Annotated in this window: 36 protein-coding genes (2 of these 36 cut by a window edge); 4 read left to right on the forward strand and 32 right to left on the reverse strand. The window is 72.7% G+C overall.

What is annotated here, in order from left to right:
* The 3 genes from AC07GB_RS06430 to AC07GB_RS06440 all read right to left on the reverse strand — a co-directional run.
* On the reverse strand, window positions 1-131 hold the 5' portion of the coding sequence (locus tag AC07GB_RS06430) for a phytanoyl-CoA dioxygenase family protein (RefSeq protein WP_478842171.1). The gene continues 670 nt to the left of window position 1, outside the view; the window shows 131 of its 801 coding nt (coding positions 1-131); its start codon is at window positions 129-131; its stop codon lies beyond the left edge, outside the window.
* Window positions 132-218: 87 nt separating this feature from the next.
* Entirely contained in the window at window positions 219-1,778 is a 1,560-nt protein-coding gene (locus AC07GB_RS06435; protein WP_478842173.1) for an MFS transporter, read from the reverse strand.
* A gap of 288 nt (window positions 1,779-2,066) precedes the next feature.
* Window positions 2,067-2,570, reverse strand: a complete 504-nt coding sequence (locus tag AC07GB_RS06440) for a MarR family winged helix-turn-helix transcriptional regulator (protein ID WP_478842175.1) — start codon at window positions 2,568-2,570, stop codon at window positions 2,067-2,069.
* A 136-nt stretch (window positions 2,571-2,706) separates the two neighbouring features.
* On the opposite strand from AC07GB_RS06440, the gene AC07GB_RS06445 reads away from it, so the two are divergent.
* Both AC07GB_RS06445 and AC07GB_RS06450 read left to right on the forward strand, forming a co-directional pair.
* Window positions 2,707-3,102 carry an ATP-binding protein gene (locus AC07GB_RS06445; protein WP_478842177.1) on the forward strand — a complete coding sequence of 132 codons (396 nt, stop codon included), beginning with the start codon at window positions 2,707-2,709 and terminating at the stop codon, window positions 3,100-3,102.
* Window positions 3,103-3,295: 193 nt separating this feature from the next.
* The gene (locus AC07GB_RS06450) at window positions 3,296-3,649 is read left to right on the forward strand and encodes an STAS domain-containing protein (protein ID WP_478842179.1); all 354 of its coding nucleotides are present in this window, start codon (window positions 3,296-3,298) and stop codon (window positions 3,647-3,649) included.
* Here AC07GB_RS06450 and AC07GB_RS06455 read toward each other — a convergent pair.
* The 10 genes from AC07GB_RS06455 to AC07GB_RS06500 form a co-directional block, all read right to left on the reverse strand.
* Window positions 3,632-4,960, reverse strand: a complete 1,329-nt coding sequence (locus tag AC07GB_RS06455; RefSeq protein WP_478842181.1) for a PP2C family protein-serine/threonine phosphatase — start codon at window positions 4,958-4,960, stop codon at window positions 3,632-3,634. The two genes, AC07GB_RS06450 and AC07GB_RS06455, sit on opposite strands and share 18 nt — an antisense overlap.
* A complete protein-coding gene (locus tag AC07GB_RS06460; protein WP_478842183.1) occupies window positions 4,957-6,003 on the reverse strand; it encodes a SpoIIE family protein phosphatase in 1,047 nt (348 codons plus the stop codon). The genes AC07GB_RS06455 and AC07GB_RS06460 overlap by 4 nt, the downstream gene beginning before the upstream one ends.
* Entirely contained in the window at window positions 6,000-6,476 is a 477-nt protein-coding gene (locus AC07GB_RS06465) for an anti-sigma regulatory factor (protein WP_478842185.1), read from the reverse strand. The genes AC07GB_RS06460 and AC07GB_RS06465 overlap by 4 nt, the downstream gene beginning before the upstream one ends.
* Window positions 6,473-6,871 (reverse strand): STAS domain-containing protein, encoded by a 399-nt coding sequence (locus AC07GB_RS06470; protein WP_478842187.1) that lies wholly within the window; start codon window positions 6,869-6,871, stop codon window positions 6,473-6,475. Before AC07GB_RS06470 ends, AC07GB_RS06465 begins: the two co-directional genes overlap by 4 nt.
* Window positions 6,868-7,740 carry an STAS domain-containing protein gene (locus AC07GB_RS06475; protein WP_478842189.1) on the reverse strand — a complete coding sequence of 291 codons (873 nt, stop codon included), beginning with the start codon at window positions 7,738-7,740 and terminating at the stop codon, window positions 6,868-6,870. The genes AC07GB_RS06470 and AC07GB_RS06475 overlap by 4 nt, the downstream gene beginning before the upstream one ends.
* A 480-nt stretch (window positions 7,741-8,220) precedes the next feature.
* On the reverse strand, window positions 8,221-9,099 hold the full coding sequence (locus tag AC07GB_RS06480; RefSeq protein ID WP_478842191.1) for an RNA polymerase sigma factor SigF: 879 nt from the start codon (window positions 9,097-9,099) through the stop codon (window positions 8,221-8,223).
* A 156-nt stretch (window positions 9,100-9,255) separates the two neighbouring features.
* Window positions 9,256-9,672 (reverse strand): VOC family protein, encoded by a 417-nt coding sequence (locus AC07GB_RS06485; RefSeq protein ID WP_478842193.1) that lies wholly within the window; start codon window positions 9,670-9,672, stop codon window positions 9,256-9,258.
* 30 nt (window positions 9,673-9,702) lie between these two features.
* The gene (locus tag AC07GB_RS06490; protein ID WP_478842195.1) at window positions 9,703-10,269 is read right to left on the reverse strand and encodes a hypothetical protein; all 567 of its coding nucleotides are present in this window, start codon (window positions 10,267-10,269) and stop codon (window positions 9,703-9,705) included.
* Between the two features lie 142 nt (window positions 10,270-10,411).
* Window positions 10,412-11,743, reverse strand: a complete 1,332-nt coding sequence (locus tag AC07GB_RS06495) for a cation:proton antiporter (protein ID WP_478842197.1) — start codon at window positions 11,741-11,743, stop codon at window positions 10,412-10,414.
* A gap of 33 nt (window positions 11,744-11,776) precedes the next feature.
* Window positions 11,777-13,375 carry a tryptophan halogenase family protein gene (locus tag AC07GB_RS06500; protein WP_478842199.1) on the reverse strand — a complete coding sequence of 533 codons (1,599 nt, stop codon included), beginning with the start codon at window positions 13,373-13,375 and terminating at the stop codon, window positions 11,777-11,779.
* A gap of 318 nt (window positions 13,376-13,693) precedes the next feature.
* On the opposite strand from AC07GB_RS06500, the gene AC07GB_RS06505 reads away from it, so the two are divergent.
* The gene (locus AC07GB_RS06505) at window positions 13,694-14,152 is read left to right on the forward strand and encodes a flavin reductase family protein (RefSeq protein ID WP_478842201.1); all 459 of its coding nucleotides are present in this window, start codon (window positions 13,694-13,696) and stop codon (window positions 14,150-14,152) included.
* 30 nt (window positions 14,153-14,182) lie between these two features.
* Here the strand turns inward: AC07GB_RS06505 and AC07GB_RS06510 are convergent, their stop codons facing one another.
* The 12 genes from AC07GB_RS06510 to AC07GB_RS06565 all read right to left on the reverse strand — a co-directional run bounded on the left by AC07GB_RS06510 (window position 14,183) and on the right by AC07GB_RS06565 (window position 27,605).
* The gene (locus tag AC07GB_RS06510; RefSeq protein WP_478842203.1) at window positions 14,183-15,235 is read right to left on the reverse strand and encodes a methyltransferase; all 1,053 of its coding nucleotides are present in this window, start codon (window positions 15,233-15,235) and stop codon (window positions 14,183-14,185) included.
* Between the two features lie 16 nt (window positions 15,236-15,251).
* Complete coding sequence (locus tag AC07GB_RS06515; protein WP_478842205.1) at window positions 15,252-16,442, reverse strand: cytochrome P450; 1,191 nt, start codon at window positions 16,440-16,442, stop codon at window positions 15,252-15,254.
* Window positions 16,443-16,468: 26 nt separating this feature from the next.
* Window positions 16,469-17,656, reverse strand: coding sequence for a cytochrome P450 (locus AC07GB_RS06520; RefSeq protein ID WP_478842207.1), 1,188 nt, complete (start codon window positions 17,654-17,656; stop codon window positions 16,469-16,471).
* Between the two features lie 86 nt (window positions 17,657-17,742).
* Window positions 17,743-20,670, reverse strand: coding sequence for an amino acid adenylation domain-containing protein (locus AC07GB_RS06525; protein WP_478842209.1), 2,928 nt, complete (start codon window positions 20,668-20,670; stop codon window positions 17,743-17,745).
* Between the two features lie 37 nt (window positions 20,671-20,707).
* Window positions 20,708-21,538 (reverse strand): SDR family oxidoreductase, encoded by an 831-nt coding sequence (locus AC07GB_RS06530; protein ID WP_478842211.1) that lies wholly within the window; start codon window positions 21,536-21,538, stop codon window positions 20,708-20,710.
* Window positions 21,539-21,551: 13 nt separating this feature from the next.
* The gene (locus AC07GB_RS06535) at window positions 21,552-22,247 is read right to left on the reverse strand and encodes a thioesterase II family protein (RefSeq protein ID WP_478842213.1); all 696 of its coding nucleotides are present in this window, start codon (window positions 22,245-22,247) and stop codon (window positions 21,552-21,554) included.
* 10 nt (window positions 22,248-22,257) lie between these two features.
* Window positions 22,258-22,965, reverse strand: a complete 708-nt coding sequence (locus AC07GB_RS06540) for an FMN-binding negative transcriptional regulator (protein WP_478842214.1) — start codon at window positions 22,963-22,965, stop codon at window positions 22,258-22,260.
* Window positions 22,966-23,236: 271 nt separating this feature from the next.
* Window positions 23,237-23,845: a response regulator transcription factor gene (locus tag AC07GB_RS06545; protein ID WP_478842216.1), complete on the reverse strand. Its 609-nt coding sequence runs from the start codon at window positions 23,843-23,845 to the stop codon at window positions 23,237-23,239.
* Window positions 23,846-24,760: 915 nt separating this feature from the next.
* A complete protein-coding gene (locus AC07GB_RS06550) occupies window positions 24,761-25,606 on the reverse strand; it encodes an ABC transporter permease (RefSeq protein WP_478842218.1) in 846 nt (281 codons plus the stop codon).
* Window positions 25,603-26,568 (reverse strand): ABC transporter ATP-binding protein, encoded by a 966-nt coding sequence (locus tag AC07GB_RS06555; protein WP_478842220.1) that lies wholly within the window; start codon window positions 26,566-26,568, stop codon window positions 25,603-25,605. Before AC07GB_RS06555 ends, AC07GB_RS06550 begins: the two co-directional genes overlap by 4 nt.
* A gap of 312 nt (window positions 26,569-26,880) precedes the next feature.
* Window positions 26,881-27,369 (reverse strand): Clp protease N-terminal domain-containing protein, encoded by a 489-nt coding sequence (locus AC07GB_RS06560; RefSeq protein ID WP_478842223.1) that lies wholly within the window; start codon window positions 27,367-27,369, stop codon window positions 26,881-26,883.
* On the reverse strand, window positions 27,366-27,605 hold the full coding sequence (locus tag AC07GB_RS06565; RefSeq protein WP_478842225.1) for a hypothetical protein: 240 nt from the start codon (window positions 27,603-27,605) through the stop codon (window positions 27,366-27,368). Before AC07GB_RS06565 ends, AC07GB_RS06560 begins: the two co-directional genes overlap by 4 nt.
* Before the next feature lie 520 nt (window positions 27,606-28,125).
* On the opposite strand from AC07GB_RS06565, the gene AC07GB_RS06570 reads away from it, so the two are divergent.
* A complete protein-coding gene (locus AC07GB_RS06570) occupies window positions 28,126-28,701 on the forward strand; it encodes an LmbU family transcriptional regulator (RefSeq protein ID WP_478842227.1) in 576 nt (191 codons plus the stop codon).
* Between the two features lie 110 nt (window positions 28,702-28,811).
* On the opposite strand, the gene AC07GB_RS06575 is transcribed toward AC07GB_RS06570, so the two are convergent.
* The 7 genes from AC07GB_RS06575 to AC07GB_RS06605 form a co-directional block, all read right to left on the reverse strand.
* On the reverse strand, window positions 28,812-30,014 hold the full coding sequence (locus AC07GB_RS06575) for a cytochrome P450 (protein ID WP_478842229.1): 1,203 nt from the start codon (window positions 30,012-30,014) through the stop codon (window positions 28,812-28,814).
* Window positions 30,011-30,256: an MbtH family protein gene (locus AC07GB_RS06580; RefSeq protein ID WP_478842231.1), complete on the reverse strand. Its 246-nt coding sequence runs from the start codon at window positions 30,254-30,256 to the stop codon at window positions 30,011-30,013. The genes AC07GB_RS06575 and AC07GB_RS06580 overlap by 4 nt, the downstream gene beginning before the upstream one ends.
* A complete protein-coding gene (locus tag AC07GB_RS06585) occupies window positions 30,253-31,566 on the reverse strand; it encodes a lysine N(6)-hydroxylase/L-ornithine N(5)-oxygenase family protein (RefSeq protein WP_478842233.1) in 1,314 nt (437 codons plus the stop codon). Before AC07GB_RS06585 ends, AC07GB_RS06580 begins: the two co-directional genes overlap by 4 nt.
* On the reverse strand, window positions 31,557-47,297 hold the full coding sequence (locus AC07GB_RS06590; RefSeq protein ID WP_478842235.1) for an amino acid adenylation domain-containing protein: 15,741 nt from the start codon (window positions 47,295-47,297) through the stop codon (window positions 31,557-31,559). The genes AC07GB_RS06585 and AC07GB_RS06590 overlap by 10 nt, the downstream gene beginning before the upstream one ends.
* 61 nt (window positions 47,298-47,358) lie before the next feature.
* A complete protein-coding gene (locus tag AC07GB_RS06595; RefSeq protein ID WP_478842237.1) occupies window positions 47,359-51,330 on the reverse strand; it encodes an SDR family NAD(P)-dependent oxidoreductase in 3,972 nt (1,323 codons plus the stop codon).
* Window positions 51,327-52,109, reverse strand: a complete 783-nt coding sequence (locus AC07GB_RS06600; protein ID WP_478842240.1) for a thioesterase II family protein — start codon at window positions 52,107-52,109, stop codon at window positions 51,327-51,329. The genes AC07GB_RS06595 and AC07GB_RS06600 overlap by 4 nt, the downstream gene beginning before the upstream one ends.
* 6 nt (window positions 52,110-52,115) lie before the next feature.
* Window positions 52,116-57,671: the 3' portion of an amino acid adenylation domain-containing protein gene (locus tag AC07GB_RS06605; RefSeq protein ID WP_478842241.1), read on the reverse strand. It continues 711 nt past the right edge of the window; only the last 5,556 of its 6,267 coding nucleotides appear in the window; the start codon falls outside the window, past its right edge; its stop codon occupies window positions 52,116-52,118.

The following is a 57,671-nucleotide window of genomic DNA, read 5'->3' on the forward strand; positions in this document are numbered from 1 at the left end:
CGGTCCACTTCCGGCACGAGCCGGTCCCGCAGCGACGCGGGCAGCAGGGCGGGCAGGACCAGATAGCCCGAGTCCGCGAAGTGCTCCCGCTGCGCCGAGACCGTCTCGCTGCCCTCGAAGGATAATGGCATCTACCCCACACCTTTCCGTAACCAGGAATGACGCAGTGAATTGTGGATGTTATCAGTGCGCCTGACTTCACATCGACCGAAGTCGGCTCAATTCCCGCCGGTTCGAGTCGGTTGTGACGCCGGAAATACCGGTGGCCCCGCCACTTCGACACCCGTCGAGCCCGATCTCCCCAGTGGCGAAAAACGGGTACCGAGCCAGACGAAGAACTGAATGACCGCGATGGCCGTGAACAACGCGGCGACCCCGAACTCGACCACCAGCCAGCTACCGAGCAGCGAGCTGACCGGAACCGCGGCGAACGGAATGGCACGTTGCAGGCCCACCACCCTGCCGAGGAATTCCAGGTCGACCGCGCCCTGCCGATAGGTCCGCCACGGCACGATGAACGTGGACGTCGTCGTGCCGACGATGAACCAGCACACGGTGAGCGCGCCGATGCCGGGCTTGAGCGCGGGCAGCGTCAGGGCGAGCACCTTCACCGCCATGGCCGCCCCCATGAGCGCGCCCGCGGAGAACCTCCGCAGCAGCACCGGGGCCGCGGCCGCGCCCAGTACGGCGCCAAGACCCTGCGCGGCGGCGACCACCGCGAGAGAGGCCGGCACGTCCCCGGCGGGCCCGGCCACGATGTAGACGAGGTTGGCCGCGGCGGCGGGGAAGGTGAAGTTGGCCAGGGTCAGCAGGATCGTGGCCCACAGCAGGGCGCGCTCCCGCACGACCATGCGCAGCGCGGCGACGGAGTCCGGCACGAGTGAGCGGCACGCCTCCCGGAACGACGTCCGCAGCCGCCGCCCCGCCGCGACGACGGCGGTGGCTCCGATCAGCAGGGCGGAGAGGGCGAACGACGCCGCGTTCACGAAGCTCGCCGCGGTCGGTCCGAGGAGCGTGACGACCGCGACGCCCGCCACCGGGCCGAGCATTCCGAGAGTGCCGTCCGCCCCTTGGACCCAGGCGTTCATCGAGGCCCGCCGGTGCTCGGCGACCCGCTCGGTGATGAACCCCTGGAACGCCGGGAACGAGAACGGCCGTACGCACCCCAGGAGAAAGGCCGCCGCCATCACCAGGACCGTCGGCGGATCGGTGAGGCAGAGCACGCCGATCCCGGCGACGATCGCCGCGGACACGACATCGCAGGCAATCATCAACTGCCGTCGGTCGCACCGGTCGGCGACGACTCCGCTGAAGAGTCCGATGACCACGAAGGGGACGAATTCGATCGCGTACGTCAGAGCCGTCGAGACGGCGGATCCGGTCAGCTGGAGCACGAGTACGGGTAACGCGAAGCGGAATACCCAGTCCCCGCTGCTGGAAATGATGAACGCCACCCGCAGCAGCCGCTCGTCCCGCCGCTGGGCGTCCCGCTGCGACGGAAGCCGTCCGCACCGCGTACAGGAGGCGCGCGGGGAGGCCGTGACATGCAGGCGCCGCCCATGCGTGTGCACAGCAATCACGAACCCTCCCCGCAAAGAAAAGGAAAAGAAAACGGAAGCGCGCACGGGGTGATCCGTACCGTGCCCTGCGGTCTCGCTCGGCTCGGGCTCAGAGAAGCACAGGAAGCTCGGGTTCCACCATCCTCGTCCTGCCATCTGAGACCATTTCAACATGTGCAACGCCGAGGATTTCACCATGTGCAACGGCAGGTAATTCAAGGCGGTGCTTGGCGGGGGAATCTACCCGCGCCCCGAATGGAAAGACAAGACGTTGACTGGCCGCCGCGCCAGGAGTATGGTCTACACCACTTCTCTGCGAATGCGCTGGTCACGCGCTGCCCGCTCGCGCCTTCGGCGCCGATGCGCTCGATAAACTACTCGTAAGTTATACCGGCGAGTTAACAACGACCGCCCCGGCCGCATTCGAGCCGACGGCGCCCTTTCCTTTCCCCGGACGCGCCGGGATCCCCCGGCGGCACCGGAAAAGCAAGGCGGCGCACCGGCGCGTCAGCGCGTACGGCCCTCGGAGTCACGGCCCGGGGCGTCCCCCGTGTGCGCCAACGTGGCACGCAGCGCGAGGAGTCCGTCGAGCAGGGCGCGCCGGGCCGCGGGCGCCATCCGGTCCGTCACCTCCCGCAGCGAGGCGACGCGCCGGTCCTTCAGGGCGCGCAGATGCGTCCTGCCGCGGCGCGTCAGGTGAAGCTCCAGCTCGCGGCCGCTGACCTTGCTGGGCTCGCGGCGGACGAAGCCCAGGGTTTCCAGGCGGTCGCACAGCCTGCTCACGGACGGGGGCGCGGAGCCGAGCAGCTCCCCGAGCGTGCGCAGGTTGATGCCCTCGTCCCGGTCGAGGCAGTGGAGCACGCGCAGCTGCGAGGGCGAGGCGGGCGCCGGGCTCACCGTACGGCCGTACTCCCCCAGCACGTCGAGGAGTTCGGCCAGCTCACCGGCCGGGTCGGCGTCCGCGGGCGCGGCGTGCCGCCGCGCTCCCGGCCCGCCGGGGTCCGCGTCCATGGCCTTCCCCTCGTCGCCCCTCTACCACGGCTGCCGCGTCCACACTATCCGCGAACCGCAGCGGAACCACCGCGTAGTCCGCGGGGTTCGGGGCAAGCGCTCCGTGTGAACCGCAGAATGACGGGAGGTTGTCCTGATGCACCCTCCGAAGGAGCAGCGAGTGGTGCGCGAGTGGGAGCGTAACGGGACGGTATCGGCGGCCGAGGCACGCGCGGCGGCGCGGGACTTCATGGCCTCGGTGGGATACGACGACGAGCGGCAGGCCGAAGCGGTGCTCCTGGTCGTGTCCGAGCTGGTGACGAACGCGCTGCGGCACGCCCGCGGCGTGACCGCCCTCCGGCTCGGCCACAGCGACCGGGGCGTGACGGTGTCCGTGTACGACGCCGCCGACGAGCCGCCGCGCACCCTGCCCCTGGACCCGGCGCGGCCGGGCGGATTCGGTCTCCACCTGGTGCGGGACCTCGCCGGGCGCCTGGACGTCGAGTGGTGCCCGGGCGGCAAGAGAGTGCGCGCCACCGTCCCGCTGACGTGAGGCCCGCTGCCCCGGGGTGAGTTCGCCATCCGTATGTGCCGCGTGTGTGCGCCGCGTGTGCCGCGTGTGAGCAAGGCGACACGCGCCGCTCGCCGGAGCGCCGGTAAGGGCGGCGACTCGGGGTACAGGTCAGCTCCACGAACGCACGTCAGCAGCGAGTCGGGCGGTGACGGCCCGGGAGAGGTGCGCAGCCATGGAAGACCGCTTCTGGCTCGGCCGCGAGGACGACGGCGAGGGAGCACGGGCCGTGTTGCGGCTCTCGGGCGAGCTGGACCTGGAAGGGGCGCCGTCGCTCGCCGAGGCCGCGGGGCCGCTGGTGCGGGACGGGGCGCGGACCGTCGTCCTGGACTGCCACGAGCTGACGTTCTGCGACTCCAGCGGGCTCAACACCCTGCTGAACCTGCGCGAGCGGGCCGCGGCGTCCGGCGCCCGGCTGCTGCTGGCACGGCCTTCCGCCAGCGTGCGTCACCTGCTGCGGCTCACCCACACGGAGCGGGTGTTCCACATCGTGGACTCCGTGGACGACGCGTCAACGCCGCGGCCCTGACCCCGGCCTCGTGGCGCCGAGGCGCACCGCCAGGGCGAGGGTGTCGTCGGCGTGCAATATCACCTCGTGCATCTCCTTGGCGAGGGCCTGGGGCAGCTCCGCCGTGGGGCGGTGGGCGTGGCCGCGGATCGCGCGGGCCAGCCGGGCCTCGCCCTCCTCGGGGTCCCTGCGGCTCTCGGTGAGGCCGTCGGTGTAGAGCAGCAGCAGGTCGCCCGGGGCCATCCCCGTGTGGCACAGCTCCTCGCTGCCGGGCAGGGGGAAGCCGATGCCCCGCCCCGGCGTCTCCAGGTACTCCGTGCCACCGGCGTGGCGCATGAGCAGCGCGGGCGGGTGGCTCCCGCCCGCGAGGTGGAGTTCACCGGTCTCCGGACGCAGCCGGGCCAGCAGGACGGTCGCCATCAAGCCGGGGTCGAAGGGTGCGAGCACTTCGTTCGTACGGGCCACGATCGACTCGAGGGGGTGGCCCTCCAGGGCCAGGGTGCGGACGGCGTGCGTGACGTTCAGGGCCGTACGCGTGGAGCGGACGCCGTGGCCGAGCGCGTCCACGACCGTGATGTGCACGGTGCCGTCCGGCAGGACGAACCAGTCGTACAGGTCCCCTCCCGTGGGCGCCTCGGAGTCGGCCGGCGCGTAGTGCACGCCCAGTTCGAGCCCGGGCACGTCCAGGACGGGCGGGCGCAGGGCGTCCTCCAGCTCGCGCAGGACGCGGCCGTGGGCGCGGCGCACCTGCTGGTCGCGCTCGTCGAGCTGGACGTACAGGGCGAGCACACCGCTGTTGGTCTCGGCGAGTTCGTGCTTGAGGAGGCGGTGTTCGGCCTTCAGGGCGTCGACCTGGGCCAGGGCGGCGCCGAGTTCCTTGAGGAGCACCTCGGTCTCGCCGTCGGGCAGGCTGTCCCCGGTCGGCAGCGGCCCGCCCGTCGCCTCGGCGGGGCTTTCGCGCGGCGGGTCCGGGCGGCCGTCGTCGGCGGTGTCGAGGGCGATGCGCCAGGTCACCGTCGAGGGCGTGACGCTGTGCGCGACGAGCGGCAGGTCGTCGACGGCGGACACGTCGACGGGGCCCCCACGGTGGTCGAGGGTCACGGCGAGCAGCGGCGAACCGCCCTCCGCCGCCATGCCGGTGCCGCTCTCCGCCCCGTCCTGCCGGAGGGCGCTCAGGGCGACCGGGCAGCCCGCGTGGACGACCGGCGCGGCCACGCGCGTGACGGCGAGCGCGAGTCGGGCGCGTACCTCCATGCCGAGGCGGTGGGTGTCGGCGAGCGAGCGGACGGCGTGCCTGAGCGCCGGCAGGGAGCGCAGGTCGGTGGCGGTCATCGGGGCCTCTGGGGGGTCTTGACGGCGACGGCGGTCGCGTCGTCGCGGCTGCGGCGGAATCCGTGGACGAGGGCGGCGGCGAGCAGCGGCGGCGGCAGCCGCAGCAGGAACGGCTCCGGGTCCTGGGCCCACCGCTGGTCGACGCCGTCGGTGTGGAGCACGACCGTGGCGCCCGCGGGCGCGCTGAGGCGGCGCACCTGCGGCGGGGGCATGTTCCAGCCGACGACGCCGGGCTGTCCGCTGAGCCGCCGGCCGACGTCGTCGGGTGACAGGAGCGCGGCGCGTACGTTCCCCACCCCGCAGTAGTCGACGGCGGATTCGGCGAGGCGGAGCACGCCCACGGCGGCGCCGCGGGAGTGGCGCAGCGCGCGGTTCGCGGCGGTGAGCAGGTCGGGCAGGTCGGCGTCGGGCGTCCGGTGGAAGCAGCGCAGGGCGGCGCGGGCCGCTTCCTCCGCCTCCGCCCCGTGGCCGAGCCCGTCCACGGCGAAGGCGGTCAGGCCGCGGTCGGTGAGGGCCACGGTCGCGGCGTCGCCGCAGCGCTGCTCCCCCTCGGCGGGCAGGCACAGGGAGCCCACGGGCAGCTCGGCGTCCGCGGTGCGGTCCGGGGGCGCGAGGCGGGCGCAGACCAGGGTGCCGGTGCCCGCCCGGGTGCGGATGGTCAGGGTCGTGGCGATGCGGCCGATCGCGCCGAGGCCCGCGCCGAGGGTGTTGGTGGTGGTGTAGCCGTCGGTCAGGCAGCGCTCCAGCTCGCGCATGCCGGGGCCCCGGTCCACGGCGATGATCTCCATGCCCTCGCCGTGCGCGAGGCGTTGGAGGTAGAGGCTGCCGCCGCTGGCGTGCTTGGCGATGTTGCTGGCCAGCTCCGAGGCGACGACCGCCGCCCGGTCGGGCAGGGCGCCGGGGAGCCCGCACCGCCGGGCCAGGGTGCGGGCCGTGGCCGCGGCCAGGTGTACGGCGCTGAAGTGGTCGATGGGGACGGCGCGGGTGGGCTCCGCGAGGACGGGCCGCGCGGCGCCGGGGTGACCGCTGGGGCCAGTGGTCACGCGCGCCTCTTGTGCCACCGGACGGCCGTGACGACCGTCCCGCGCCCGGGCTCGGTGCGCAGCGCGAACTCGTCCATGAGCCGGCGGGCGCCGCCGAGCCCGTGGCCGAGGCCCGCGCCGGTGGTGAAGCCGTCGGTGAGGGCGGCCTCCACGTCGGCGATGCCCGGCCCCTCGTCCTTGACAGTGAGGCGGAGGCCCGTACTGCCGAGGCGGCGCACGATCTCGACGGTGAGGACGCCGCCCCCGCCGTGCACGTAGGCGTTGCGGGCCAGTTCGCTGGCGGCGGTGACCACACGTGTCTGGTCCACGATGCCGAAGCCCGCGAGCACCGTGGCGGCCCGCACCGCGTGCCGGACGTGCAGCAGGTCCTCCTCGCTGTACACCGTGTGGGTGGTGGTCTCCTGCGGACGCGCCCGCCCGGGCGCCCCCGCGGTGCGGGGCGCTGCGGCGGTGTGTCCGTCGGCTCGCGTCACGGCTCTGACCTCTCCTGCGGTGGCGCGCCCCGGTGCCAGCCCAGGGCGGTCAGGCCCTGTTCGGCGCTGAGCGCCGTCTCGACGCCCGCCAGCTCGATGCCGAGTTCGACGAGGGTGATGGCGACCGGTGGGCGCATCCCGGCCACGATGACGCGGGCGCCGAGCAAGCGGGCCATGGTGCTGAGGTCCATCAGCATGCGGGCGACGAACGAGTCGACCAGCTCCAGGCGGGAGATGTCGATGAGGACGCCGCGCGCGCCGCTGGCCGCGATCGTCTCGGTGAGTTCCTCGGTGAAGGCGAGGGCCGACTTGTCGTCCAGCTCGTTGAGGAGCCCGCTGACCAGGACGTCACCGAGGCGCAGGATGGGCACTCCCGCGGTGGGGTGTCCGTTCACCGGCCGTCCGTCCCGTCGGGGCCCGGGTTGTCGGTGATCTTGATGGCGGCGGCGAGCGCGTCCGCGAGCGTGCCGCGGGTCAGGATGGTGGACAGGTCGATGCCCAGCTGGGCGATGGTCTGCGCGATCGGCGGCCGGATACCGCTGATGACACAGTCGGCGCCCATGAGCCGTACCGCCTTGACGGTCTGCATGAGGTGCTGGGCGACGGCGGTGTCGACGGTGGGGACACCGGTGATGTCGATGATGGCGACCAGCGCCTGGTCGTCCTGGATGGCCTGGAGGAGGTTCTCCATGACGATCTGGGTGCGCGCGGTGTCCAGGGTGCCGATCAGCGGTACGGCGAGGACCTGGCGCCACAGCCGTACGACGGGTGTGGACATCTCCAGGAGCTGGCGGCTCTGGCGGCGGATGATCTCCTCGCGGCCCTCGACGTAGACCTCGAAGGACAGGGCTCCGGCGCTGTCCAGGAGCTGGTTGATGAGCAGCGCGGCCGCGAGGATCTCGTCGCTCTCGTGCGTGACGCGGCGCACGGCTTCGAGGAGCGCCTGCTTCAGTGCCTGGACGGCGAGCGAGGCCACGGTCGGTGTCGCGCCGCTGCGGGCGCGGCGCAGGGACAGGTCGGTGACGCTCCTGTTGAGGTCCTCGTGGGTGTGGACGAGGCCGTGCGCGCGTCCGGGGCCTTCGAGTGCCCCGGCCAGGGCGCCCACCAACGCGTCGGCCTCCTCGTGCAGTTCGCCCTCCGTCAAGTCGCTGCCGAGGACGGCCTGTTCCCGCTGAAGCTGTACCCAGCGGTCGGCGATGTCGTCGGCGTTCGCGCGCAGGACCTCGGTGACGCGTTCACGTACGGCGGTGTCGCTGCTAGTCACAGCCCAACCTCTCACCTTCCGGACGCCGCCCGACGGGGCGTCATCCTTTACTGCCGACCGGGACTTGCAGCGGGGTGCGGCCCGCCCGGCCGTGTCGTTTGCCGCACGGCAAATGTTATCGACCCCCGTCAAGCCGCTACCGGCGGGTACCGCACGGGCGGCGGAGCGGGGGCCGTCGTGCTCGTCTGACTCCGTGTACCCCTCCGTCCCGTACGAACCATGGCACTTGCGGGTGGTGCCGGAACACACGAACGGGCGTGAACGGGGGGACTCCGGGGGCGTCCGGGCGTGGCGCAGTGCGCCGGGCGGCCCCGGGTCCGGTCGGCTGGTCCGCTCTTCGGGCCGGACACCGGTCGCGGTCGGCGGTGCCAGAAGAAGGTGGCGGGGCCGATGCCGGCCCCGCCACGTTTCATGTCGTGCGGCGTGGGAACACCGCACACCGCTTGCAGTTGTCCGTACGGCCGGTGGCCGGCCGGTGGTTCAGACTCCCTCGGGCAGCAGGCCCGCGCGCAGCCGGCTGAGGATGCGGTTCAGCAGGCGGGAGACCTGCATCTGGGACACCCCGATCCGCTCGCCGATCTCCGCCTGTGTCAGCTCCTCCACGAACCGCATGTGGACGATCTCCCTGTCCCGCTCGGACAGTTCGCTGATCAGCGGCGCCAGGCTGTTGAGGTCCTCCACGAGTTCGTAGCCGGTGTCCTCGGCGCCGATGAAGTCGGCGAGGACGGCCTCGCTCTCGTCGCCCGCCGCGCCGGTGAGCAGGGTGGTGTCGAGGGACGAGGACGTGTAGGCGTTGGCCGCCTTGCGGGCCTCGACGACCTCGTCCTCGGGCAGCGACATCAGCTCGGCCAGCTCGGCCGTGGTGGGGTCCCGGTCGAGGCGGCTCGACAGCTCCTCGGTCGCCTTGACCAGCTCGATGCGGGCCTCCTGGAGGCGGCGCGGCACGTGTACGGCCCAGCTGGTGTCGCGGAAGAAACGCTTGATCTCACCGACGATGTAAGGGACGGCGAAGGTGGTGAACTCCACTTCGCGCGTGAGGTCGAAGCGGTCGATGGCCTTGATCAGACCGATCGTGCCGACCTGGACGATGTCCTCCCGGTCGTCCCCGCGGTTGCGATAGCGACTGGCCGCGTAGCGCACGAGGGAGAGGTTCAGCTCGATCAGCGTGTTACGGACGTACTGGTATTCATGGGTGCCCTCTTCGAGCACGGCGAGCCGTGCGAAGAACTGCTTGGAGAGCACCCGGGCGTCGCGCGGCTCGACGGACAGCGGCGCTTCGATCAGTGGCAGTTCTCCGTCCGTGCCGGTGTGCGTTGCGAGCACCTGGACCTCGGACACTGCGCCTGTCGCGGCAGCCACACCTTCCACCCTTCTCTCGACGTCACTGGCTCTCTCCCCTCCCCCGAGGGGGATGTGATCTGCGTCTGCCCGTCACTCGCGGTTCCATGCACACGGGTTCAGAGGATTTCTTCAGCCAGGAGCGATTCTCCCGCCACGGCCACGGGGGCCCAGCCTCTAGGGGCGCGGCACGGCGGCGGCGACGAGTTCGACCTCGAAGCCGTCGGTGTTCTCCAGGTAGGCGGCGTAGGTCTGTTCGCCCCCGGCGTGCGGGTGGCGGTCGGGGAACATCAGGCTCCAGCCGTGCCGTAGGGCCGCGGCGGCCAGGGCCTCCACCGCGTGGTGGTCCTCGACGTGGAACGCCAGGTGGTTCAGGCCGGGGCGGCACCGGTCGTGGCGTTCCGCGGTGAGGGCCGGGGACTGCTCCAGGACCAGGTACGTCGACCCGAGCCGCCAGCTGCGGCCCGTGGTCCAGCTCTGGAACCGCGTGTGGCCGAGGGCTTCCAGGAGCCAGCCGAGGGAGGCGACGGCGCGGTCGAGGTCGGGCACCCAGATCTCGACGTGGTGAAGCGTCCCGGTGGTCGGGCCGGTCATACCGTCCTCCTTGTGTGCGCCATGGCGGGATCAGGACAGCAGGGCGAGGAGCCCGAGCCCCGGCGCGAGGGCCCCGGGCTGTCCGAGGGCGCGGAAGTCGGCCTCGACCGCCGCCAGGTCGAGGACACCGGCGCGTACGGCGTGGTACCGCACGAGTGACCACAGGAAGACGTCGAGGGTGTCGTACTGCGTCTGCGCCTCGATGATTTCCTCCTCGTGGAACCACAGTGCGACCCGGCCGTCGGTGAGCACCACGTGGTAATTGCCCCCGCCGTCGGCGCCGATGGACCAGACGTCGTCGTCGCACAGCTCCGTCTCGTGGTCGGAGTCGAGGATCCGGCAGTCGTTGGCCGCGAAGTCGAAGCCGTACGACCACTCGGCGATGTCCAGGACCCCCGGCAGGGCGCCCGACCTGACCCGCCGGTCGAAACCGGCCAACGCGGTGGCCGCGTCGCGCGGGAGCCTGGCGAGGAACGGCTCGACGGGCCGGATCGACGCGGGGACGTCGACGCGCGGCCCACCGGGGAACCAGCGCTCCAGGTCGGCGTCCAGTCCCTGGTCCACGTATCCGGTCAGTTGACCGACGGTGAGAGGCATGGCGCGAGGCTAACGGAGGGGTCCGACAGACCGGCACCAGCGATCACGCGGCCCGGGCGACGGCCCGGCGACGGCCGAGGGCGACCGACGACGGCACCGGCCGGTTGAGCCGGGCCTGCCGGGTGAGGCCGACGTCCGCTCGTCAGCGGGCCTCGTCCGGTGAGGTGGCCGGGAGGCTCAGGGCGGCCCTGCTCGCGCCTGCGGGTGTGCCGCGCCGGCTCGGCGGGCGCTGGAAGTGGTCGAGGAGCGGGCCGGTGATGACGGTGGTCACGACGGCCATCATCACCATCGCGGTGAACATCTGGCCGTCCAGGGCCCCGATGCCGAGGCCGACGTTGAGGATGATGAGTTCCGTCAGACCGCGCGCGTTCATCAGCGTGCCGAGGACGGCCGCCTCGCGTCCGGTCGCCCCCGTGAGCCGTGCCGCGCCCGCGGCGCCGACGAACTTCCCCGCGCACGCCACCACGAGTACGGCCAGCAGGATCACCACGCCCTTTCCGCCGAGTCCGCCGAGGTCGACCGCGAGGCCCGTGACGACGAAGAAGACCGGCAGCAGGAGCAGGCTGGTCTGCTCGATGCGCTCCGGGATCTCGGGGGCGCTCGCGTCGACCTCGGCCCGGGGCACGACGGCCCCGAAGGCGAAGGCCCCGAACACCGCGTGCAGCCCGATGACCTCGGTCGCCCAGGCGCTCAGGAGCAGCCCCACGACGAGCACGGCGTGGGTGACCAGGGCGCCGGACCACGGCCGAGCCGGGGCCAGCGCCCAGGTCAGGGCGGGCCGGACGAGCCAGACCAGGCCGGTGAGCAGCGCGGCCGAGGCGAGCGCCATCCGGGCGAGCGGCCAGGGGTCGGAGCTGTCCGCGAGCGCGACGACCAGCGCGAGGATGATCCAGGCGAGGACGTCCTGGACGGCCGCGCACGCGACGGCGACGGCCCCCATGGGCTCCTTCTGGAGCCCGCGTTCGCTGATGATGCGGGCGAGTACCGGGAACGCGGTGATGGACATCGCGGCCCCGAGGAACAGCGCCGGCACCAGCAGGCCGTCCGTCTTCATGTCCGAGCGGTCGAACCAGGGGGCCAGGGCCACGGCGAGCCCGGCCCCCAGGGCGAACGGCAGGGCGACGGAGCTGAGCGACACGGCCGTGATGCGGCGGCCGTGTCGCCGCAGGTGCGAGGTGTGGAACTGATAGCCGACGCCGAACATGAAGAGGACGAGGCCGAGTTGGGACAGGGCCTGGAGGACGGGCCTGATGTCCGCGGGGAACAGCGTCTCGACCGGGTCGCCCGGCAGCAGGCCCAGCACGCTGGGCCCCAGGGCGATGCCGGCGACGATCTCACCGACGACCGCGGGCTGCCGGGCGCCCTTGGCGAGCCTGGCGAAGAGGAAGGCGGCGGCGAGCACGAGGGCCAGCGCGCTCAGCAGGCTCGCCGTGGTCGCGGAGGAGGACCCGGCCGCGACGACATGTGTACTCACTGTCCGGCTCTCCGTTCGCGGTCCGGCGGGACGCTACTGCCCGTGGTGCAGCCTGCGCAGGTACTCGTACGTCGACGGCAGCGTGGCGACGAGTTCGGCCTGCCGGCGTTTGATGTCGGCGAAGACGGCGCCGGATGCCTCCACGGCCTCCCGCCGCAGGGACAGGGACGGCAGCGGGTGGTCCGGGAGCATGCCGAGCCCCGTGAAGATGCAGTAGTAGCTGGAGTTGTTCCAGAAGTTGCGGAACTCCGCCTCGAAGTTGCCGTAGTAGTTGTTCTCGTCGACGACCGGCGTCTCCACGGACAGGCCCGCCTTGTACATGTTCACCTTCTCGACGAAGTCGTCGGAGAATTCGAGTTCCTTGCAGGCCCGCCAGAAAGGAGTGTCATTGCGGGGGGCGAAGCCGAAGTGCCCTTGGATGAAGTCCCGGGTGTCGTCGAACATCTTCTCCACTTCGGTGTTGAACCGCTTCACCATGATCGGCTCGAAGTTCTTGTCCGGGAAGTGCTTCACCAGCTGGTAGAGGGAGGCGTAGATGAAGTAGATGCCGGTGGACTCCAGTGGTTCGACGAAGCAGGAGGAGAGGCCGATGCCGACGCAGTTGCGTACCCAGGCCCGCCGGTTGCGGCCCACCCGGAATTTGATCTGGTTGAGCGGCTGCGTCTCCGGGTCGAGGTTCCACATCCGGCAGAATTCCTCCGTCGCCGAATCCTTGGACTGGAATCGGCTGGAGTAGACGTAGCCGGTGCCGAACCTGCCGAGCATGGGAATCTTCCAGGTCCAGCCCGAGGACATCGCGATGGCGGAGGTGTAGGGCTCGATGCCGTCCTTCTCGTCGTCGTTCGGGACCGCGGTGGCGACCGCGCTGTCGTTGAGCAGGTAGTCGCTCATGTCCAGGAACGGCTCACGCATCACCTGGTTCATCAGCAGGCTGCGGAAACCGGAACAGTCCACGAAGAGGTCGGCCTCAAGGCGGTTGCCGGTCTCGGTGTCGATGGCCGTGACGAATCCTCGGTGGTCCATCTCGGCGTGCGTGTAGCGGTCCTTGACGTGCGCCACGCCGAGCTTTCCTGTGGCGAAGCGGCGCAGGTAGTCGGCGACCAGGTTCGCGTCGAAGTGCCAGGCGTAGCTCGTCCACCTGGTGCCGTCGAGGTGGCGCGGCGCGAGGTTCTGGTCGAGCACCGGGGGCTGTAGGTAGCAGGCGCGGTCGAAGGTCTCCTCGGTCGCGCCGGACGCGCGGCGGTGCGTCCAGTAGTGCGAGAGCGGCAGGTTCTCGTGGTCGGGGAGCAGCCCGAAGAGGTGGTCGAAGTGGTCCGCGCGGCCGCCGGCCCCGGGCCGCGCCGCGCGCTCGCCCACGCCGGGCGTGCGCCAGTTGATGAACCTGATCCCCGCTTTGAAACTGGCGTTGCACTCGCGCATCCACTCCTCTTCGGCGAGGCCGAGGAAGTCGAAGAAGACTTTGTGCAGGTTCGGGATGGTCGCCTCGCCCACGCCGATTCTCGGGATCGCGGGCGCTTCCAGGAGCGTGATGTTCACCTGGGGGCCGAGAGCCTTGCCGAGATAGCACGCCGACATCCAGCCCGCGGTACCGCCGCCCAGAATTACGATGCTCCGTATGCGGTTGTCGTCCATGGGGCACTCCTTGTCTTGGTCGCGGTGTGAGAGAACTCGCTGGAATCCGAAGGTTTCGGAGCCGGGCGGCCAGTGATACGTTCGCTGTGCTTCAGTGCCTGGGGCACTGCGCCACGGTGATCCGTTCGGGCCACCGCTTGGCCCTTCGCGATGCTCCGTTCCCGTCAGTCGGAATCCTCCCGCGTCACGTCCGTTGATGATTCCTTCATGGGTGTGGCATGCGACCGTTGGCTCGATGCCGGCAGAAAGAGGGCAGGAATGACAGAGTCGATCGAACACAGGGACAGGGCGGCAACAAGGGGTGAGGGATTCCGCGCGATGATGCGTGGTTTCCCGACGGGAGTGGCCGTGGTCACCGCGCTCGATCTCGACGACCGTCCGTGGGGGATGACCTGTTCGTCGTTATGCAGTGTCACGCTCGATCCGCCGACCCTGCTGGTGTGCCTGCGCGGGAAGAGCCCGACGCTGGCGGCCATGGTGGACCGGGGGGAATTCGCGGTGAATCTGCTGCACGCCGAGGCGCAGACGACGGCCGAGCTGTTCGCTTCGGGCGCCCAGGACCGGTTCGACCGCGTGCCCTGGCACCTGGACGGCGACTGCGCCGGTCCGCATCTGCGGCAGGACGCGCACGCGGTCGCCGACTGCTGGACCCGTACGCCGCAGCCCGTCGGTGATCACGTCATCGTGTTCGGCGAGGTCTACGGGGTGAGCAACGGCTCGCGCTGCCGGCCGCTGTTGTACGGGCTGCGCCGCTACAGCGTCTGGCCGCACTCCTGAGGCGGGTCCTGGACTCGCGTACCGCATCGCTCACCTCTCCCCCGCCCCGGTGGCGCTTTCGGCGGGCGTGGGCGCGGCTTCGACGACGTGGTAGTCGGGCAGCCCTTCGGCGGCCGGTACGGCGGTGGCCGCGACGAGGGAGAACCCCGCCGCTTCCAGGAGTGCCTGGTACTCCTCCGCCGTGCGTTCGCGGCCCCCCGTGTAGATGAGGTTGTTGAGGTCGGTGAGGCCGTAGCTCGCGGAGTCGGCGGAGGTGAGCAGCGGCGGCATCACGGTCTCGAACAGGAGCAGTCGGGCGGCGGGGGCCATGGCGGCCCGGCACCGGGCGAGCAGGGCGACCGCCGCGTCGTCGCCGACGTCCCGGACCAGGTGGTTGAGCAGATAGGCGTCGGCGTCCGTACGGACGTGGGCCGTGACGTCGCCCTCGACGACGTCGCAGCGCTTGCCGACCCCCGCCGCGTCGAGGGTGGCCCTGACGCCGTCGAGCGCGTCGGGCAGGTCGTACAGGACGCCGTGCGCCTCGGGGGCGGAGGTCAGGACCGCGGCCATGAGGGCGCCGTCGTCGCCGCCGAAGTCGACGACCGTACGGAAGCGGGAGAAGTCGTACACCTCGGCGAGGCCGGGCGTGAACTCCTGGGAGGCGCGCGCCTTGGCCTCGCGGTACAGCGCCGCCATGCGCGGGTCGCGCAGCGCTGACTCGTGGGCCGTGAGCCGGGTGTCGGCGTGCCGCCAGGGCTCGCCGGTGCGGACGGCGTGGGTGAGCGCGCCCCACGCCTGCCACAGCTCCGGCGTGACGGACAGCAGGACGTCGTCGCGGAGCGAGTCCGGCGTCCCGGTGCGCAACTGGCCGCCGAGCGGGGTGAGGGCGAACCGGTCGGCGTCGAGCTGTTCCACGAGGCCGAGGCCGACCAGGGCGCGCAGCAGCCGGCGCAGGGCGGCCGGGTCGGTCCCGGTGCGCTCGGCAAGGTCGGTGTAGCCGCGCGGGGTGTCCGCGAGGGCGTCGGCGAGGCCCAGTTCCGCCATCGCGTGGACGATCTGCGAGGACACATAGCCCGACACCAGGGCGGGAAGGGGGGACTGCATCGTGGTGGCTCCCTCGTCAGACGGTGTGGAGGGGAAGCTTGTTGACCCCGATCATGTCGGGCGTGTCGAAGAAGCTGGGCGGCGTGTCCGGGTCGGTGCGCAGCACGGGGAAGCGGTCGAGGAGCGCGTTCAGGGCGATGCGTCCTTCGAGGCGGGCAAGGCCGGCGCCGATGCAGAAGTGGATGCCCCCGCCGAACCCGAAGTGCGGGTTGGGGTCCCTGGTGGGGTCGAAGCGGTCGGGGTCCTGGAACTCCAGGGGGTCGCGGTTGCCCGCGCCCAGCCACAGGAACATCAACTGGTCCTTGGGGACACGCACGCCGCAGACCTCGGCCTCGGTCTCGGTGGCGCGGGTGAGCACGGTCGCGGGCGGCAGCAGCCGCAGCGCGTCCTCGATGGCGCCGGGGACCAAGGACCGGTCCGCGCGGACGCGCCGGCCCTGTTCGGGGTAGGCGTCCAGGCACAGCACGGTGTTGCCGAGCACCATCGAGGTGGTGATGTGCCCGGTGATCAGCATGATGTTGGCGATGTTGACCGCTTCGTTGTCGGTGAGGCGTTCGCCGTCGATCTCGGCGGTGGCGAGCACGCTCATCAGGTCCTCGCGGGGCCGGCGGCGGCGCTCGGCGATGTGCCCGCCCAGGTATGCGAGGAGCGGTTGCAGCTGCCGCGTGCCCTCGCGGATGTCCTCGGGCCCCTGCTCGGTGTCCAGGGAGGTGAAACCGCTGAAGCTCTCGATGACGTTGTCCGCCCAGCCCTTGAACAGGGCGCGGTCGCTCGCCGGGACCCCGAGGAGTTCGGCGACGACGATGACCGGCAGCGGATAGGCCAGGTCGGCGACGAGGTCGATGTCGGGTTTGCCCGTGACGGCGTCGAGCAGCTCGTCGGTGATCGCGGCGATCCGCGGCTCCATCGCGGCGATGCGGCTGGGTGCGAACGCGGGGGTGAGCAGTTTGCGGTACTTGCGGTGGTCCGGCGGGTCCATCTGGGAGAGGTCGCCCTCCATGAGGGAGGCGTCCACACTGACGGGCAGCAGGCGGGCCGTGCCGGAGGAGAAGGTCCGGTAGTCGCTGAGCATCTCCCGGCACGCGGCGTGCCCGTAGACGTTCCACAGGTTCTGGGTCTCGTCGAACTGGATGGCCGGGTCGGCTCGTTCGCCGCGCAGCCAGCGGTGCTCGGGGTGGATGTTCCACCGGTCGACGACCGTGGTCATGGTGGGCTCTCCCTGCGCTGGATGGGTCAGTTGACCAGGACGGGCAGGCTGTCCATGCCTCCGGCGTCGGCGATCTGGATGAACGAGGGGGGACGGTCCGGGTCGGTGCGCAGGGCCGGGCACCGGTCCAGCAGTACGTTCACCGCGGTCTTGGCGACCATGCGTCCCAGGCGCCTGCCCACGCAGAAGTGGACGCCGCGGCCGAAGCCCAGATGGGGGTTGGGGGTGCGCGCCGGGTCGAAGGTGTGCGGGTCGGTGAAGACGCGCTCGTCGCGGTTGGCTGCGCCGGTCCACACCATGACCACCTGGTCCTTGGGGATGCGGGTCCCGGCCACCACGGCGTCGGTGTTGGTGGCCTTGCCGACCGCCGAGATGGGCGAGATGTACCGCAGTGACTCCTCGATGGTGGTGGGCACGAGGGAGCGGTCCGCACGGACCCGGGCCGCCTGCTCGGGGAAGGCGTCCAGGATCAGCATGGTGTTGCTGAGGAGCATCGACGTGCTGTGGTGGCCGTTGATCACCAGGCGGTTGGCGATGTTGAACACCTCGATCTCGCGCAGCTTCTCGCCCTCGACCTGCGCGTGCACGAGGTGGCTGAGCAGGTCCTCGCTCGGCTCGCGCCGCCGCACCTCGGCGAGGCCGGTCCAGTACTCGCGCATCTCGCGGAGCAGGTCGAAGGCGCGCTGGAGCGCATGCACGTCCTCCTGCGCGGACTCGGGCGACTCGAAGTCCCCGGAGTCGTCGACCATCTTCTGGGACCAGTGGTGGATCCGGGCGCGGTCCTCGCGCGGCACTCCGAGGAGTTCGCAGATCACGGTCAGCGGCAGCGGTGTCGCCAGGTCGGCCACCAGGTCGAAGCCGTCCTTGCCCGCCTGGTCGTCCAGCATCTCGTGGACGAGGGCCTCGACGCGGGCCTCCAGGTCGGCCACCAGCTTCGGCGTGAAGGCGAACTCGACCAGGCCGCGCACCGTGCGGTGCTCGGGCGGGTCCATCTGCGAGAAGTCGCCCGCGCAGATGTCCTCGGGCAGCTCGCCCACGTCTAGACGTCCGCAGTTGTTCGAGAATACCGAGGGCTGGGTGAGGATTTCGACGGCCTCCGGATAGCCGTACACGTTCCACATTTTCAGGGTCTCGTCGTAATCCACGATCTTTCCCGGGCGTCGGCCATGCAGCCATAAATGCTTCGGGTGGACGTCCCATTCGTCAACGTGCATTTATTGAACACGTCCTTCCGGGGAGTCTCTGAAAATGCAGGCCAGCCCATCGTTCAAGATGGACTTGCGGCTGTCAAGGAATCGCTTCAACTCTCGTCGGCGCAGCGCTCCTCGACCAGCTTGATGAATCGGCTCGCGGTCGAGTTGACGTAGAAGTCGCGGGGGGCGACCCGGGGAAGTCCCCTTTCCCGCATGGCGGTGATGACGCGCAGGATCAACAGCGAGTTGCCGCCGAGTTCGAAGAAGTTGTCGTCGGCGGTCGCGTCGGTGTCCAGGCAGTGGCTCCAGATGGCGAGGACCCGCCCCGCCACGTCGTCGTCCCGTACCGCGCGGGAGTGCTGTGCGGCGCGGGTGGCGGGCGCCGGGAGCCGGGCCAGGTCCGGCTTGCCGTTGGTGGTGAGCGGGATCGAGGGGACCGCGGTGAGGGTCGTCGGGGTCATGTAGTCCGGCAGGACCCGGCGGGCGTCGGCGAGGATCTGCCGGGGGTCGCAGGGCTCGACGAGCACTACGTAGCCGTCGATGCGGCTGCTCGCGCGGTCGGCCGCGGCGGCCTGGGTCACCGTGACGACGGCCGCGCCCACCCGGGGGTCGGCCGTCAGGACGGACCGGATCTCGCCCAGTTCGATGCGGTGACCGCGGATCTTGACCTGGTCGTCGAGGCGGCCCAGGTGGTCGAGCCGGCCGTCGGGGCGCAGTCGGCCCTTGTCGCCGCTGCGATAGAGCCGCTCACCCGAGACGTCGTCCACGGCGAAGCGCCGCCGCGTCAGCTCGGGATTGCCCAGATAGCCGTGGGCGACGCCGGCGCCGCCGACGTGGATCTCCCCCGCCGCTCCCGGGGGGAGCACCCGGCCGCGGGGATCGCGTACGGAAACGGACCAGCCCGGCAGGGGGCGGCCGACCGAACGGGATTCTCCCGCCACATCGGCCGGAGTGACGGAATGCGCGGTGACGTGGACGGTGGTCTCCGTGATTCCGAACATGTTCACCACGTGGCAACGCGCGGGGGAATAGCGGGCGAACCAGGGGGCGAGCAGCTTCACGTCGAGCGGCTCGCCGCCGAATATCAGAAGCCGTACGAGAAGGTCGTCCCGCGCCCCGCGGTCCGCCTGGGCCAGTGCGGAGAACGCCGAAGGAGTCTGGTTGAGCACGGTGACGCGTTGCGCAAGGAGGAGCGCGCGGAATCCGTCGGCGTCCCGTGCTGTCCAATAGGGCACGACGACGAGCCGTCCGCCGGTCAGCAGACAGCCCCAGATCTCCCAGACCGAGAAGTCGAACGCGGCGGAATGGAAAAGCGTCCAGACGTCGTCGGGGCCGAATGAGAATTCCGGGGCGGTGGCGGAGAGGAGGGAGAGGACATTGTGGTGGGGGACGACGACTCCTTTGGGGCGGCCCGTCGATCCGGAGGTGTAGATGACGTACGCGGGGTCGTCGGCGGAGCGGGGCGGTGGCGCCCCGTGACCGCGATCCGTGGCCGGAGGCGTGACCGTCGCCGCAGCCGTGGCCAGGTCGTCGAGCCCGACCGTGCGCACCCCGGCGCTCGCCGGGAACGAGGCGTGGTCGGTGATGACCACGGGGACCTGGGCGTTCTCGGCGATGTACCGCAGCCGCTCCGGCGGGTAGCCGCGGTCCATGGGCACGTAGGCGTGTCCCGCCTTGAGGACGCCGAGCAGGGCGATCACGAGGGACGCGTCACGGTCCAGGCAGACGCCGACCTTGCCGGCCGGGGGCAGGTCCAGGGCGCGCAGGCCCGCGGCGACGGCGTCGGCGCGCTCGTCGAGTCGGCGGTAGGTCAGCTCCGTGCCGTCGGCCGTGACGGCCACCGCGTCCGGCCGTGCCCGTGCCACTTCCTCGAAGCGCTGCTCGATCCGCACGTCACCGGCCCCGGGGCGCGGGTGGCCCGCACCGCCGAGTCGCAGGACGTGGGCCGTCTCGTCCGCGTCCAGGAGGGGAAGCGCCGACAGCGGCACGGCTCCCGGGCCTTCGGACTCCCCAGCTCCTTCGGCGAGGCGCCCGGCCAACCGCTCGACGCAGGCGGAGAACGTGGCCGCGACGGAGGGACAGAGCGACCCTTCGTCGAACCAGCAGGACGCCTCCACCGAGCCGTCGGCCCGCTCCATGACCTGGAAGGTGCAGGGGAAGGGAGGTGTCTGGAACGGCAGATGGATCCGGTCGTCCCGCCTTAGGGAGAACACGATGCCCACGCCAGGCTGTTCAGTCCATGCCGTCGCGTCGGGGGCGGCGCCGAGCGCGGCGTCGACCTGGGCGAGGTGGTCGGCCAGGCTCCGGTCCTCGTCGATCCCGTCCAGGGTGACGGCCGTGACGGGGCCGGGGGCGAGGACCGCGTCGAGCCGGCCCACCTCGGCCGTCGTGGCGCCGGAGTAGCGGGCCAGGGCGAGCGCCACGGCGCCGACGATCAGCCGTCTGCCGCCTCCTCCTGCGGGCACGGGCAGGGCCAGCGGGCGTACCTGAGCGGTACCGGCGCGTCCGGGGTCGGGCAGCCCCCAGGGGAGGCCGGCGCACCGCGCCCGCGGCGGCGGGGGCTCCTCCCTGTCGGCAAGTTCCAGGGGCGGGCCGGGTGGCGAGCCGGTGACCAGGAGGTCGGCGAGCTGGTCGAGGACGGCGTGGGGGACGCGGGAGCGCCGGGCCACGAGCACGAGGTCGGCGCTGTCGTCGGCGTACCGCAGCAGGACCGCGCGCAGGGGCGGTGAGGCCTCGCGCACGGGGCGGAGCGCCTCGCGGCGCGTCCGCTCGCGGGCGCACGGTGCCTCGGGCGGCGCCGGAACGGCCGTCTCCCACAGCCGCGAGCCGTGCAGCGCGGGCCGCAGCCGCAGGGCGGTGTCCCACCGCTGATGGACCTCCTCCGGCCGGACCGCGCAGGGCAGCCGTACGATCAACGCGTGGCAGGCGCGGCCCTGTTCGGGCCGGGCGTGCCGGAAGGGCGGCAGGTCGTGGAGTGCGGCCGGGGGCCTCGCTCCCCCGGCCGCGCGCGGCGGTGTCCCGGTCGTCGTCGCCATGCCCGGCCCCCTGCCGTGTCGGAGTGGTCTCGGCCGCTCACCTGCTGGTGAAACCCGCGTCGACGGTGAGCACGGTGCCCGTCACCCGCGGGGATTCGTCCCCGGTCAGCCACAGCGCGGCGGCGGCGACGTCGGCGGGCTCGACGAGGGCGTTCATCGGCTGGTCCCTCAGGAAGAGCTGCTCGTGCTCGTCGTCCGGCAGCCGCAGCGCGTGCCCGATCTCCCGGAGCATCCGCCCCTCGACCAGCGGATCGTCGCGTACGGAGCCGGGGCACAGCGCGTTGACCCGGACCCGGTGGGGCGCGTAGTCGAGGGCCGCCGCCTTGGTCAGGCCGACGAGGCCGTGCTTGGCGGTGACGTATCCGCCGAAGTCGCGGTAGCCGACGAGGCCCGCGGTCGAGGAGACGTTGACGATGCTGCCGCTTCCCCGCTCCACCATGGCCGGGGCGACGGCCTTGATCATGCGCCAGGCGCCGGAGAGGTTGACGTCGAGCATGAGCGCCCAGTCGGACTCGGCGATCTCGTGGACCGGGACGCCGGCCGGTGCCGCGATGCCCGCGTTGTTGACCAGCCCGTCGAGCGAGCCGAACCGGTCGAGGGCCTCGGCGACGGCCGCCTGGACGGCCGCCGGATCACGCACGTCGACCGCCGCGGTGAGGACCGCGCCGCCTTCCCGCTCGCACAGGGTCGCGGTGTGGCCGAGCTGCTCGGGGCCGCCGAGGGGGTAGCAGACGCCCGGCAGGTCCGCGGCGATGTCGAGGAGCGCGAGGTCGGCGCCCTCGCGGGCGAACCGGACGGCACACGCGCGGCCGATGCCGCGGGCGGCTCCCGTGATCACGACGACTTTGCCTTCGAGTGACCTGCCCATGCCCGCGCCCGGTTCAGTCGCGGCCGAGGGCCCGCAGCAGGGCGTCGGGCCCGTCGGTCAGGTACATGTGCCCGCCGGGGAATTCGCGGTAGCTGAACGGTCCCCTGGTGACCTCGCGCCACTGCCGCGCGTGCTCCCTGGTGACGAGCGCGTCCTCGGCGCCGCGCAGCGCCGTCACCGGCACGTCGAGCGGTTCGTTCGACGAGGGCTTGTAGTTCTCGTGCATGGCCACGTCGGCGCGGAGCGGGGGCAGCAGCAGGTCGCGCAGGTCCGGGTCGTCGAACGCCGCGTGCCGGTATCCGGCGAAGTCCTGGACGCGGGCGAGGAACTGGTCGTCGTCCAGGCCCGTGGCCCGGTCGTCGCGTCCGGTCCAGGGCCCGGGAGAGCCGCTGACGTAGAGGTGGGCGAGGCCGGCCCGGCCGAGTCTGCCGAGTTCACGGGCGATCTCGTACGAGAGTACGGCGCCGAGGCTGTGCCCGAAGAGGCCGAACCGGGGTACGTCGGCGACGAGTTCGGCCACCTGCGGGGCGAGCGCGGCGGCGGCCTCGACGACGTCGGTGAACGGCTCCTCGCAGAACAGCTCCTCGCGGCCCGGCAGTTGCACGGGCAGCACCGTGACACCGTGGTCCTGTCTCTTGCTCCAGGCGCGGTAGAAGCCCGCGCCGCTCCCGGCGAAGGGGAGGCAGACCAGCGGGAAGGGCACAGTCATGGTTTCCTCGCTAAGGCGTTCCCGTGGACGGTGGTGGCGCCGCGGCCCCTCGTGCCGAGACGGTTTCGCGGTCCTGCGTGCCGAGTCGGCCCATCAACGCCGCGACATCACGATGGGCGGTGGACGCTTCGCACGCGAAGGAGGCCCGGACGCGCTCGCGCACGTGCGGGGGTTGCTCCTGGCTGAGCTTGAACATGCCGTCCGCGAGGGAGATGGCGATCCGGAAGGCTCCTACGCCGGGCAGAATCCGGCGAAAGTATTCGACGGATTCCGTCATGGACCAGTCGGCCCCGAATTCACGCTCGTATGCCCGGACCGTCTCCTGCACCGTCGCCAGCGTCTCTTCGGCGGAATCAACCTTACGCAGTACGCCCGTGATATGGACAGCCGTGAAGTTCCAGGTGGGTGCCGCGGGCCGGGTCTCGTACACCGTCGGCGACACATAGGCGTGCGGTCCGCTGAATGTCACGGCCACGGGTGTGGCCGGTCCCAGGGCGAGCCAATGGGGATTCCCGCTGTTCATGTGTCCCCACAAGGTGGCGCCGGACAGCGTGGTCACCGGATCGGTCGCCCGGGGGTCAATGATGATCGGCACATGAGTCACCCACGGGGCCTCTCCGTTTGCTCCATTGCTCACCAATTGGGCGAGCGGGTTCCCCCGTACAAGATCTATTTTCCAGGACTCCTCGGGCTCGCGGTAGACACGAGGAACGAACACGGGACGCTCCTTCCGCTCTCGCTGCCGAGTCGGTCTCCCACAGCCCGGTCGATCGGGCTTCAGGTGAGGTGAGACCGGGCGATGTCCTGGTGCCGGGACATCGGGGACCGCTCCGCCGAATGGCCCCGAATCGGGTGCGGAGATCGCGGTCATTGCCTGCCGGTCTCCCGGGGCACCCGGATCTTTTCCGCGGGGCATGAGCGTGGTTACCGTACAGACGAATGCCTGCCATTACCAGGATCATTTCGCGGACGGCTGCGGGCGACGCCGGTCAGGGGAGCCAGCCGGTCTCGGTCGCGATGCGGACGGCGTCCACCCTGTTGCGCGCATTGAGTTTCGCCACCACTGCCGTCAGGTAATTGCGAATCGTGCCGACCGACAACTGAAGGGCGGTGGCGATCTCTATGGGTTCGGCCCCTTGCGCGACATAGCGCAGGACTTCGGCCTCCCGCTCGGACAGCGGATTCTCCCCGACATCCCACATGAGCGTGGCCAGTTGGGGATCGACGAGGCGATGGCCGGACGCCACCTCGCGCACGGCCTCCGCGAGCCGTTCGGACGGGGCCGTCTTGAGCAGCAGGCCGGCCACGTGGGCCGTGCGCGCCCGCAGCAGCACGCCCGGGCGCGCGAGGCCGGAGAGAATCACCGTCCGGCAGGTCGGCAGGGCCTCGTGCATCGTCTCCGCCAGGGTCAGGCCGTCGAGCCGGGCGATGTCGAGGTCGATGATCGCGACATCGGGGTGGCATTCCAGGGCGGCGGGCACGACGAGTTCGCCGCGGCCGATGCTGGCCACCACTTGAAGGTCACGTTCCGTCTCCAGTAAATTCACCAGCGCCCCACGGACCATGTGTTGCTCGTCGGCGACCAGTACTTTCAGCATCCGCATGGTTCACCTCTTGCCTCAACAGGACATACCGGGAACGGCCACCGCAGTCAGGGAATCCTGCCGGAGCGGGATGGGCCGTGGGTGTCTGGTGGGCCTGCGCGGGCCCACTGTTGAACGCTCTGCCGTTTGATCGATGCGTCCGTCAACCGGACCACGCTGGTCGGCGTGTCCCGTGGGAGGCGGTGCGGCGTGCGCAAGAGGCGTTGTCTCGAAACGCGTGGGTGGTTCTTTCGAGAGAGAGGATCACGACTCGGCTCGGTGTCGTCATCAGATTTTCCCCGTGTGATCAAAAAGGCGTCCGAAAGCCGTGGCCTTCGGGCGGGTCTCCGGACGGATCGATCGCTGTGGGGCGGAAATCCGAGTGGTCGGCGTGCACGGGATCCTCGCGGCGGCGCCACCGCGGCTGATGCCGGTACGAGCGGCAGACAGGCTGATCACTATGTGTGCAACTCCCCTCTTCTCAGAGCTTCTCAGAATCTCCGTGCCGGGGTGATATCAGCGAACGTGATCCGAACGAGCGGGACGTCATGCCCGGAGTGAGCGGCGGGCGCCGGTCACGCGAGCGCGACACCGGACCGGGAACGAGCATGGAGCCCCTCGGTGGTCGAGGTCTCACTACCCGTACCTCGATGTACCGTGAAAGGGCTCCAGGTGACTGTCCATGATGCCATGGCCGATGTCTTCGGGGAAGCGCGATGCCCCCCGGGAATTCTGGTGCGGCATGTGGCTCATTGCCGCCCGGTGACGTCGTATCGGCGGCCCCGCAATTTCGTTCACGACTCATGTTTCTCAGGCCGCGTGCCGTTGGGTCCGTTCCGGCCGCGGCCCGCGTGGACGGGATGAACGACGGTCGGGGCGGCCGGTGTCCCGGCTGCCCCGACCGTGGTGAGCGATCGCCTCCGCCCGGTTTCAGCCGGTGCGTTGCAGGGCCATCTCGCGGTACTCCGCGACGCGGGCCCCCGACTGGCGCCGCGCCATCCGGCCCAGGACGAGCGGAGCGAGGATCAGTCCCAGGGCCGCCCACGCGCTGAGGACGCCGAGGGTCTCCAAGTGCCGCCAGGAGTCGTTGATCTCGACCACGACCATGTCCTCGGGCAGCAGCGCGGAGCGCATGCCCAGGCCGAGCCAGTACACGGGGAAGATCTGGGCGACCCACTGGAGCCAGTCCGGCAGCGAGGTGATCGGGTAGAAGATCCCGGAGATGCCGATCAGGCCCATGACCGGGACCGACATGGCGCCCGCCGCCCGCGGGTTGGAGACGAGGGCGCCGAGCACGGCCCCGATGGACTGCGTGGCCACGAGCCCCAGGGCCAGCACCCAGGCCAGGGTGAGCCAGGCGCTCACCGCGTCGAGCCGCAGCCCCTCGACGATGAACGTCCCGGGGATCAGCAGGATCGCGAGGTAGACCACGATCGACCCGGACGTGGTCACGAGTTTGCCCAGGAAGTAGGCGCGGATGCCGTGCGGCAGCGCCTTGGCGCGCAGCAGGGTCCCGTCCTCGCGCTCCACGGTGAGGTACTGGATCATGAGGAGCATGCCCAGGGCGATGAACATGCCGAGTACACCGGGCATCACGAGGGTGCCCAGCTTGAATCCGCTGTCCTGGAATTCCTTGTTGCGCAGGAAGAAGACGGCCGTGAGGGTGAGCACGGGCCACAGCAGCTGGTTGATCAGCTCGGAGGGGGCGAACGCCTGGCGCAGCTCGATCAGGCCGCGGGAGAGCCCGGAGCGCATGGGTGTCGTGGCGGGATTCATGGCGTCGGCACCTTCACGTCGTCGGCGCGGGTCTCGGTTCGGCCGGATTCGGCCCGGCGCACCAGGAACAGATAGGTGTCCTCCAGGGAGGACCGGTGGACTTCGAGGTTGGCGACGGCCGCGCCGTGCCGCTCGAACAGCTCGCGGACGAACCGCGTGGAGTCGCTCACCGACCGCACGTACCGCTGGCCCTCGATGGACCAGCGCACCTCGTCCTCGCCGACGAACTGCTCGGCGAGTTCGCCGGCCGTGCCGTCGGCGACGATCCGGCCCTCGTTGAGGATGATGATGCGGTCGGCGAGCTTCTCCGCCTCGGCCAGATCGTGCGTGGTGAGCATGATCGTGGTCTCCTGCGTCGCGACGACGTCCAGGATGAGGTCGTGGAACGTGCGCCGTGCCTCCGGGTCGAAGCCCGCGGTGGGCTCGTCGAGGAACAGGATCTCGGGGCGGCCGACCAGGCCGATCGCCACGTCGAGGCGTCGGCGCTGTCCGCCGGAGAGCATCCTGACCTGTTTGTCGGCGTGCTCCGTCAGGCCGACGTGGTCGATCAACTCCGTTACGTCCCAGGGGCGTTGGGTTTCCGGCGTGGCGTAGGCGGCGTAGTAGGTGCCCATGTGGGCGAGGAGTTCGCGCACCCGCCACTTCGCGTGGTCGCGCCAGGATTGCAGGACGATGCCCACGCGGGCCCACCAGGCCTCGTCGCCGTGCTCCGGGTCGACCCCGAGGACGTCGACCTGTCCGGCCGACCGCTTCCGGAACCCTTCGAGGATCTCGATGGTGGTGGTCTTGCCGGCTCCGTTGGGGCCGAGCATGACCAGCACTTCGCCCTTGCGCGCCTGGAAGTTCACGCCTTTGAGGACGTCGTTGGTGCCGTAGCGCATGCGCAGCCCGTCCACCTTCAGGGCGACTTCGTCGCTCGGTTTCATCGGCTTGCCTCTCGTGTCGTGGTGTAAGTCGTCCATCGGGGCCGTCCCTTGAGGAAGGTGGGTCGTGGCGGTGGCCGACGCCGTGGCCGGTCGGCCGGAACATGGGTGGGGTGGGCTGCCGCGGGGCGGCCTGCGGGGAGGCGCGGCGCTCTCTCGCGTACGCGGGGCGGCGGGGAAGGCCACCGCGAGCGCGGTGGCGGTGCCCAGAGGTCGGGCTCCGGAGCCCGAGCTGACTCATAGTCAATTCGCTGGGTGTGCGCGGCCGTTGGGCGCCAGGGTTACTGGCGGGGGCAGGAACGCCGACCGCCGGGCGTGTACGTCTCGGCCTGGCCGCCCAGGCCCGCTCGTCTAGGCCTCGTCGTCGCGCAGCGACTGCTCGACGCGCTGCCTCAGGGCACCGCGGTCGACTCCCGCGACGGACAGGGCGCGCGGGACCGTGCCGTGCTCCAGTCGCAGGATGCCGAGGAGCAGGTGGCCGGGCCGCAGGTCCTTCTTGTTCTGGACGGCCGTCACGCCGCGCTCCAGGGCCAGCTTGGCGGACTGCCCCATCTTCGAGGGCGGCGCGGTGGACACCCGCGGCACGGGCAGGTCGCGCTCGGCGATCGACACGCCCGCCACCTCCAGGCTCGCCCGGAACTCCTGCCGCAGCGCCTCACGGATCGTCCCGGGGTCGAGCCCGGCCGCGCCGAGCGCCCGCCCCGCCGCGCTGTCGCGCTCGGCGGCGATCGACAGGAGCAGATGCTCCGCTTCGATGGTCACGGAGCCCGCCTGCTGGGCCTCGCGCGCGCCGGCTTCCATGATGGCTCCGGCGTAGTCGTCGAAGAGCTGTCGCTTCACTTCATCCTCCTCTTCAACTCGACCCCGACATCGATCAGACGCCGGGCATGCTTCTTGTGGACCGCTTGGCGTGTCACACCGAGCGCCTCGGCGACTTCCAGCCAGCTCCAGCCCGTCCGCATGGCCTTCTCCACCGCGGAGTCCTCCATCTGATCGGCCAGTCGCCGCAGCGCCACCACCGCCGCCAGCTGCTCGGCGGGGTCCTGTGACACGGCCCTCTCACTCACACTCGCCATGTAAGCAACCTAGGTTGACTAAGGAGGCTTGTCAAATCAGGTTGCTTAGCGGGGTGGCCGGAGGACAGGACGCGGCCCCTGAGCGCCGACCCCGGGGTCCGGCAGGGGTCAGGCGAGGGCCCGCCGGGGGCGGTCGCGACCGGACGATCATCCTCCGGGCGCCGGGACCGATTCATGCTTTTCCCATGAGAATTTCACGACCAACGCATGAAGTTCGCAATGGCGTATATGCGTTTGACTCGTGCATACTGTGCCCAGTCGCAATTCCCCTACGCACGTTCATATGCGCGCACCACAAAACGGAGGGACGATTACTCATTTATCCGGGTTCCACTTTCGCTCGAGGTCTCCCCTCGACGCTCCCGTAGCCATTCGGAGCTGTGACCTGGAACTCTCATCACCTTGACCAGTGGAGAGAAACATGGACCTGGCACTGACCGACCCGAGGGCCGGAAACCGGTCCGGCGGCACGCGTGGCTCGCATACGACGCGACCCACGGCGGCGGGGAACAGGGACAGAATGTTCGTCACGGCAGGACTCGGCAACGATGTCGGCATCCAGACGCGCCGGGCCGAGCTTCGCATACCCGCGGGCCTGACCTTCGAATCCTGGCGCCACATCGGATGCAACCTGACCATGATCTCCAACTCTTCCGGTTGGTGGCTCGGCGACTGGCTGGTGTACGGGGAGAACAGGTTCCCCGAGCGATATCGCGTCGTTCTCGACGAGACGACGCTCGACTACAAGACCCTGCGGAATTACGCCTGGGTGGCCCGGAGATTCCCGCCCTCCCGGCGTCGCGACGCACTGAGCCTCCAGCACCACGCCGAGGTGGCCGCCCTGCCGAAAGCGGACCAGGACCGCTGGCTGAAACAGGCGGAAAGAGAGAAATGGTCGACCCGGCGGCTGCGTAAGGAACTGCGCCAGACCCAGGGGACGGCCATCGAAGCACCGGAAGAGAAATCCATAAAGTTCGTCATGAGCCTGGACGCCGGCCGGAAGGACCTGTGGACGCACGCCGCGGCCGCGGTCGGCATGCCGCTCCAGGACTGGATGGCCAAAGTGCTCGACGAAGCGGCCGTCGCCGTGGAATGACGGCATACGCCCTGCGGCCCGGCGCCGTCCCGCGACCCACGGAGGTCGGGGGACGGCGCCGGGCCTTTCCCCATGGCTCAGGCCCGGCTCGCCCGCGGCTCCCGCGCCGCTCAGCCGGCGCGGACGCGGATCGGCAGCGACGAGACGCCCATGGTGTCGGGCGCCTGCATGAAGGTGGGGGGCTTGTCGGGGTCGGTGCGCAGCTCCGCGTAGCGGTCCAGGAGCATGTTCAGCGTGACCCGGCCCTCCATCCGCGCCAGGGAGGCACCCAGACAGAAGTGGATGCCCCGGCCGAAGCCGAGCTGCGGGTTGGGCGTGCGGCCCGGGTCGAACGCCATCGGGTCGGCGAACACCCGCTCGTCGCGGTTCGCCGCCCCGAACCACAGCAGGACCATCTTCCCCGCGGGCAGCCGCTGCCCCGCCAGCTCCACGTCGGTGGCGGTGGCCCGGTAGGTCGCCGCGACAGGGCTCAGATAGCGCAAGGACTCCTCGATCAGACCCGGCACGAGCCTGCGGTCCGCCCGGACGCGCGCCAGCTGCTCGGGGAAGTGGTCCAGGCACAGCACCGTGTTGCCGAGCAGCATCGTGGTCGACAGATACCCGGCGATGAGCAGCATCTTGGCGAAGCCGACGATGTGCTCGTCGCTGAGCCGCTGCCCGTTCAGCTCGGCCGCGAGCAGCCCGCCCAGCAGATCGTCGCGGGGGCTGCGGCGGCACCGCGCGATGTGCTCCCGCAGATAGCCGAGCATCGCGCGCATGTACTCCATCGCGGCCCCGAAGGCGCGCTCCTGCTCCTCGACGCTGTCGGCGAGCGACGTGTCGCCCATCTCGCCGACCACCCCGGTCATCCACGCCTCGAACAGATGGCGGTCCCCGGCCGGGATGCCGAGCAGCTCGGCCACCACCGTCACCGGCAGGGGGTAGGCGATCGACGTCATCAGGTCGAACTCGTCCTCGTCCCGGACGGCGTCGAGGAGTTGGCGGGCGAGCTGGGTGATCTGGGGCTCCAGTTCGGCCACGACCTTCGGCGTGAAGGCGTGCCGCACCACGTCGCGCAGCCAGCGGTGGTCGGGCGGGTCCATCTGGAGCAGATCGCCCTCGGTGAAGGAGTCACCGGCGTTGTCGGGCATGAGCCGCGCCGTCTCCGCCGACGAGAACGCCCCGGGCGTGCCGAGGGCCTCCAGCACCTCGGCGTGGCCGTAGACGTTCCAGGCGTCCATGGACTCGTCGTACCGCACGGGCCGCTCCAGCGGGCGGCCGTACAACCAGAACTGATCGGGGTGGATGCCCCACCGCTCGGCGAGGGAGGTCATCGGCCCGCACCCGCCGCCGGCCCGCCGGCCGGCGCGGCCATGGCCGCGCGCAGGCTCCGGGGCCGCAGATCGGTCCAGTGCTCCTCCACGTACGCCAGGCACGCGTCCCGCCGCGCGCCGCCGAAGACCACGCGCCAGCCCTGGGGCACCGGAGCGAACGACGGCCACAGCGCGTGCTGGTCCTCGTCGTTGACCAGGACGAGGAAGTCCCCGTCCGCCGCGTCGAAGGGGTTGGCGCTCATGGAAGGACTCCCTTGTCTCCGCCGGCGCTCGCACCGGCCAGTCTGTTCGCGATCGACACGGTGATCTCGCCGCTGCGCGTGGCCAGGTTCGAGAGCAGCGACGAGGACAGTCCGTGGGTGTGCTCGGTGCCGCCCTGCACATAGATCCCGCAGTGCAGGCCGGGCGCGGTGACGAGCCGGAAGTCCCGGTCGACCTGGAGTCGTCCCTCGGCGTCGCGCAGGCACCAGGGGGCGAGGTCGCCCAGGACCGCCGCGGGGTCCATGGGCTCGTACCCGGTGGCGCAGACCAGCACGTCGAGGTCCACGTCACAGGACTCCTCGCGGGCCGTGGAGTGCAGCGTGACCCGGACGTCGTTCTGGACGGACTTCACGCCCACCACCCGTGTCAGGTTGAGGAAGCGCAGCCGCCGCGTGCCCGCGAGGTCGTCGTCGTAGGCCCGCCGGTAGAGGCCCTTGATGACCTCGCTGTCGACCACCGAGTAGTTGGTGTTCTTGTGGTAGTGCCAGAAGGCGTCGCGTGAGCGCCGCGTCCCGTGGAAGTAGTCGTCGATCGCGCCGGGGTCGAAGACCTGGTTGGCGAACGGCGTGTTGTCCGCGATCGAGTAGCCGTACGCCGGGACGATCGCGTAGATCTCCGCGTCCGGCAGGGTGTCGTGGAGGAACCCGACGATCTCGGCGGCGCTCTGCCCCGCCCCGGCGACGGCCACGCGCCGCAGCGGGCGGTGGTGGTGCCGGAACCGGTCGAGGAACTCCGAGCTGTGCCAGACGGACGCGTCGGCCTCCACCCCGGCCGGCATCCTCGGCACGAGCCCGGTGGCGATGACGACGTTGCGCGCCTTCACCAGGCGGGTGGCGCCGCCGGGGGCCGTGTCGCACACCGTGAGCAGGACGTGGTCCAGCGGTGTGCGGGCCCCCGCCGGTGTGCGCAGGGCGGTGACCCGCGAGCCGTAGCGGACGCGCGGGCGCAGCCTGGCCTCCGCCCACTCCAGGTAGTCGTGGAACTCCTTGCGGGTCGGATAGAAGTCCTGGTTGTTGACGAACCTCGCGAGGCGGCCCGACGCGTGCAGATAGGCGACGAAGCTGTAGGGCGAGGTGGGGTTGCGGAAGGTGGCCAGGTCCTTGAGGAACGAGACCTGCATCTTCGCCGACGGCAGCAGCATGCCGCGGTGCCAGCTCAGCGAGGCCCGCTGTTCGAAGAACGCGGAGGTGACCGGGTCGGGGTGCTCCTCCAGCGCGATGGCGAGCGAGAGGTTGGCGGGCCCGAAGCCGATGCCCACGACGTCGTAGGTGTCCGGTCCTTTCACGTCCACGGGGAAGTCCCTTCGTCTTCTTCCACCGGCTTCGGCCGGCGGCCGCCGTCGTCGCCCGCCGGCGACCGCCGGCGCGCGGCCTCGTTCATCGTCGTGCGCCGTCGTTCTCCGGCGAGATGACGGGCGATGACCTGGCAGATCTCGGTGGCGGGGCCGGGCAGGTACAGGTCCTCGTGTGCGCCGGTGATGTCGTACTGGTGCAGGGAGCCGTGGACGTACGGGCGCCAGTGCCCGGCGAAGCCGCCCCCGGGCCGCGGCACCGCGTTGAAGAGCAGGGCGTCGCCCCGGTACACGGGTGAGGTGAAGTCCCCGATCAGACCGGTGTAGTTGACGATCGCGGCGACCGCCGTCTCCACGAACGGCGCGTCGGCCCCGCCGGTGAGGTGTTCGGCGAAGTAGTCCCGCACGGCGGCCTCGGTGGGCGGTGCCTGGGCGGCCAGGTGCTCGCCGGGCGCGCTGTCGAGCAGGGCGAGGAGGCCCACCTCGTGGCCGCGGCGCTGTAGTTCCGCGGCCACCGCGTGGGCGAGCGTCCCGCCGACCGAGTGGCCCATCACGTGGAAGGGGCCCGCCGCCTGGACGGCCAGGATCTCGTCGGCGTAGTCCGCCACCATCTCCTCGACGGACCGGGGCAGCGCGGCCGACCCGTCGAGCCCCTTGGCCTGGATGCCGTACGCGGGCCGGTCCCGCGGAAGCAGCGCGGCGAGCCCCAGATAGGGCCAGCAGATCCCGCCGCCGGGGTGGATCCACCACAGGGGTTCGCGGTCGCCCCGGGTCCTGATGGGCAGGACGGGGGCCAGCGGGTCGGTGGGCCCGGCCGGGGCGTCGTCCGCCGCCACGGCCTCGGCGAGTTCGGCGGCGGTCGGGTGCTGGAACACGGTGGCGAGCGGTACGTCGGCGCCGGTCACGACGCGGATGCGGTTGACCAGGCGCGCCGCCGAGAGGGAGTGCCCGCCCAGGGCGAAGAAGCCGTCGTCGACGCCGACCCGGTCGAGTCCCAGCGTCTCGGCGAACAGGTCGCACAGCAGGCGTTCCCGCAGGGTTCGCGGGGGCCGGCCGGTCGAGGACCGGGCGTAGTCCGGGGCCGGCAGGGCGCGCCTGTCCGGCTTCGCGCTCGCCGTCAGCGGGATGTCGTCGACGACCATGACGACGGCGGGTACGGCGTGCTCCGGCAGGCGCTCCCGCAGGTGGGCCCGCAGCTCGGCCTGTGCCGTCGCGCCGCCGCGCTCGGTGAGCGTGACGTAGCCGACCAGGCGCTCGTCGCCGCCGGGCGCGTCGACGACGACCACGGCCCGGTCGACCGCCGGGTGCTCCAGGAGGGCCGCCTCGACCTCGCCCAGCTCGATGCGCAGTCCGCGGAGTTTGATCTGGTCGTCCTCGCGTCCGCGGAAGGCCAGTTCGCCGTCCGCGGTCCACGCGACGACGTCGCCGGTGCGGTACATCCGCTCGCCCGCGGGCCCGAACGGGCAGGCCACGAAGCGCTGTGCGGTGAGCGCCCGGCGGCCGAGATACCCGCGCGCCACTCCGGCACCGGCGATGTACAGCTCCCCCGGGATCCCCGCGGGAAGCGGCCGCAGCGCGGCGTCGAGCACGTACACCTGGGAGCCGGGGATGGGGCGGCCGATCGGCGGGATGCCCTCGTCGCCGGTGAGCGGGGCGGTCATGAGGGTGGCCGCGGTGGTCTCGGTGAGGCCGTAGATGTTGACCATGCGCCGTCCCGGAGCCCACCTGCTCACCAGGTCGGGCGGGATCAGCTCGCCGCCGGTCGCGAGCGAGGTGACGGTGGACAGGGCTCCCGGCGGCAGCTGCGCGAGCGCCCCGATCGGGCACATCAGGTGCGTCACGCGGTTCTTCGCGACGGTGGCGGCGAGCACCGGCCCGGCGGTCAGCTCGGCCTCGTCGGCCACCACCAGGGTCGCCCCCGACAGCAGCGTCGTGTAGATCTCGCACAGCGAGACGTCGAAGCTCGGCGACAACAACTGGAGCATGCGGCTGCCGGACGTCACCTCCAGCCTGTCGGCGTGCGCCGCGACGAGGGCGGCGATGCCCCGGTGCGGGACCGCGACGCTCTTGGGCCGCCCCGTGGACCCCGAGGTGTACAGCACGTACGCGAGGCCGTCGGGGTCGGTGGTGCCGGGGACGGTCACCTCCTCGCCCTCGGGCAGCGGGTGGTCGAGGCGCAGCACCGGTACGGGGAGCCGTGCCAGCGCCTCCGCGGTGGTGGCGTCCGCCAGGGTCAGGCACGCCCCCGAGTCGGCCATCATGTAGGCGATGCGCTGGTCCGGGTAGCCGGCGTCGACGGGCAGGTAGGCGCCGCCCGCCTTGGCCACGGCGAGCAGCGCCACGATCAGCTCGGGTGAGCGCCGGGCGGAGACCGCCACCACCGACTCCGGGCCCACCCCGTGCTGGAGCAGGGCCCCGGCCAACCGGTCGGAGCGGGCGTCGAGGTCCTTGTAGGTCAGCGCGTGCGGCCCGTGCGCCACGGCGGTCGCGTCGGGGCTCGCGGTGACCTGGGAGGCGAAGAGTTCCGTGAGCGTGCCGGGGACCGGCTCGGGCGCCCGCCGGCGCGCGGGGGCGGCCTCGGTGGTGATCGCCCCGATCGGTGTGTCCGGGGCCTCGGCCAGGGTGCGCAGGACCGCGGCCAGCCGGTTGACGACCTCCGCGGCGGTCTCGGGGGCGAACAGGGCCTGTTGGTACTCGACGACGACGCGCAGGGCGGGGTCGGCGGACGCCGCGACGCCGAGGGGGTAGTGCGTGCCGTTGGGTGAGGTGACTCCGGTGATCGTGATGCCGCCGGTGTCCTTCGGCTCGTCGTCCGGCAGCGGAACCGTGATGCCGCCGGTGTCGCCCGGGTCGTCGTCCGGCGGCGGGTCGGAGGAGTCGGAGGTCCTGGAGGGAGCGGCCTCGAAGACGGCGACGGTGTCGAAGAGGTCGGGCAGGCCCGTCCGCCGCCTGATGTCGGTCAGTGGATGGTGGTGGTGGTCGAGCAGCGCGGTCTGCCGACGCTGGAGGTCGGTGAGGACGTGCTGGAGGGTGGTCCAGGGGGTGCAGGTGAGCCGGACCGGGACGGTGTTGATGAACAGGCCGACCATCGACTCCACGTCCGCCACGGCGGGAGGACGTCCCGAGACCGTGGTGCCGAACAGCACGTCCCGCCGTCCGGTCAGACCCGCGAGGACGATCCCCCACACCCCGTGCACCAGGGTGCTGAGGGTGACGCCCATCTCGGCTGCCCTGCGCGGCAGTTCGGTAGCGATGTCCTCGGGCAGCGGGACCTCCAGGCGCCGGGCGGTGCTCTCCGGAGCCGTCGGCCGCGGCTGCCGGGAGGGGGCCAGGAGGGTGGGTTCCTCGACGCCGTCCAGCTCCTGTGCCCAGGCGCGGGCGGACGCCTCCCGGTCCTGACCGGCCAGCCAGGTGAGGAAGTCCCGGTAGGCGGGCGGCGGTGGCAGCGCCGAGGCGTCGCCGCCGGCCGCGTACAGCCACAGCAGTTCGCGCATGAGCAGCGGCACCGACCACCCGTCGAGCAGGACGTGGTGGGCGGTGAGCACCAGGACGGCCGCATCGGCTCCCGTCAGGACCAGGGTGAGCCGGATCAGCGGCGCCGCCGCCGGGTCGAAGTGGGCGGCCGCGTCGTCGGCGAGGAGCCGCCGCAGCGCCCGGTCCCGCTCCGGCTCGGCGAGGTCGCGCAGGTCCGCTTCCCGCCAGGGCAACGTGACGTCGTCCAGGACCAGTTGGACCCACTCCCCCGCGGCGTCGCCCGCGAAGGCGACACGCAGGTTGGGGTGCCGGTCCAGCAGGGCCTGCCCCGCCGCGCGCAGCCGGGCCGGGTCCACCGTCCCTGCCAGGTCGTGCACCAGTTGTACGTGGTAGGGGTCGTAGCCGGTGCCGGAGAGCAGGGACTGGAAGAGCAGGCCGGACTGGAGGGCCGTGAGCGGCCAGATGTCCGAGAGCGCGGGGTGGCGCTGCCGCCAGGTGTCGATCTGCGCCTGCCGCACCGCCACCAGGGGCACGTCGGCCGGGACGAGCCCGCCCGCGCCGGGCCGGGCGGCGTGGCGCGCCAGTTGGGCGAGGGCGGTGCGCCACAGCTCGGCGAGGCCGCTCACCTCGTCCCGGGTCAGCACCCGGCCGGCGAAGCCGAAGCGTGCGGTGAGGCGGGGCCCGTCCGCGGTCTCGGTGACGTACGCGTTCACGTCCAGCGTGGACATCAGGGACATGTCCGGGTCGCACCGCACGGTCAGGCCGGCGGCGCAGGGGGCCTCGGTCCAGCCCAGGGAGCGCAGGTGCTCGGGCATGTCCGTCGCCGCGAACCGGCCGAGGTAGTTGAAGGTCACCTGGCCGGAGGGGTAGCGCGCGAGGTCGGCGGCGGCCTCCTCGTTCAGGTGGCGCAGCATGCCGTAGCCGAGGCCCTTGTGGGGCATCCGGAGCAGCTGGGTGCGGACGGCCTTGACCACGTCGCCGACGGCCGCCTCCACGAGGGCCGGATCGGCGTCGTCGGCGGCCGGCCGCAGCGCCGTCCCGGGCAGGTCGACGCGGAGCGGGAAGAGGCTGGTGAACCAGCCCACCGTGCGCGACAGGTCGGTCCCCGAGGCGATGGTCTCCTCCCGGCCGTGGCCTTCCACGCGCAGCAGCGTCGAGGGCTCGGTCACTCCGCGCGCCTGGCGCCACCGGCCGACGGCGAGCGCGAGCGCGGCCAGGAGCCCCTCGCCAGGCCCGCAGCGGAAGGCGGCGGGCACTGTGGTGAGCAGTTCCGTCGTCAGGTCGGGCGGCACCTCCACGTCCAGGCTTTCCGCCGTGGCCTGGACGTCGACGGCCGGGTCGAGGGCCCGGCCGCCGATGAGCGGGTCGGGGCCGTCGAGGACGGACCGCCACAGCGGCAGCTCCGCCGTCAGCTCGTCCGTCGCCGCCAGGTGGGCGAGCGTGCGCGTCCAGTGCCGGAAGGAGGTGCCGACCGCCGGGAGCCGGGGCGTGTCACCGGCCCTGACGCGGTCCCAGGCGGCGGCGAGGTCGGGCAGCAGGACGCGCCAGGACACCGCGTCCACGACCAGGTGGTGCAGGGCGACGACGAGCAGCCCGGGGTCGGCCCAGACGAAGCGCGCCATCACGCCTGCCGCCGGGTCGAGCAGGCCGAGGGCGGTGTCCAGCTCGCGCTGGAGGCCGGCCGTGCCGTCGCCTTCGGCGCGCTCGGCCCGGGTGACGAGGGCGCGGACGTCCACCGAGCCCGGCGGCTCGATACGCAGCGCGCCGTCCACGAGGCGGGAGCGCAGCATGTCGTGGTGGTCGACGACCGCGGTGAGCGTGGCGAGGAGCCCCGCCTCGTCGATGTCGGCGGGCAGGTCGAGCACGGTGGCCATGGCGAAGCGGTCGATCGGCCCGTGCTCCAGCAGGTACGCCCCCATGGGCGGCAGCGGCAGGGTGCCGAGGCCGCTGTCGCCCGGCTCCGCAGGGGTGCGCGCGAGGGCGGCCCGCTCGTCGGCCCGCGCCGCGAGCTTGGCCACGGTCCGCAGCTCGAACATCTCCCGCGGGGTGATCTCGACGCCCCGCGCCTTGGCCCGCGAGACCACCTGGATGGACCGGATGCTGTCGCCTCCGGCCAGGAAGTAGTCGTCGTGGACGCCGACCCGCTCGATGCCGAGGACGTCGACGACGACGGCGGCGAGCGCCGCTTCCGTCGGCGTCCGCGGCGCCTGGTAGGTGGCGGTGGGCGCGGTCCGCCTGGCGGCGGCGGGGGCCGGGGCGTCGACCACGCCGAGCGGGGCGCGGGGGTCGGCCACGGCGCCGCGCAGCAGCTCGACGAACCGGCGCGCCAGGTCCTCGACGGTGGCGCGGTCGAACAGGTCGGTGGCGTATTCGACGTAGCCCGTCACGCCGCGGCCGGGGACGTCGACCATGATGAAGGACAGTTCGAGCTTGGCCGTGGCGGTGTCGACGGTGTCCATGGCCGTCCGGAGCCCGCTCAGCTCGAAGTCGCCGTCGGTGACGTTCTGCCAGGAGAACATGACCTGGAACAGCGGGTGGTAGGCCGTGGACCGCTCCGGGTTGAGCAGCTCCACCAGCCTTTCGAAGGGGATGTCCTGGTGGTCGTAGGCCGCCAGGGCGCGGTGCCGCACCTCGTCGAGGACCTCGGCGAACGTGGGATTCCGCGGGGTCCTGACGCGCAGCACCCAGGTGTTGACGAAGAACCCGACCAGGTCCGTCAGCGCCTCCTCGGTGCGGCCCGCGATCGGGGACCCGATGGTGAGGTCGTCGCCGCAGCCCAGGTCGCGCAGGAGCGCCGCGAGGGCCGCCTGGAGGACCATGGACGTCGTCGCGCCGCGGGCGGCGGCCAGTTCCTCCACGGCGGTCATCAGGCCGGGGTCCAGCGGGAAGGTCACGAGGTCGCCGCGGTGGCTCATGACGGCGGGCCGGGGGCGGTCGGTCGGCAGGCGCAACGGCTGCGGTACGCCGTCGAGTTCGGCACGCCAGTAGTCGGCCTGGGTGGCCAGCACGCTCGCGGGGTCCTCCTCGTCCCCCAGCAGTTGCCGCTGCCACAGGGTGTAGTCGACGTACTGCACGGGCAGTTCACGCCACTCCGGCGCGGAGCCGCGCAGCCGGGCGGCGTACGCCGTGCTCAGGTCGCGCATCAGGGGGGCGATGGACTCGCCGTCGCCCGCGATGTGGTGGATGAGCAGCAGCAGTACGTGTTCCTGGGGGCCGCACCGGAAGGCGCGGGCGCGCACCGGGGGTTCGGTCGCCAGGTCGATGAGGTGGACCGCGGCGTCGGCGACGGCGTCGTCGAGGGCGGCGGGGTCGACCTGGACGACGGGGACGTCCAGGGACACCTGGCCGATCGGCAGGATCCGCTGGAAGGGCACGGCGTCGTCGTCCTGCGCGACCAGCGTGCGCAGGCTCTCGTGGCGCGCCACCACGTCCCGCAGCGCCCTGCGCAGGGCGGCGACGTCCAGGGCGCCGTCCAGGCGCAGCACGATGGGGACGTTGTAGGTCGCGGACGCCCCGTCGAAGCGGTGGGCGAACCAGACGCGGTGCTGGGCGGGTGACAGCGGCACATGGTCGGGCCGCGGTTCGGCGCGGCGCAGCACGGGGCGCTCCGAAGGACCGGTGGGCAGGTGCTCGACCAGCTCGGCGACGGTGGGCGCGTCGAAGACGGCGCGGATCGGCACGTCCACCCCCAGGGCCACCCGGATCCGGCTGACAAGGCGGGTGGCGAGCAGCGAGTGGCCGCCAAGGGCCGAGAAGTCGTCGTCGATGCCGACCTTGTCCAGGCCGAGGACCTCGGCGAAGAGCAGGCACAGCAGTTCTTCGCGCCGGGTGCGCGGGGCCCGTCCGCGCCCGGCGCCCGCGCCGAGGTCGGGGGCGGGCAGCGCGGCCCGGTCCAGTTTGCCGCTGCTGGTCAGCGGCCAGGCGTCGAGGGCCACCACGGCCGTGGGCACCAGGTGGGCGGGCAGGCGGTCCGCCGCGTGGGCGCGCAGGTCGTCGCCGAGCTGCCGGGGGTTGAACCAGCGCTGCTCAGCGGGTGCGGGGGCGGCCTGCGGGGCCGGCGGGGTCACAGCCCCGGGGCGGACGGCGTAGACGGAGTGCATGTCCGTGCCGGCCAGTTGGTCCTCTTGCCGCACGGTGACGTCGAAGCCGTGCTCGCGCAGGAGGCCGCGGATGTGGGTGAGGCGTCCTTCGATGTCGTGGACCTCGACGGCCAGCTGGCGGATGAGCGGCCAGTGCTCGGGCTCGATGCCCCGCAGGACGTCCAGCTCGCTCTTCTCCGCGTCGATCTTCAGCAGGTCGATCACCGGGAGGTCGTGGTCGCGTATGACCTGCGACAGCGTGCGCATCTCGATGGTGAGCCGCTCGCTGCGCAGCCGCTCCGTCAGCAGTTCGGCGAGTTCCGCCTCGTCGAGCCCGGCCCGCTCGCCGTCGTCGCCGACGACCAGCTCCAGCATGCGGCGCTCCTCGGCCTCGTCGGCGAAGCGCCCGGAGAGCAGGGACAGGTCGGGGTAGTAGGTGAACTCGGCGGTGCCGGGCGCGCTGCCGATGCCGCAGTTGGTCACCACGGCGTCGATGCCGTGCAGTTCGGCGTTGAGCTGGAACATCCGGGCGAGTTCGGGCATCGGTTCGAACGCGTGGATCCGGGCGTCGGGCCACTGCCGGCTGACGAACAGCGAGAACAGGCCGACGTGGCCGCCGACGTCGACCACCCGGGCGCCCGGCGGCAGGGTGATCCCGGCCTGGAGGTAGGCGTTGTGCGCGAAGATCTCGTCGTACAGGAACGCGGTGCTGGAGGGGTTGCGGGCGTGGACGGTCATGCCGTTGGGCAGCTCGTGCAGCTCCTTTCCGTCGAGCCGTCCCTCGCGGCGCAGGCGGCACAGGTTGGCCACGGCCGGCGCCGTGGCCGGGTCCGGCACCACGTAGGCCACCAGGAGGGGCCCGGCGCCGCTCTCGCGGGCGAGGACGACGGCCCGCTCGACGCCGGGGTGGTCGGTCAGGACGGCCTCGATCTCGCCGGGTTCGACGCGCCAGCCCCGGATCTTGACCTGGTGGTCGGTCCTGCCGAGGTAGGTGACCTGGCCCTGGCTGTCCCAGCGGACCAGGTCGCCCGTGCGGTACATGCGCGTGCCCGGCGCGCCGAAGGGGTCGGCGACGAACCGGTCGGCCGTCATGCCCGGCCGGTGGACGTAGCCGCGGGCGAGCTGGTCGCCCGCGAGGTACAGCTCCCCTGCCATGCCGGGGGCGACGGCGGCCAGGCGCTCGTCCAGGACGTAGAGCCGGGTGTTCCACACGGGCCGGCCGAGGGTGACCGGGCCCGGCCCCGCCGGACACGGCGCGGCGGTGACGTCGACCGCGGCCTCGGTGGGCCCGTACAGGTTGTGCAGGCGGGCGCCGAGGACGGTGTGGTACCGGTCCCGCAGGGCCGGGGGCAGCGCCTCGCCGCTGGAGATGACCTCGCGCAGGCTGGTGCACCCGGCCGCCGCGGGGTGCTGGACGAAGTCCTGGAGCATCGAAGGGACGAAGTGGACGAGCGTGACCTGGGCCCGCTGGACCAGGGCGGCCAAGTAGTCCGCGTCCCGGTGCCCGTCCGGCCTCGCCACCACCAGCGTGGCGCCCGACATCAGCGGCAGGAACAGCTCCCACACCGAGACGTCGAAGGTCAGGGGCGTCTTGTGCAGGACGCGGTCCGCCTCGGTGACCGCGTAGTGGTCGCGCATCCACAGCAGCCGGTTGACGATGGCGGCGTGTGTGACCGCCACGCCCTTCGGCCGGCCGGTCGAGCCCGAGGTGTGCAGGACGTACGCCAGGTTCGCGGGGGTCGCACGGGTGCCGCGCCCGGTGTCCGTGGGAGCGGCGGCGGTGTCGGCAGGCCCGTCCGGCTCGTCGACGGTGACGCGGGTGGCCCCGCTCGGGAGCGGCGCGTCCGGCGTGGTGACGGTGAGCACCGGGCGGGCGTCGGCGTGGACGTGGGCGATCCGGTCGGCGGGGTGGTCCGGGTCGACCGGCACGTAGGCGGCGCCGGTCTTCAGGATCGCCAGGAGGGCGACGACCATCTCCACCGAGCGGGGCAGCATCACGGCCACGACGGTCTCCGGCCCCGCGCCGCGGGATGCGAGGCGGCGCGCGAGCCGGTCGGCGCGCTCGGTGAGTTCGGCGCGGGTGACGGTTTCGTCCTCGTACCGCACCGCGATGGCCGCCGGTGTCCGGGCGAGCTGCTCCTCGATCAGTTCGGTGAGGGTGACGGAAGGCACCGCGTGCGCGGTGTCGTTCCACCGGGTGACCACAAGGTCGCGCTCGGCCGGGTCGAGCAGGGTGACGCGGCCGACCGGGGTCCGCGGGTCCTCGGCGAACTGCCGCAGGATCCACCGGAAGCGGTCGGCGATGCCGGTGACCACCTCGCGGTCGAAGACGTGCTGCTGGTACTGGAGGACGAGCCGCAGCTGCGGGTCGGCGTCCGCCACGACCGCGAGCGGGTAGTGGGATCCGCCGTAGGGCGTCAGACCCGTGACGGTCACCCCGGTGCCCGCGTAGGCCTCGCTGAGGCCGACGTGGTCGATGGGGTACGACTCGAAGACGACGAAGGTGTCGAACAGCGGGGTCAGGCCCGCGGCCCGCTGGATGTCGGCCAGGCCGCGGTGGTGGTGGTCGAGCAGCGCCGCCTGGCGGTCCTGCTGGCGGGTCAGCAGCTCGGCGAGGGTGTCGTCGGCGGGGCAGCGCACGCGCACGGGCAGCGTGTTGATGAACACGCCCACCATGGAGTCCACGTCGGGGACGGCGGGCGGGCGGCCCGAGACGGTGGCGCCGAACACCACGTCCGAGCGTCCGGTCAGCCGGCCGAGGAGGATCGCCCAGGTGCCCTGGACCAGCGTGTTGAGGGTGATGCCCAGCTCGGCGGCGCGCCGTGACAGGTCGCGGGCCAGGGCGGGGGACATCGGGACGGCCACCTGGCCCACGTCGGCGGCGCCGACCGCGGAGGCGCCCGGGGCCAGCAGGGTGGGCCCGTCCACCTCGTCCAGCTCCGCCGCCCAGGCGCGGGCGGCCGCCTCGTGGTCCTGCTCCGCGCGCCACTGGAGGAACTCCCGGTAGCCGCGCACGCGGGGAAGGGCCGAGGCGTCGCCGCCCGTGCCGTACAGCTTCAGCAGGTCCCGCAGCAGCAGCGGGACCGACCATCCGTCGAACAGGACGTGGTGGGCGGTGAAGACCAGCTCGGCGGTGTCCGCGCCCGTGGTCACCAGGGACAGCCGCAGCAGCGGCGGCGACGCCAGGTTGAAGTGGGTGCTGCGGTCGTCCTCCAGGAACCGCTCAAGGTCCGCGCCCTGGTCGGCGTGGCCCTCCTGGCCGCTGAGGTCGAGGTGCCGCCAGGGCAGTTCGATCCGGTCGGATATGACCTGTACGTGGTCGCCGTCGCCGTTCGGTACGAAGGCGGCGCGCAGGTTCGCGTACCGGTCGAGGAGGCTCTGTCCCGCCGCGCGCATCCGGTCCGGGTCGACCCGGCCGGACAAATGCAGGACGAGCTGTACGTGGTAGGGGTCGAAGCCCGAGCCCGCCAGCATCGCGTGGAACAGCAGCCCGGACTGCAAGGGTGTCAGCGGCCAGATGTCGGCCACCGCGGGGTAGCGGCGCTCCCACTCCTCGATCTGGGCCTGGCGCACCGTCACCAGCGGCACGTCCGACGGCGTCAGGCCCCCGGCGCCCGGCTCGGTGACGTGCCGCGCGAGGGCCGTGAGGGCGGCGCACCACAGGTCGGCAAGCTCGCGCACCTCCGGCGCGGTCAGGACCCCGCGGGGGAAGCTGAACCTGGCCGAGAGCAGGGGTCCCTCCTCGGTGTCGGTGACCAGCGCGTTGACGTCGAGCGCGGACAGGGCGGGCATGTCGGGGTCGAGGTCGGCGAGGAGTTCGGCGGTGCCGGGGGCGCGGTTCCAGCCGAGGCCGCGCAGGTTCTCCGGCATGTCGGCCTCGGAGTAGCGGCCGACGTAGTTGAACGCGATCTGGCCGGAGGGCAGCCCCGCCAGCTCGGCCGCGGTGTCCTCGTTCAGGTAGCGCAGGAGGCCGTAGCCGAGCCCCTTGTCCGGGATGCGCAGCAGTTGCTCCTTGACCGCCTTGACGGCGCGGCCCAGGGCCGGGCCCGAGGCGAAGGCGCCGTCCGGCGTGCCGTCGCCCGGCCCGGCGCTGTCGTCCGCTCCGGCGACGTCCAGGCGTACGGGGAACATGCTGGTGAACCAGCCCACCGTGCGGGACAGGTCCGCGCCCGGCACCACGTCCTCCTCGCGGCCGTGGCCTTCGAGGCGTACGAGCAGCGAACTCTCCTCGACGCCCCGGGCCCGCCGCCACCGCCGGACCGCGAGGGCCAGGGCGGCCAGCAGGCCGTCGTTGACGCCGCCGTGGAACGTCCGGGGCACGTCGGTCAGCACTGCCTCGGTGACCTGGGCGGGCACCCGCACCCACAGGTGCTCGACGGTGGACATGACGTCCACGGCGGGGTCCGGGCGGCGGGTGCCGAGCACCGGGTCGGGGCCCTGGACCACGGAGCGCCACAGCGGCATCTCGGCACTCCGGCGCGGCGCCTCCTCGGCCAACGCGTGCGTCCAGCGGCGCAGTGAGGTGCCCACGTCGGGGAGGGTCGGCGTCCGGTTCTCGCGCACCCGCTCCCAGGCCGCCGCGAGGTCCGGGAGCAGGATCCGCCAGGAGACGGCGTCCACCACGAGGTGGTGCAGCACCATCAGGAGCCGCCCCGGGTCGCACCACACGTACTGCGCCATGACGCCGGCCGCGGGGTCGAGGCGGCCGGTGGCGGCGTCCAGTTCCGCGCGGGCCTGGTCCTCCCACGGCTCGTCCCGCGGCACGCGGCGCAGCAGGGCGCGGGCGTCCACCGAGCCCGGCGGCAGGATCCGCAGGCCGTCGGCGTCGAGGCGGGACCGGAGCACGTCGTGCCGGTCGAGCACGGCGGTCAGGGTCGCCACGAGACCGGCCTCGTCGATGCCCTCGGGGAGGTCGAGCACCATGGACATGGAGAAGCGGTCGTACCCGCCGCCCAGTTCCCGCATGAACCGGGCCACGGGCGGCAGCGGCAGGAACCCCACGCCGCCGCCGTCCAGCTCCGCCAGGTGCTCGTCGGTGCCCGAGCGCGAGCAGGCAAGCTCCGCGAGGCGTGCCACCGTGCGGCACTGGAAGACCTCGCGGGAGGTCAGCTCGATGCCGTGGGCCCGGGCCCGGGCGACGACCTGGATCGAGCGGATGCTGTCGCCGCCCCGGGTGAAGAAGTCGTCGTCGACGCCGACCCGGTCCACGCCGAGGACTCCGGCGTACACCGCGACGAGGATCTCCTCCTCGGGGGTGCTCGGGGCGCGGTACACACCGCCGGTGAACTCGGGGGCGGGCAGCGCCGCGCGGTCCAGCTTGCCGGTCGGGGTCAACGGCAGCTGGTCGAGGACCACGAAGGCGGCCGGCACCATGAACTCCGGCAGGCGCTTCACGACGAAGGCGCGCAGCTCGGCGATCGAGAGCCCGGCGGACAGGTCGACGTTCTGGTGGCGCCCGCCGCTGCCGGTGTGGCGCGCGGTGCGCCCGGTCGGGACCACGTAGCCCACCAGGTGGCGGCCGGTGGGCAGGTCGTGCGTGGTCACCACGGCGTGGGTCACGCCGGGGTGCGCGGTCAGCGCGGCCTCGATCTCGGCGGGTTCGATCCGGAAGCCGCGGACCTTCATCTGGCTGTCGTCGCGCCCGACGAACTCAAGGCGGCCATCGGCGTCCTGGCGGACGAGGTCGCCGGTGCGGTACATGCGCTGCCCGGGCGGCCCGAAGGGGTCGGCCACGAAGCGTTCGGCGGTCAGCGCGGCGCGGCCGTGGTAGCCGCGGCCCACCTCGCCGGCGACGTACAGCTCCCCGACGACTCCCGGGGCCACGGGTGCGAGTCCCGGACCCAGGACGTAGGTGCGCATGTTGCCGAGGGGGGTGCCGATGGGTGAGCTGCTCGACGCGTCCGGCGGGGGCGGGTCCTGGATGACGTGCGCGGTCGCGTAGAAGCTCTCGCTCTGGCCGTACCCGTTGACCACGCGGACCCCTGGGAAGGCCTGTTGCACCTGGCGCACCAGTGACGTGGGCAGCGCCTCGCCGGCGAAGACCAGGCTCTCGACCTGGGTGTGCGGGGCGATCTGGTCGACGAGTTCGGCGAAGACCGAGGGCACGGAGCTGATCACGCTGCCGGTCCAGCCGCCCCGCTCCCCCAGTTCAAGGACGTCCCGCACGACCTCGACGGTGCCGCCGGTGGCCAGCGTGGTGGCGATCTCGAAGACGGACACGTCGAAGCCGATCGACGTGCCGGCCAGCATGCGGGCGCCCGGCCGCAGTCCGAGCGCGGCCGCGAGCTGGGTCACGCCGTTGACCACGCCGCGGTGGGTGATCGCGGCGCCCTTGGGCGTGCCCGTGGAGCCGGACGTGTACAGGACGTAGGCCAGGCCGTCCGGGTGCGGGGCGGCCACCGTGACGTCCGGGCCCGTGTCCTCGGCCGTCAGGTCCTCCAGGCACACCACGGGAAGGTCCCCCGTCGGCAGCGCGCCCGCCGTGTCCGCCGCGGTGAGGACGAACACCGGGCGGGCCTCGGCGAGGACGTGCTCCAGGCGGGTGCTCGGATAGCGGGGGTCGACGGGCAGGTACGCGGCGCCGGACTTCAGGATCGCAAGGAGGGCGACCACGAGGTCCGCCGACCGCGGCAGCGCGAGGGCGACCAGCGTCTCGGGGGCCGCGCCCCCGCGGACCAGGGCGCGGGCGATCCGGGTCGCCCGCTCCTCCACCTGCCGGTAGGTCAGCTCGTGCCCGTCGTGGACCAGCGCCACCGCGTCGGGCGTCGCCTCGGCCTGGCGCTCGAAGAGTTCGGGGACGGTCGCCCGGGGGATCGGGGCCGCGGTGTCGTTCCACCGCGCCAGCAGCGCGTGCTCGGCCGGGGTCAGCACGTCCACCGCGCTGATCGGGGCGTCGGTGTCCGCGGTGAGCCGGCGCAGCACCCGTACCAGGCGTTCCCCGACGCGCACGACGGTGTCGCGCTCGAACAGGTCGGTGGCGTACTCCAGGTTGCACACCATCCCCGGGGCGGCGTCGGTGAAGTTGAACTCCAGGTCGAACTTGGCCGTCGGTGTCGCCACGGTCCGCATGGAGGCCCGGAGTTTGGGCAGGTCCAGGTCCATGCGCTGGTTGTTCTGCCAGCTGAACATCACCTGGAACAGCGGGTGGTAGGCGGTGGAGCGCTCGGGGTTGAGGGCCTCGACGAGCCGCTCGAAGGGGGCGTCCTGGTTCTCGTACGCGCTCAGGGCCTTGTCCCGTACGCGGTCGAGCACCGTCCCGAGCGACGGGTTGCCGCTGAGGTCGGCCCGCAGCACCCAGCTGTTGACGAAGAACCCGATCAGGTCGGCCATGGCGTCGTCGTTGCGGCCCGCGACGGTGGCGCCGATCGTGATGTCCTCGCCCGCGCCCAGGTGGTGCAGCAGGACGGCGAGGGCGGACTGGAGCACCATGGGCGTGGTGACGCCCCTGGCCGCCGCCAGGTCCTCGACGGCGGCCACCAGGCCGGGCTCGATGGCGACGGACACGAGGTCGCCGCGGCGGCTCGGCCGCGGGGGCCGCGGCCGGTCGGTGGGCAGCCGCAGCTGCTCGGGGGCGCCGGCCAGTTCGGCCTTCCAGTACCTGAGCTGGGTGGCGAGCACGCTGTCGGGGTCGTGCTCGTCCCCCAGGATCTCCCGCTGCCACACGGCGTAGTCCCGGTACTGCACCGGCAGGTCCGGCCACTTCGGCTCATGGCCGGTGGCGCGGGCCCGGTAGGCGGTGGTCAGGTCGCGGGCGAGTATTTCCGTCGACTCCCCGTCGACGGCGACGTGGTGGACCACCAGGACCAGCGTGTGCCGGTCCGGCGCCGACCGCAGCAGGCTCGCGCGGACGGGGATGTCGGTGGACAGGTCGAAGCGGTGGGCCGCCTCCTGTGCCACCGCGGCCTCCAGGTCGTCGGGCGCAACGACCGTCACCGGCACGGGCAGCACAAGGCGGCTCACCGGGACGATCTTCTGCGTGGGTACGCCGTCCTCGTCCTCGATGAACACCGTGCGCAGGGACTCGTGGCGGACGACGACGTCCCGCAGGGCCGCGCGCAGCGCGGTGACGTCCAGCTCGCCGTGGAGCGTCACCTCGAAGGGCACGTTGTAGACCGCTGAGGGCCCTTCGAGCCGGTCGATGAACCACAGCCGCCGTTGTGCGAAGGAGATAGGGATCACTTCGTCCGCTCCTCGATCATTCTCGCCACGCGAGCCAGGGCCGGTAGACAGCGCACGCTCTTCAGAAGGGGGGCCTCGGAAGGGGGGATTCGGAGGGGGGTGCCTGGGGGGTGACGTCTGCCGGGGGCGTGCGGCGTCGTTCGACGGCCGCGGCCATGCCCGCGACCGTCGGGTCCTCGTAGAACTCCTGGGTGGTCATGCGGATCGCGATCCGGTCGTCGACCAGGCCGAGCAGCCGGGCGGCGCGCAGGGAGTCGCCGCCGAGTTCGAAGAACGAGTCGTCCCTGCCCACCCGTGGGCGGTCGAGGGCGTCGGACCAGATGCGGGCCAGACGCCGTTCGAGTGCGGTGGCCGGCGGGGTGTGGGCGCGGGCGGCCCGGCGCGGGGCCGCGTCGAGCAGCAGCCGGGGCGCGTCGACGGTGCCGTCGGCGTGCCGGGGGATGCGCGGCAGCTCCACGAGGCGCACCGGCACCGGGCAGGCGCGGACATGGGGCTCCAGGGCGGCGCGCAGGGCCTCGGGGCGGGCGTCCTCAGCGGGGGCCCGCGGGGTGGAGGGGTCGTCCCGCCTGGTGTAGGCGACCACGAGTTCGCTGACGCGCAGCCCTTGCGGGGCCAGTTCCTCGACGATCCGCGGATGGGCGAGGTCGAGGCCGAGGAGCAGGTAGTGGTGGGGTGAGGTGAGGGCGCCCAGGAGCAGTTTCAGGCCCTCGTCGGGGTCGACGGCCAGGAACCCGCGGCGCCGGGCGGGCTCGCTCGGCTGGTCCCGGTTCATGCCGACGCCGCTCCACATGCTCCAGGCCAAGCACCGTACGGAACGGCCGCGTTCGTGCCGCCAGTGGTCGGCGAAGCCCACGAGGAAGGCGTTCGCGGCGGAGTAGGCGCCGAACGCGTGGCCGCCGAACTCGCCGTTCACGGAGCCGAAGAGGACGAGCGAGGCGTCCGGGCGGCGGTCGAGCACCTGTGCCACGGCGAGCGTTCCCGCCACCTTGGCGTGGTACTGCTCGGCGAAGGTCGGCGCGTCCTCCCGGGCCAGGGTGTGCCGTTCGAGGGCCGCCCACTGCCCGGTCGGGTCGGCGGCGGCCAGGTGCAGCACCCCGTCCACGGGCGCGCCCCAGGCCTCCTCGGCCGAGGCCAGCGCGGCTTCGAGGGCGCAGGCGTCGGCGACGTCGGCCCGGTGGTACCGGACGTCGCCCAACTCGGCCAGTTCGGCGAGGCGGGCGGCCTTCTCGCCCTCGGCGGGCGAGCGCCCCACGAGCAGCAGCTCGGCCCCGTACGCGGCCAGCAGGTGTCCCGCGATGTCCAGGGCGATGCCGCCGAGGCCGCCGGTGATCAGGTACCGGCCGCCCGTGATCACCGGTGGTGCGGCGCCGTCCGTGCCGCTGTCCTCGGGGACGGGTACCAGGACCGGCCGCCAGCGGTGCTGGTCCCGCGCGGCGACGACACCGGTGCGGTCCCGGTCGGTCAGTTCCGTGCGCAGCGCCTGCTCCCACCGCCGGTGGTCGGCGGGCAGGTCGAGCTGCCGGATCCGCGGCGTCGCGGACTCGCCGGCCGCGGTCCTGACCAGGCCGGGCAGCGCGCAGGTGCCGAGGTCGACCCGGTCGCCGTCGCGCACGTGCAGCGCTCCCGCGGTGAGGACGAGCACGAGGGGGCTGCCGCACTCCTCATCGGCGAGCGCGCCGATCAGCGCGGTCAGTTCGGCCGTCGTCGCGGTCAGCTTCGTCAGGGGGTCGCCCTCGCACGACAGCGGGAAGGCGAACACCACGGTGGAGATCGCGCCGTGCCGGCCGGTCACCGACCGCAGCAGGTCCCGTATGCGCGCCCGGTCGTCCGGCCGCACGCGGTACCGGTCCGGCACCTCCTCGACGAACCCCTCGCCCCGGGCCGCGACGACCAGCGGGCCGTCGGGGCGCAGCCGCCTGAGCACCTCCTTGTCGGCGAGCAGCAGCCGCACGCCGTCGGCGCCCCGGGGGGCGGGCCTGGGCAGGGGCGCCCACTGGCGCCGGGCGACGCCGCGTCGTTCCGTCTCGCCGGTGGTCGTGATGAGGCGGTCGTCGAACGCCCCGGCGCGCAGCCGGTCGGCCAGCGCGGACCGCTGGATCTTCCCGCTGCTGGTCTTGGGGAACTCGGCCTCCCTCAGGGGCACCAGCAGGTCCGGGGCGAGCCCGGCCTCGCGCCCCAGGACGAGGCGCGTGTCCTCGGCGATCCGGGTGAGCACGGCGGCCTCGTCGTCTTCTTCGTGCCCGGACAGGTCCTCGGGCACGAAGAAGACGGCGAGGCGGTCGGACGTGGCGGCGGGTTCGCGCACCCCCGCCGCGGCCACGAACGTGGGCCGTACGCCGTCGACCCGCTCGACGACGCTCTCCAGTTCGTGCGCCAGGTAGTTGATGCCGCGCACGATGATCTGGTCCTTGGCGCGCCCGGCGATGACGACCTCGCCGTCGCTGACGAAGGCGAGGTCTCCGGTGCGGAACCAGTGGTGTGCGTCGTACGCGGCACGGTTGGCCTCGTCGTTGCGGAAGTAGCCGCGCATCATCGTGGCGCCCTGGACGCGGAGTTCACCGACCCTGTGCTCCGGCAGGACGGACCCGTCCTCGACCGTGACGCGCAGCCGGACCCCGGGGATCGGCCGTCCCACGGTGGAGAGCACCGCCGCGCGCCGGTCGTCGGCCGGCAGCCTGCGCACGGCGCCGCTCAGGGACGCGGGGTCCACGGCGACGGTGCCGGCGGCGGGCTCGGCGCGGCTCTGCCGGGTGTAGGTGACGCCCGAGCACGTCTCCGACATGCCCCAACACGGCACCATCGCGTCGGCGCGCAGCCCGTGGGGCGCGAGGAGTTCGAGGAAACGGTGACTGGTCGCGGCGACGACGGGCTCGCCCGCGTTGACAAGCTCGCGGACGCGGGACAGGTCCCAGGACCGCCGGCGGATCTCCGCGGCCTGCTCGCCCACCATGGAGAAGGCGAAGTTGGGCGCCCAGGTGTTGGTCACCCGGTACCGGTCCATCCAGTCGAGCCAGAGCAGGGGGTCGACGAGGAAGTGGTCGGTCCTCGCGTTGACGTGCCAGCACCTGAGGAACACGTCACGCACGTTGTACATCGCGACGGTCACGTGGTCCAGGGGCATCCAGATGAGGCTGACGTCGTGCTCGGTCAGTCCGCAGTGCGCGGCGACCGCGTACGTACGGGCCGCCACCGAGGCGTGGGTGTGCCGTACGCACTTGGGCACGCCGGTGCTGCCGGAGGTGAGCAGGTCGAGGACGGGGTCCTCGGGCGTCGCGGGGAACCAGTCGTGGTCCGGTGGCGCCTGGAGGAGGTCATGCGTGGTGAGCACGCGAACGCCTGGCTCGCCCCACAGCGCTCGTACCTCGGCCAGCGGCCCGGCGGTGGCCGCGTCGGTGAGCAGCACCGGCCGGCCGAGCAGTTCCCAGGCGTTGTGGAGCTTGCGGTTGGGTTCGTTGCTCGTCCGGTACGTCGGGGCGACGGCGACGGGCGCCGGGACGAAGCCGCCGAGCACGCACGCCCAGAAGGCCGTGAGGTAGGCGCGGTTGTCGGCGAACACGAAGAGGGCGGAGTCGCCGGGGCGCAGTCCCGCCGCGCGCAGGCCGCCGAGGGCGCGCTCGGCCTCGGCGAGCAGCTCCGGGTAGGTCTGCACGTCGTCGTCGTGGTCGCGCCTGATGAAGACCGTGCCGCGGCCGGGGGCGTACGCGGCCGCCGTACGGAGGGCCGCTTGCAGCGTGGCGGGCGCGCCGTCGGGCACGGTCAGGGGCCCGCCGTCGAGTTCGGCGAGCGGGCCGTCCGCCGTGGCCGCGGGCGGCGGCGGGCCGGGGGCGGCGGGCTCGGGCGGCGCGGCGGGGCCTGCCGTCCTGCGGGCGACCGCGGCCGCGTCGGCGACGCCGGGGAGCCGCCGGGCCGCGTCGGCGACGCGGTCGAGGGCCTCCTCGTCGAGCTGCCCGAGCGCGTCGAACCGGCTGGACCGACCGGGCGGGGCGGGCCGTCCGGCCTGGTCGCGCCGGCCGGGCCCGTCGACGTGCGTCATCTCGTTCCCCCATCCGTCGCCGGGGCCAGGGTCCGCTCGCCGATGAACGCGACCACGTCGGCCAGCTCGTCGAGGAAGTAGAAGTGGCCGCCCTCGTACAGCCGGGTGGTGACGTCCTTGGTGGTGCACGCCGACCACGCGCTCAGGGTCTCCACGGGGGACCGGGGGTCGGCCGTGCCGGCGAGCACGGTGACGGGGCACTCCAGTGGCGGTCCGGCGGTCAGGCGGTGTCGTTCCCACAGCGTGAAGTCCGCGCGCAGGACGGTCAGGAGGGAGCCCATCACGTCCTCGTCGGCGAGGATCTCGGCCTCGATCCCGCCGAGCCGGATGATCTCGGCGCGGAACGCGTCGTCCGGCAGCTCGTGGAGTTGCCGTACGCCCTTCTGCCCCGGCGCCGGTTGCGCGGAGAGGAAGAGCTGCTCGGGGCCCCGGTGGCCCCGCGCGCGCAGCGCCTGGGCGAGTTCGTAGGCCAGGGCGGCCCCGCAGGAGTGGCCGAAGAAGGCGACCGGGCCGTCCAGGACGGCGCGCAGGGCGTGGACCAGGACCCTGACCAGCGGGCCGACCTCGGTGAAGGGCTCCTCGGTGATCCGGTTCTGCCGGCCGGGCAGCTGCACCGCGACCAGTTCGACGTCCGCGGGAAGCCGCTCGGCCCAGGCCGTGTAGGCGGCGGCGCCCGCGCCCGCGTGCGGGAAGCAGATCAGCCGCCGCCGGTGCCCCGGCCTGCGCGCCCGCCAGACGTAGGGGCTCTCCGGGACCAGCTCCTCGATGTCGACACTCATGCGCGGCTACTCCTCAGGGATTTCGGTGACCCGGCGAAGCCCGGGGCGGCCCGCCGTGGCGACGGTCGTCCACCGCGCGGCCAGCTCGGCGACGGTCGGGTACGCGAAGACGGTCCGGATCGACACCTGCGCCCCCAGCTCGGTGCGCATGCGGTTGATCAGCCTGGTCGCCCGCAGGGAGTTGCCGCCGCAGGCGAAGAAGTCGTCGTCGATGCCGAGCCCGTCGTGCCCGAGCGCCTCGGTGAACAGCTTGACCAGCGTGGTCTCCCGTTCGTCGCGCGGCCCTCTGCGGCCGACGGCGGCCTGCCGCGGGCGGCGGGCGGCCGCGCCGGACGGAAGGCGTTCGACCCGCGTCACGGCGAGGGGGACGACCCGGGCGGGCAGCCGCTGGACGACGAGGTCGAGCACCTCGTGCGGGGACACCGGGCGTCCGCCGGCTGTGACGACGTACGCGGTGGACCCGGTCGTCCCGTGTCCGTCGGTGACCACGAGCGCCTCGGCCACCTCGGGGTGGGACAGCAGGACGGTCTCCACCGCCGTGGCCTCGGTCCGCGCCCGGTCGCCCACGGGCTCGATCCGGTGGCCGGCACCACGCCGGGCGCGTACTCCGGTACGGAACATGCGGGAGCCGGGTGGCCCGTAGGGGTCGGCGACGAAGTGCCCGGCGCTGAGCCCGGGCCGCCGGTGCAGGCCGCGGGCGAACTCCCCGGCGAGGTACAGCTCGCCCACGGCGCCCGGTAGCGCCGGGGCGAGGGTGGGGCCGAGCAGCCGTACGTGCGCGTGCTCGGCGCGGAGGGCGTCCGGCGGCGGTGCGTCACGCCGCACGTCGACGGTACGGCCGCGGCACAGGCCGAGCAGGGGGTCCCAGGCGCTCGCCTCGGGGCCGGCCATGGGTGCGCCGTCGGCCAGGGCGGTGTGGGTGAGCGCCACGGCGTACGGCTGCGCTGCCGCGTCCGGACCGTAGCGGAGGTAGGCGAGGTGCTCCGGCCGGACGGAACGGGTCGGGACCGGCGGCGGGGCCGGGGCCGGGGCCGGGTCGCCCGGCGGGGGCGCGGGGTCCGTGCCGTCGTCGCCGGGGGCGTCGACCGGTATCGGCGTCAGGCCGGGCCAGGTCAGGGCGGCGGCCGCCGGGTCCGCGACGAGCGCGCTCGGGCGGGCGTCCGCCAGGACGGCGGTGGTCCACGCCCGCGGGTCACCGGGGTCGATCGGCAGCAGGCAGGCGCCGCTCCTCAGCACGGCGAGCAGGGCCACGGCCCGGTCCGCCGGGTCGGAGCAGCAGGCGGCCACCACGGCTTCGGGCCCCAGGCCGCTCCGGCGCAGCCGCCGCGCGAGGCGGTCCGCGCTGTCGTTCAGGTCTCGCCAGGTCGGAGCGGACCCGTCGGTGATCAGGGCTGCCGCGTCGGGGTCCGTGGCCGCGCGCCGGGCGAAGAGGTCCACGGCCGATGGCCGGTGCGTGGGGGCGGCCGGCCGCGCCGGGCCCGGGGCGCCCGGTGCCGGCACGGCCACGGAGGCGACCGAGCGGCGGGGATCGTCGGCGAAGGCGCGCAGCACGCGCCCGAACGCGTCCGCGACCCGGGTGGCCCCGGTCCGGTCGAAGGCGCCGCGCCGGTACTGGAGCCGCAGCCGCAGCCGGTGGTCCTGGTCCGCGTACACGACCAGCGGGTAGTGCGACGCGCCGACGGACCGGCACGCCGTGACGTCGAGGCCTCCCGTGGCGCCCGCCGCGGCGATCTCCGGGTGCCGGGACGGATGGGACTGGAAGGCGACGAGGGTGTCGAAGAGGACGTCGAGACCCACGGCCTCGTGCACGTCAAGGAGGGCGCAGTGGTGGTGGTCGAGCAGGCCGTTCTGGGTGGCGCGCACCCCCGCCGCCACCTCGGCGAGCGTCTGCCAGGGGCCGCATCTCGCCCGTACCGGAACGGTGTTGAGGAACATCCCCACCATCGACTCGACGCCCTCCACCTCCGGGGGCCGGGCGGACACCGCGCCGCCGAACACCACGTCGGTGCTCGCGGTGAGCCGGCCGAGCACGATCCCCCAGGCCGCCTGCACGACGGTGTTGAGGGTGCAGCCGAGTTCGACGGCGCGCCGGGCGAGCGCGTCGGCGTCGCGGTCGCTCAGGGGTACGTCGAGTTCGCCGGGGCCTGCGGGGTCGGTGGTCGCGGGAACGGCGGTGGCCGAGTCGGGGGCGGGGGCGGGGACCACCAGCGTGGGCTCGCTCAGCCCTGCGAGCGCCTCCGCGTGCGCCCGCGCCGACCGCTCCCGGTCCCGCCGCGTGAGCCAGTCCAGGAAGTCCTTGAAGGAACGGGGCTCCGCGACGGCGCTGTCCCCGCCGTACGAGCGCAGCAGGTCGCGCGCCAGGATCGGTTCCGACCAGCCGTCGAACAGGGCGTGGTGGGCGGTGAGGACCAGCTCGGCGCGGTGCGGGCCGACGCGGGCCAGGGTCCACCGCAGCAGCGGAGGACCGGCCAGGTCGAAGGGTTCGCCGCGCTCCTCGGCCAGGAAGGCCTCGAACGCGGTGTCGTCGGGCAGCGTGACCTCGCGCCACGGGGCCTCGGCGCGCGCGACGACCAGCTGCACCCACTCCCCCGCTTCCGTGGTCACGAACGCGGTGCGCAGGGCCGCGTGCCGGTCGAGCAGGGAGCGGGCGGCCGCGCGCATCCGCGGGGCGTCGACCGGGCCGCGCACCCCGATCACGAGCTGGACGTGGTAGGTCCCGGAGCCCGTGGCCGCGAGCGCCGTGTGGTGCACCATCCCGGTTTGCAGCGGGGTCAGCGGCCATACGTCCGCGAGGCCCGGGTGCTCCTTGCCCCACGCGTCGAGTTCGCTCTGGGCCACGGAGACCAACGGCACGTCCGAGGGGGTCAGTCCTCCGGCGCCCGGTGCGCGCGCGTGCCGGGCCAGGCCCTCCAGGGCGGCGCACCACAGGTCGGCCAGCTCGCGCACCTCGGCTGGGGAGAGCACGCCCCGCGGCGCGGCGAACGTGGCCGCGAGGCGAGGCCCGTCGGCGTCGTCGGCCACCGTGGCGTGGACGGCCAGCTCGCAGGGCGCGGGCATGAGGGGGTTGTGCCCGGCGTCGAGCGCCGCGAGGGTCTCCAGCTCGGCGCGGTCACCGGTGCGTGTCCAGCCGAGGCCGCGCAGGTCGTCGGGGAGGTCGGCGGCGGAGAAGCGGCCCAGATAGTTGAAGCCGACCTGGCCGAGCGGGTAGGGCGCGAGGGCCGGGGCGGTCAGGGCGTTCAGGTAGCGCAGCAGTCCGTATCCCATGCCCTTGCCCGGGACGGCTCGCGACTGCTCCTTGACGAGCTTGAGGGCCGTGCCCGCGGCCGGTCCCCCGGCGAAGGCCTCCGCCACGTCGACCCCGTCCAGGTCGAGGCGGACGGGGAAGACGCTGGAGAGCCAGCCCGCGGTGCGGGACAGGTCCGCGCCCGGTGCGATCTCCTCCTCCCGTCCGTGGCCTTCGAGGCGGAGCAGCAGGGACCGCTCGTCCGTGCCGCGGCGCCGGCGCCAGTGCGCGACGGCCAGGGCGAGCCCGGTCAGCAGGCCGTCGTGGACGCTGCCGTGGAAGGCCGAGGGCACGGCGGTCAGCAGCGTCCGCGTGACGTGGGGCGGCAGCGAGACCCGCACCTGCCGCACGGTGTCCATGGTGTCGACGGCCGGGTCGAGGCGCCGCGCGCCCAGCTCCGGGTCCGGGCCTTCCAGGACGGAGCGCCAGTAGGGCAGTTCGGCCACGCGCGTCTCGGCGTACGCGGCGTCCGCCAGCGCGTGCGCCCAGCGTCGCGCCGAGGTGGCCACCGGCGGCAGCGCGGGCCGCTCCCCCGCCCGTATCCGCTTCCAGGCCGCGGCGAAGTCCGGCATCAGGATCCGCCAGGTCACCCCGTCGGCGGCCAGGTGGTGCACCACCAGCAGCAGGCGGCCCGGCCCCGCGGCGGGGTCGAACCACACGCACGCGGCCAGCAGGCTCCGGGCGGGGTCCATGTCGTGTGCCGCCGCGTCGAGTTGGGCCGCGAGCAGGGGGTGCCAGCCCTCCTCGTCCCAGCGTCCTTCGTACGCGACCCGCCGGACCAGGCGGCCGACGTCCACCCGGCCCGGCGGCTCGACGACCACTCCGTCCGGTACGAGGCGGGCCCGCAGCAGGTCGTGCCGGTCGACGACGGCGGCCACCGTGGCGACGAGACCGTCCCGGTCGATGCCCTCGGGGAGTTCCAGGACGACGGCCTGCGTCAGGCGCTCGAACCCGGCGCCCCTGTCCTTGATCCACCGGGCCGCGGGCAGCAGCGGCATCCACCCCGCTCCGCCGCCTTCGAACTCCTCCAGCTTCCTGTCGGCCTCGCCGCGCCCGGCGGTGGCCGCCGCCGTCGCCAGGGTGGTGACCGTGCGCCGCTGGAGGATCTCCCGTACGTCGAGCGTGAGGCCCCGGGCGCGGGCGCGGGCCGCCACCTGGATCGACTGGATGCTGTCGCCGCCCAGGGCGACGAAGTCGTCGTCGGCCCCCACCCGCTCCAGGCCGAGCACCTCGGCGAAGACCTCCGCGACGGCCTGCTCGTGCGCGGTGCCGGGAGCGCGGTAGGCGCCGGCGGCGAACTCCGGTGCGGGCAGGGCGGCCCGGTCCAGCTTGCCGTTCGGGGTGAGCGGCAGCCGGTCCAGGGTCACGAACACCGAGGGCACCATGTAGCCGGGAAGGCGCCGCGCGAGGAACTCCCTGAGCCGCTCCGCCTCGGCGCCGCCCGGCGCGGTCGGGTCGTCGGCGGGCACCACGTACCCCACCAGGTGCTTGCCCAGGCCGTCGTCGCCGTGGACGGCCGCCGCCGCGTGGGCCACCGCCGGGTGGGCGAGGAGGGCGGTCTCGATCTCGCCCAGCTCGATGCGGAACCCCCGCACCTTGACCTGGTCGTCGGCCCGGCCCTGGCAGACCAGCGTGCCGTCCGGGGTGCTGAACCCCATGTCGCCCGTGCGGTACATGCGGGCGCCCGCGGGCCCGTACGGACAGGCGACGAACCGCTCGGCGGTGAGCCCGGACCTGTTCAGGTAGCCGCGTGCCAGTTGGACGCCCGCGAGGTAGATCTCGCCGGGCGTCCCCGGCGGCGTCGGCCGCAGCCGCTCGTCGAGCACCAAGGCGCGCATGCGCGCGAAGGGGCGCCCGACGGGGACCTCCCCGGCGATCTCGACGGGGACCTCCCCGGCGATCTCGACGGCGGGCTCCTCATCGGCCGACGCATCCGGTGTCCCTGCTTCAGCCGGTGTGCCTGTCCCCGTCGGGGTGTCCGAGCGCGCCGCGGGCGCCAGGACGTGGGCGGTGGCGAACACCGTCGTCTCGGTCGGTCCGTACAGGTTCGCGAAGACGGTGTCCGGGCAGGCGGCCTGGGCACGCCGGACGAAAGGCGGCGAGACGCGCTCCCCGCCGATGACCACCTCACGGAGGCCCGCGAGGCAGTGGGCGTCCTCCTCGACCAGCAGGTTGAACACCGAGCTGATCACCATGGCCGCGGTGACTGAGTGGTCGGCCACCATCGCCGCCAGCGTGGCAGGCGTCAGCTCCCGCGCGGTGCTGACGACGAGCCGGCC

It is taken from the genome of Streptomyces sp. NPDC045778, from assembly GCF_056431945.1.

Excerpts from the sequence above, each read along its gene's own strand:
- AC07GB_RS06600 (WP_478842240.1), bottom strand. The coding sequence starts at position 52,109 with ATGAGTGTCGACATCGAGGAGCTGGTCCCGGAGAGCCCCTACGTCTGG.
- AC07GB_RS06500 (WP_478842199.1), bottom strand. The coding sequence starts at position 13,375 with ATGGACGACAACCGCATACGGAGCATCGTAATTCTGGGCGGCGGTACC.
- AC07GB_RS06440 (WP_478842175.1), bottom strand. The coding sequence starts at position 2,570 with ATGGACGCGGACCCCGGCGGGCCGGGAGCGCGGCGGCACGCCGCGCCC.
- AC07GB_RS06530 (WP_478842211.1), bottom strand. The coding sequence starts at position 21,538 with ATGGGCAGGTCACTCGAAGGCAAAGTCGTCGTGATCACGGGAGCCGCC.
- AC07GB_RS06580 (WP_478842231.1), bottom strand. The coding sequence starts at position 30,256 with ATGAGCGCCAACCCCTTCGACGCGGCGGACGGGGACTTCCTCGTCCTG.
- AC07GB_RS06545 (WP_478842216.1), bottom strand. The coding sequence starts at position 23,845 with ATGCTGAAAGTACTGGTCGCCGACGAGCAACACATGGTCCGTGGGGCG.
- AC07GB_RS06505 (WP_478842201.1), top strand. The coding sequence starts at position 13,694 with ATGATGCGTGGTTTCCCGACGGGAGTGGCCGTGGTCACCGCGCTCGAT.
- AC07GB_RS06520 (WP_478842207.1), bottom strand. The coding sequence starts at position 17,656 with ATGCACGTTGACGAATGGGACGTCCACCCGAAGCATTTATGGCTGCAT.
- AC07GB_RS06515 (WP_478842205.1), bottom strand. The coding sequence starts at position 16,442 with ATGACCACGGTCGTCGACCGGTGGAACATCCACCCCGAGCACCGCTGG.
- AC07GB_RS06490 (WP_478842195.1), bottom strand. The coding sequence starts at position 10,269 with ATGCCTCTCACCGTCGGTCAACTGACCGGATACGTGGACCAGGGACTG.
- AC07GB_RS06570 (WP_478842227.1), top strand. The coding sequence starts at position 28,126 with ATGTTCGTCACGGCAGGACTCGGCAACGATGTCGGCATCCAGACGCGC.
- AC07GB_RS06485 (WP_478842193.1), bottom strand. The coding sequence starts at position 9,672 with ATGACCGGCCCGACCACCGGGACGCTTCACCACGTCGAGATCTGGGTG.
- AC07GB_RS06550 (WP_478842218.1), bottom strand. The coding sequence starts at position 25,606 with ATGAATCCCGCCACGACACCCATGCGCTCCGGGCTCTCCCGCGGCCTG.
- AC07GB_RS06555 (WP_478842220.1), bottom strand. The coding sequence starts at position 26,568 with ATGGACGACTTACACCACGACACGAGAGGCAAGCCGATGAAACCGAGC.
- AC07GB_RS06595 (WP_478842237.1), bottom strand. The coding sequence starts at position 51,330 with ATGACGCACGTCGACGGGCCCGGCCGGCGCGACCAGGCCGGACGGCCC.
- AC07GB_RS06455 (WP_478842181.1), bottom strand. The coding sequence starts at position 4,960 with ATGACCGCCACCGACCTGCGCTCCCTGCCGGCGCTCAGGCACGCCGTC.
- AC07GB_RS06525 (WP_478842209.1), bottom strand. The coding sequence starts at position 20,670 with ATGGCGACGACGACCGGGACACCGCCGCGCGCGGCCGGGGGAGCGAGG.
- AC07GB_RS06510 (WP_478842203.1), bottom strand. The coding sequence starts at position 15,235 with ATGCAGTCCCCCCTTCCCGCCCTGGTGTCGGGCTATGTGTCCTCGCAG.
- AC07GB_RS06450 (WP_478842179.1), top strand. The coding sequence starts at position 3,296 with ATGGAAGACCGCTTCTGGCTCGGCCGCGAGGACGACGGCGAGGGAGCA.
- AC07GB_RS06575 (WP_478842229.1), bottom strand. The coding sequence starts at position 30,014 with ATGACCTCCCTCGCCGAGCGGTGGGGCATCCACCCCGATCAGTTCTGG.
- AC07GB_RS06445 (WP_478842177.1), top strand. The coding sequence starts at position 2,707 with ATGCACCCTCCGAAGGAGCAGCGAGTGGTGCGCGAGTGGGAGCGTAAC.
- AC07GB_RS06535 (WP_478842213.1), bottom strand. The coding sequence starts at position 22,247 with ATGACTGTGCCCTTCCCGCTGGTCTGCCTCCCCTTCGCCGGGAGCGGC.
- AC07GB_RS06565 (WP_478842225.1), bottom strand. The coding sequence starts at position 27,605 with ATGGCGAGTGTGAGTGAGAGGGCCGTGTCACAGGACCCCGCCGAGCAG.